Annotated in this window: 57 protein-coding genes, 1 tRNA gene and 1 riboswitch (1 of these 59 running past the window's edge); of the genes, 40 read left to right on the forward strand and 18 right to left on the reverse strand. The window is 41.3% G+C overall.

Going from position 1 to position 57,671, the window contains the following annotated elements:
• Window positions 1-65 precede the first annotated feature (65 nt).
• Window positions 66-866 (forward strand): hypothetical protein, encoded by an 801-nt coding sequence (locus Q8W26_RS11595; protein WP_305473432.1) that lies wholly within the window; start codon window positions 66-68, stop codon window positions 864-866.
• On the forward strand, window positions 866-1,087 hold the full coding sequence (locus tag Q8W26_RS11600) for a hypothetical protein (protein WP_101214864.1): 222 nt from the start codon (window positions 866-868) through the stop codon (window positions 1,085-1,087). The genes Q8W26_RS11595 and Q8W26_RS11600 overlap by 1 nt, the downstream gene beginning before the upstream one ends.
• Before the next feature lie 349 nt (window positions 1,088-1,436).
• Here Q8W26_RS11600 and Q8W26_RS11605 read toward each other — a convergent pair whose 3' ends face one another.
• From Q8W26_RS11605 to Q8W26_RS11615, 3 genes are all read right to left on the reverse strand, one after another.
• Window positions 1,437-1,565 (reverse strand): hypothetical protein, encoded by a 129-nt coding sequence (locus Q8W26_RS11605; protein WP_305473434.1) that lies wholly within the window; start codon window positions 1,563-1,565, stop codon window positions 1,437-1,439.
• 283 nt (window positions 1,566-1,848) lie between these two features.
• Entirely contained in the window at window positions 1,849-4,104 is a 2,256-nt protein-coding gene (locus Q8W26_RS11610; RefSeq protein WP_101214863.1) for an MFS transporter, read from the reverse strand.
• A gap of 42 nt (window positions 4,105-4,146) precedes the next feature.
• The gene (locus Q8W26_RS11615) at window positions 4,147-4,365 is read right to left on the reverse strand and encodes a cysteine-rich CWC family protein (protein ID WP_101214862.1); all 219 of its coding nucleotides are present in this window, start codon (window positions 4,363-4,365) and stop codon (window positions 4,147-4,149) included.
• A gap of 294 nt (window positions 4,366-4,659) precedes the next feature.
• Here Q8W26_RS11615 and Q8W26_RS11620 point away from each other — a divergent pair, with 294 nt between their 5' ends.
• The 4 genes from Q8W26_RS11620 (at window position 4,660) to rimI (ending at window position 6,535) form a co-directional block, all read left to right on the forward strand.
• Window positions 4,660-5,274, forward strand: a complete 615-nt coding sequence (locus tag Q8W26_RS11620; RefSeq protein WP_101214861.1) for a hypothetical protein — start codon at window positions 4,660-4,662, stop codon at window positions 5,272-5,274.
• 246 nt (window positions 5,275-5,520) lie between these two features.
• Window positions 5,521-5,596, forward strand: a tRNA-Trp gene (locus Q8W26_RS11625).
• Window positions 5,597-5,699: 103 nt separating this feature from the next.
• A complete protein-coding gene (locus Q8W26_RS11630) occupies window positions 5,700-6,089 on the forward strand; it encodes a DNA polymerase III subunit psi (protein ID WP_101214860.1) in 390 nt (129 codons plus the stop codon).
• On the forward strand, window positions 6,086-6,535 hold the full coding sequence (gene rimI, locus Q8W26_RS11635) for a ribosomal protein S18-alanine N-acetyltransferase (RefSeq protein ID WP_101214859.1): 450 nt from the start codon (window positions 6,086-6,088) through the stop codon (window positions 6,533-6,535). The genes Q8W26_RS11630 and rimI overlap by 4 nt, the downstream gene beginning before the upstream one ends.
• Before the next feature lie 7 nt (window positions 6,536-6,542).
• Here the strand turns inward: rimI and Q8W26_RS11640 are convergent, their stop codons facing one another.
• Window positions 6,543-6,854 carry an SCP2 sterol-binding domain-containing protein gene (locus Q8W26_RS11640; protein WP_101214858.1) on the reverse strand — a complete coding sequence of 104 codons (312 nt, stop codon included), beginning with the start codon at window positions 6,852-6,854 and terminating at the stop codon, window positions 6,543-6,545.
• Between the two features lie 408 nt (window positions 6,855-7,262).
• On the opposite strand from Q8W26_RS11640, the gene prfC reads away from it, so the two are divergent.
• From prfC to deoD, 7 genes are all read left to right on the forward strand, one after another.
• The gene (gene prfC / locus Q8W26_RS11645) at window positions 7,263-8,843 is read left to right on the forward strand and encodes a peptide chain release factor 3 (RefSeq protein WP_101214857.1); all 1,581 of its coding nucleotides are present in this window, start codon (window positions 7,263-7,265) and stop codon (window positions 8,841-8,843) included.
• 167 nt (window positions 8,844-9,010) lie between these two features.
• Window positions 9,011-10,192: a putative manganese transporter gene (locus Q8W26_RS11650; protein WP_101214856.1), complete on the forward strand. Its 1,182-nt coding sequence runs from the start codon at window positions 9,011-9,013 to the stop codon at window positions 10,190-10,192.
• Between the two features lie 80 nt (window positions 10,193-10,272).
• Window positions 10,273-11,031: a TatD family hydrolase gene (locus Q8W26_RS11655; protein ID WP_101214855.1), complete on the forward strand. Its 759-nt coding sequence runs from the start codon at window positions 10,273-10,275 to the stop codon at window positions 11,029-11,031.
• A gap of 172 nt (window positions 11,032-11,203) precedes the next feature.
• Window positions 11,204-11,974, forward strand: coding sequence for a deoxyribose-phosphate aldolase (gene deoC / locus Q8W26_RS11660; RefSeq protein ID WP_101214854.1), 771 nt, complete (start codon window positions 11,204-11,206; stop codon window positions 11,972-11,974).
• A 3-nt stretch (window positions 11,975-11,977) separates the two neighbouring features.
• Window positions 11,978-13,309 carry a thymidine phosphorylase gene (deoA, locus tag Q8W26_RS11665; RefSeq protein WP_101214853.1) on the forward strand — a complete coding sequence of 444 codons (1,332 nt, stop codon included), beginning with the start codon at window positions 11,978-11,980 and terminating at the stop codon, window positions 13,307-13,309.
• Window positions 13,310-14,524, forward strand: a complete 1,215-nt coding sequence (locus Q8W26_RS11670; RefSeq protein ID WP_101214852.1) for a phosphopentomutase — start codon at window positions 13,310-13,312, stop codon at window positions 14,522-14,524.
• Window positions 14,525-14,557: 33 nt separating this feature from the next.
• Window positions 14,558-15,268 (forward strand): purine-nucleoside phosphorylase, encoded by a 711-nt coding sequence (gene deoD / locus Q8W26_RS11675; protein WP_101214851.1) that lies wholly within the window; start codon window positions 14,558-14,560, stop codon window positions 15,266-15,268.
• Window positions 15,269-15,305: 37 nt separating this feature from the next.
• Here deoD and Q8W26_RS11680 read toward each other — a convergent pair whose 3' ends face one another.
• Window positions 15,306-15,944: an AhpA/YtjB family protein gene (locus Q8W26_RS11680; protein ID WP_101214850.1), complete on the reverse strand. Its 639-nt coding sequence runs from the start codon at window positions 15,942-15,944 to the stop codon at window positions 15,306-15,308.
• 202 nt (window positions 15,945-16,146) lie between these two features.
• Between Q8W26_RS11680 and serB the strand changes: the two genes are divergently transcribed.
• On the forward strand, window positions 16,147-17,184 hold the full coding sequence (gene serB / locus Q8W26_RS11685; RefSeq protein ID WP_305473443.1) for a phosphoserine phosphatase SerB: 1,038 nt from the start codon (window positions 16,147-16,149) through the stop codon (window positions 17,182-17,184).
• Between the two features lie 68 nt (window positions 17,185-17,252).
• Here the strand turns inward: serB and Q8W26_RS11690 are convergent, their stop codons facing one another.
• Window positions 17,253-19,697, reverse strand: coding sequence for a PilZ domain-containing protein (locus Q8W26_RS11690; protein WP_101214849.1), 2,445 nt, complete (start codon window positions 19,695-19,697; stop codon window positions 17,253-17,255).
• A gap of 179 nt (window positions 19,698-19,876) precedes the next feature.
• On the opposite strand from Q8W26_RS11690, the gene radA reads away from it, so the two are divergent.
• Window positions 19,877-21,244: a DNA repair protein RadA gene (radA, locus tag Q8W26_RS11695; RefSeq protein ID WP_101214848.1), complete on the forward strand. Its 1,368-nt coding sequence runs from the start codon at window positions 19,877-19,879 to the stop codon at window positions 21,242-21,244.
• On the opposite strand, the gene Q8W26_RS11700 is transcribed toward radA, so the two are convergent.
• The 4 genes from Q8W26_RS11700 to Q8W26_RS11715 all read right to left on the reverse strand — a co-directional run bounded on the left by Q8W26_RS11700 (window position 21,241) and on the right by Q8W26_RS11715 (window position 25,989).
• Window positions 21,241-21,594 (reverse strand): PilZ domain-containing protein, encoded by a 354-nt coding sequence (locus Q8W26_RS11700; RefSeq protein ID WP_101214847.1) that lies wholly within the window; start codon window positions 21,592-21,594, stop codon window positions 21,241-21,243. The two genes, radA and Q8W26_RS11700, sit on opposite strands and share 4 nt — an antisense overlap.
• Window positions 21,595-21,720: 126 nt before the next feature.
• Window positions 21,721-22,365 carry a flagellar brake protein gene (locus Q8W26_RS11705; RefSeq protein WP_101214846.1) on the reverse strand — a complete coding sequence of 215 codons (645 nt, stop codon included), beginning with the start codon at window positions 22,363-22,365 and terminating at the stop codon, window positions 21,721-21,723.
• A 527-nt stretch (window positions 22,366-22,892) separates the two neighbouring features.
• A complete protein-coding gene (ettA, locus tag Q8W26_RS11710; RefSeq protein WP_101214845.1) occupies window positions 22,893-24,557 on the reverse strand; it encodes an energy-dependent translational throttle protein EttA in 1,665 nt (554 codons plus the stop codon).
• A gap of 139 nt (window positions 24,558-24,696) precedes the next feature.
• Complete coding sequence (locus Q8W26_RS11715) at window positions 24,697-25,989, reverse strand: diguanylate cyclase (RefSeq protein WP_101214844.1); 1,293 nt, start codon at window positions 25,987-25,989, stop codon at window positions 24,697-24,699.
• A 605-nt stretch (window positions 25,990-26,594) separates the two neighbouring features.
• Between Q8W26_RS11715 and glyA the strand changes: the two genes are divergently transcribed.
• The 11 genes from glyA to Q8W26_RS11770 all read left to right on the forward strand — a co-directional run bounded on the left by glyA (window position 26,595) and on the right by Q8W26_RS11770 (window position 35,437).
• Window positions 26,595-27,845 (forward strand): serine hydroxymethyltransferase, encoded by a 1,251-nt coding sequence (gene glyA, locus Q8W26_RS11720; protein ID WP_101214843.1) that lies wholly within the window; start codon window positions 26,595-26,597, stop codon window positions 27,843-27,845.
• A gap of 201 nt (window positions 27,846-28,046) precedes the next feature.
• Window positions 28,047-28,499 carry a transcriptional regulator NrdR gene (gene nrdR, locus Q8W26_RS11725; RefSeq protein ID WP_101214842.1) on the forward strand — a complete coding sequence of 151 codons (453 nt, stop codon included), beginning with the start codon at window positions 28,047-28,049 and terminating at the stop codon, window positions 28,497-28,499.
• A 29-nt stretch (window positions 28,500-28,528) separates the two neighbouring features.
• On the forward strand, window positions 28,529-29,659 hold the full coding sequence (gene ribD, locus Q8W26_RS11730) for a bifunctional diaminohydroxyphosphoribosylaminopyrimidine deaminase/5-amino-6-(5-phosphoribosylamino)uracil reductase RibD (RefSeq protein WP_101214841.1): 1,131 nt from the start codon (window positions 28,529-28,531) through the stop codon (window positions 29,657-29,659).
• The gene (locus tag Q8W26_RS11735) at window positions 29,660-30,313 is read left to right on the forward strand and encodes a riboflavin synthase (protein ID WP_101214840.1); all 654 of its coding nucleotides are present in this window, start codon (window positions 29,660-29,662) and stop codon (window positions 30,311-30,313) included.
• Between the two features lie 119 nt (window positions 30,314-30,432).
• Complete coding sequence (gene ribBA / locus Q8W26_RS11740; protein WP_101214839.1) at window positions 30,433-31,536, forward strand: bifunctional 3,4-dihydroxy-2-butanone-4-phosphate synthase/GTP cyclohydrolase II; 1,104 nt, start codon at window positions 30,433-30,435, stop codon at window positions 31,534-31,536.
• Between the two features lie 174 nt (window positions 31,537-31,710).
• Complete coding sequence (ribE, locus tag Q8W26_RS11745; RefSeq protein WP_101214838.1) at window positions 31,711-32,181, forward strand: 6,7-dimethyl-8-ribityllumazine synthase; 471 nt, start codon at window positions 31,711-31,713, stop codon at window positions 32,179-32,181.
• Window positions 32,182-32,198: 17 nt separating this feature from the next.
• Window positions 32,199-32,615 (forward strand): transcription antitermination factor NusB, encoded by a 417-nt coding sequence (nusB, locus tag Q8W26_RS11750; RefSeq protein WP_101214837.1) that lies wholly within the window; start codon window positions 32,199-32,201, stop codon window positions 32,613-32,615.
• 12 nt (window positions 32,616-32,627) lie between these two features.
• Window positions 32,628-33,590: a thiamine-phosphate kinase gene (thiL, locus tag Q8W26_RS11755; protein ID WP_101214836.1), complete on the forward strand. Its 963-nt coding sequence runs from the start codon at window positions 32,628-32,630 to the stop codon at window positions 33,588-33,590.
• Window positions 33,587-34,084, forward strand: coding sequence for a phosphatidylglycerophosphatase A (locus tag Q8W26_RS11760; RefSeq protein ID WP_101214835.1), 498 nt, complete (start codon window positions 33,587-33,589; stop codon window positions 34,082-34,084). The genes thiL and Q8W26_RS11760 overlap by 4 nt, the downstream gene beginning before the upstream one ends.
• 10 nt (window positions 34,085-34,094) lie before the next feature.
• Complete coding sequence (locus Q8W26_RS11765) at window positions 34,095-34,283, forward strand: hypothetical protein (RefSeq protein WP_101214834.1); 189 nt, start codon at window positions 34,095-34,097, stop codon at window positions 34,281-34,283.
• 110 nt (window positions 34,284-34,393) lie between these two features.
• On the forward strand, window positions 34,394-35,437 hold the full coding sequence (locus Q8W26_RS11770; protein ID WP_101214833.1) for a heme A synthase: 1,044 nt from the start codon (window positions 34,394-34,396) through the stop codon (window positions 35,435-35,437).
• A 134-nt stretch (window positions 35,438-35,571) separates the two neighbouring features.
• Here Q8W26_RS11770 and Q8W26_RS11775 read toward each other — a convergent pair whose 3' ends face one another.
• Complete coding sequence (locus tag Q8W26_RS11775; RefSeq protein WP_101214832.1) at window positions 35,572-36,171, reverse strand: Yip1 family protein; 600 nt, start codon at window positions 36,169-36,171, stop codon at window positions 35,572-35,574.
• A 448-nt stretch (window positions 36,172-36,619) separates the two neighbouring features.
• Here Q8W26_RS11775 and coxB point away from each other — a divergent pair, with 448 nt between their 5' ends.
• From coxB to Q8W26_RS11795, 4 genes are read left to right on the forward strand one after another with little or no spacing between them, the layout of a single operon-like run.
• Window positions 36,620-37,747, forward strand: coding sequence for a cytochrome c oxidase subunit II (gene coxB / locus Q8W26_RS11780; protein WP_370694279.1), 1,128 nt, complete (start codon window positions 36,620-36,622; stop codon window positions 37,745-37,747).
• Window positions 37,747-39,339, forward strand: coding sequence for a cytochrome c oxidase subunit I (gene ctaD, locus Q8W26_RS11785; protein WP_101214831.1), 1,593 nt, complete (start codon window positions 37,747-37,749; stop codon window positions 39,337-39,339). The genes coxB and ctaD overlap by 1 nt, the downstream gene beginning before the upstream one ends.
• A 5-nt stretch (window positions 39,340-39,344) precedes the next feature.
• Window positions 39,345-39,914, forward strand: a complete 570-nt coding sequence (locus Q8W26_RS11790; protein WP_101214830.1) for a cytochrome c oxidase assembly protein — start codon at window positions 39,345-39,347, stop codon at window positions 39,912-39,914.
• Window positions 39,915-39,927: 13 nt separating this feature from the next.
• Window positions 39,928-40,803, forward strand: a complete 876-nt coding sequence (locus Q8W26_RS11795) for a cytochrome c oxidase subunit 3 (RefSeq protein WP_101214829.1) — start codon at window positions 39,928-39,930, stop codon at window positions 40,801-40,803.
• A 4-nt stretch (window positions 40,804-40,807) separates the two neighbouring features.
• Here the strand turns inward: Q8W26_RS11795 and Q8W26_RS11800 are convergent, their stop codons facing one another.
• The gene (locus tag Q8W26_RS11800) at window positions 40,808-41,017 is read right to left on the reverse strand and encodes a DUF2909 family protein (protein ID WP_101214828.1); all 210 of its coding nucleotides are present in this window, start codon (window positions 41,015-41,017) and stop codon (window positions 40,808-40,810) included.
• A 52-nt stretch (window positions 41,018-41,069) separates the two neighbouring features.
• On the opposite strand from Q8W26_RS11800, the gene Q8W26_RS11805 reads away from it, so the two are divergent.
• From Q8W26_RS11805 to Q8W26_RS11820, 4 genes are read left to right on the forward strand one after another with little or no spacing between them, the layout of a single operon-like run.
• Entirely contained in the window at window positions 41,070-41,813 is a 744-nt protein-coding gene (locus Q8W26_RS11805) for an SURF1 family protein (RefSeq protein WP_101214827.1), read from the forward strand.
• On the forward strand, window positions 41,800-42,357 hold the full coding sequence (locus tag Q8W26_RS11810) for a hypothetical protein (RefSeq protein WP_101214826.1): 558 nt from the start codon (window positions 41,800-41,802) through the stop codon (window positions 42,355-42,357). The genes Q8W26_RS11805 and Q8W26_RS11810 overlap by 14 nt, the downstream gene beginning before the upstream one ends.
• Before the next feature lie 10 nt (window positions 42,358-42,367).
• Complete coding sequence (gene cyoE, locus Q8W26_RS11815; RefSeq protein WP_305473454.1) at window positions 42,368-43,282, forward strand: heme o synthase; 915 nt, start codon at window positions 42,368-42,370, stop codon at window positions 43,280-43,282.
• Window positions 43,283-43,288: 6 nt separating this feature from the next.
• Window positions 43,289-43,972 carry an SCO family protein gene (locus tag Q8W26_RS11820; RefSeq protein ID WP_101214824.1) on the forward strand — a complete coding sequence of 228 codons (684 nt, stop codon included), beginning with the start codon at window positions 43,289-43,291 and terminating at the stop codon, window positions 43,970-43,972.
• A gap of 87 nt (window positions 43,973-44,059) precedes the next feature.
• Here the strand turns inward: Q8W26_RS11820 and Q8W26_RS11825 are convergent, their stop codons facing one another.
• The 6 genes from Q8W26_RS11825 to modF all read right to left on the reverse strand — a co-directional run bounded on the left by Q8W26_RS11825 (window position 44,060) and on the right by modF (window position 51,542).
• The gene (locus Q8W26_RS11825) at window positions 44,060-45,433 is read right to left on the reverse strand and encodes a DUF3526 domain-containing protein (protein ID WP_101214823.1); all 1,374 of its coding nucleotides are present in this window, start codon (window positions 45,431-45,433) and stop codon (window positions 44,060-44,062) included.
• On the reverse strand, window positions 45,420-46,865 hold the full coding sequence (locus Q8W26_RS11830; RefSeq protein ID WP_305473458.1) for a DUF3526 domain-containing protein: 1,446 nt from the start codon (window positions 46,863-46,865) through the stop codon (window positions 45,420-45,422). The genes Q8W26_RS11825 and Q8W26_RS11830 overlap by 14 nt, the downstream gene beginning before the upstream one ends.
• Window positions 46,866-46,923: 58 nt before the next feature.
• Window positions 46,924-48,927: a TonB-dependent receptor gene (locus Q8W26_RS11835; protein WP_101214822.1), complete on the reverse strand. Its 2,004-nt coding sequence runs from the start codon at window positions 48,925-48,927 to the stop codon at window positions 46,924-46,926.
• A gap of 33 nt (window positions 48,928-48,960) precedes the next feature.
• Window positions 48,961-49,710 carry an ABC transporter ATP-binding protein gene (locus Q8W26_RS11840; RefSeq protein WP_101214821.1) on the reverse strand — a complete coding sequence of 250 codons (750 nt, stop codon included), beginning with the start codon at window positions 49,708-49,710 and terminating at the stop codon, window positions 48,961-48,963.
• A gap of 184 nt (window positions 49,711-49,894) precedes the next feature.
• Entirely contained in the window at window positions 49,895-50,092 is a 198-nt protein-coding gene (locus tag Q8W26_RS11845; RefSeq protein WP_370694280.1) for a DUF2970 domain-containing protein, read from the reverse strand.
• A complete protein-coding gene (gene modF / locus Q8W26_RS11850; protein WP_305473461.1) occupies window positions 50,082-51,542 on the reverse strand; it encodes a molybdate ABC transporter ATP-binding protein ModF in 1,461 nt (486 codons plus the stop codon). Before modF ends, Q8W26_RS11845 begins: the two co-directional genes overlap by 11 nt.
• Before the next feature lie 218 nt (window positions 51,543-51,760).
• A riboswitch (Lysine riboswitch) is annotated at window positions 51,761-51,937 on the forward strand.
• An 80-nt stretch (window positions 51,938-52,017) separates the two neighbouring features.
• On the opposite strand from modF, the gene lysC reads away from it, so the two are divergent.
• The 6 genes in view from lysC to Q8W26_RS11880 are tightly spaced (at most 60 nt apart) and all read left to right on the forward strand, a layout consistent with a single transcriptional unit that may run on beyond the window.
• Entirely contained in the window at window positions 52,018-53,391 is a 1,374-nt protein-coding gene (gene lysC, locus Q8W26_RS11855; protein WP_101214818.1) for a lysine-sensitive aspartokinase 3, read from the forward strand.
• Window positions 53,391-54,284, forward strand: coding sequence for a 4-hydroxy-tetrahydrodipicolinate synthase (dapA, locus tag Q8W26_RS11860; protein WP_101214817.1), 894 nt, complete (start codon window positions 53,391-53,393; stop codon window positions 54,282-54,284). Before lysC ends, dapA begins: the two co-directional genes overlap by 1 nt.
• A 33-nt stretch (window positions 54,285-54,317) precedes the next feature.
• Window positions 54,318-55,067 carry a 2,3,4,5-tetrahydropyridine-2,6-dicarboxylate N-succinyltransferase gene (locus Q8W26_RS11865; protein ID WP_101214816.1) on the forward strand — a complete coding sequence of 250 codons (750 nt, stop codon included), beginning with the start codon at window positions 54,318-54,320 and terminating at the stop codon, window positions 55,065-55,067.
• A complete protein-coding gene (locus tag Q8W26_RS11870; protein WP_101214815.1) occupies window positions 55,067-56,269 on the forward strand; it encodes a PLP-dependent decarboxylase in 1,203 nt (400 codons plus the stop codon). The genes Q8W26_RS11865 and Q8W26_RS11870 overlap by 1 nt, the downstream gene beginning before the upstream one ends.
• A gap of 39 nt (window positions 56,270-56,308) precedes the next feature.
• Entirely contained in the window at window positions 56,309-57,418 is a 1,110-nt protein-coding gene (locus Q8W26_RS11875) for a succinylglutamate desuccinylase/aspartoacylase family protein (RefSeq protein WP_101214814.1), read from the forward strand.
• 60 nt (window positions 57,419-57,478) lie between these two features.
• Window positions 57,479-57,671, forward strand: partial view of an RNA-binding S4 domain-containing protein gene (locus tag Q8W26_RS11880; RefSeq protein ID WP_101214813.1) — the 5' portion only. 92 nt of this gene lie beyond the right edge of the window; only the first 193 of its 285 coding nucleotides appear in the window; its start codon is at window positions 57,479-57,481; its stop codon lies beyond the right edge, outside the window.

A 57,671-nucleotide genomic window follows, 5' to 3' on the forward strand; every position in this document is an offset into this window, starting at 1 on the left:
TTAACGGCACTCATGCCGTGGAATGTGCAGCTCGATTACACGTCAGGCTAGGCACAACGGGTTAGTTGCGCGTTTACTTAGATAAAAAGACTAAGGAACTTAAAGAAAAAGAAGATGCTCTAAATCTTAAATTAAAAGAGTTAGAAAAACAGCGAAAAGCTCAGGAAGAAATGGAGAGTAATATTAAGGAAAGGATAAAAAATGGATACACACTTAGCTTACCTGACTCAAAAAATATTCCTTTGAGTGAAGCTATGGTTCGTTCATTACCTCGATACTTTGAGCATATTCTTCGGTTTTTAGATGAAGTAGGTTTACAGTTTGAGCAACTTAATGCACGGTTCCCTTCTACAGATGACTTTCCAAAAGAAATTTTAATAAAATCTAGTCTAGAGGTCATAGCCCGAAGTATTCGAAGTCATCTGATTCAAGATTCATCAGCTAGAGTAACATTCAGAGTTTCAGATGGTAATCATTTTAAAGCTTTTGCTGTCGATTCTCGAGGTGGAGCAGCTGAAAGCGTTTCTGATATTCCTAATGATAGTACAAATATGATCAAAGCGTCAGCAGGTGCCAAGAGAGGGTTGGTTAAAAGCATAAATCCTGAATATGACTATAATTCAAATGGTATTGGTTCTAAATGGGATGATTATTTAACTAGTACATTTGAACAATATGTCCTTGACGAACATCCGCTTATTTCTATGAATATATCTATTCAGGGATCAAGCTCGGAATTATCAAACTTTTTAAAATTTATGTCATATATAAAATTTGAAATTTTAATTGAGGATTTGCTAGATATGATTGATGACAACTATTCGTTGAAAAATTATTTATTATCTTTACAGAAGGAAGCTGCGTAATGTCTAAAGTTGCTTTGGGTTCAGCATTAACAGCACCTAGCTTTTATGATTACATCGGAGATCAGGAAAAAGCTAAAAAAGCTGAAATATTGGTTGAGGAACATCTTGCTAGCCACAGTAGTTCCGATGGAGAAGAATACCTTTTTATAGAGGTAAGCCGGGCTGAAAAGGCTCTATTAGAGGCGTATAAAAAATATAACAAACAAGCTAATAAGGACTAGAAGCAGTTGGCTACCTCTTCCTCGTCGTTTATTTTAGCCCATTATTTGGGCGTTGATATGATTCCCCACGTCAAGCTGAATGTGACTAGTTTTGCTCAAAAGCTAGAGCCATAATTTGTTTATCTGACTAGTTAGGACAGGCAAAAAAAATCGTGAATTAGAGTGGACGTTAAATTGAACCTGAAAAATTGGTTCTATTGATGACAGAGAGTGTTTTTAAGCCTCTCCCATTATTTTTCTTTCAAGGAGGTAAGTGTGGAAAAGGGTAAATTAGCCATGATGTTAGTTCTAGCTATAATAGCTTTTATAGGAGTTTTTTTACTTAAGTAATAAAACAAATCAGCAGTGGTCAGTGTATCGGGTACGCAGTCGAAATACTCAGTAATACGGCGAACGGCACGGATATAAGCATCAATGGTTGATGGGGTTTACCTTGCAAGCGAAGGTTGATAAAGCGTTGTTGTTGGGCAGTGTTCATCGTGATGTCTCCAGTTAAAACGCACCGAGTGGTGGTTTATCTGGTTAAGTATCAACAACCGCGAGTATACTCTGCCGCGGAGCGGCTTTGTTTAACAAGAAACTATGGTGTTAATACCTAACTCTCATACGTCCACTTTGGCACGTAGACGGACACTTATTCGCAAAGAAACATCGAAGTTTGCACTGGAAGAGCCGAACTCTAATTAGGTTGAGTTTAAGCTAATATTGAAAGTATCATCTGGGCCAATATGAGCTACGACACGCTAATCAAGACACCAAAACTATTGTCGAACCACTGGCTTATCTTCAATTAACTCAACCCATTCACCTTCTTTGGGCTCATCCCCCGTACTAATCGCACTCACTACTTGTGACGCGGCGCTTGGGATGGCGTCAATCACTGCAGCGGCAACCTCTTCGGTATCCTCGGGTGATACATTGGCGAGGCGCTGGACAATCTCAAGGGCAACTTTATTTTCATCACTTTGTTCCACAGATTGGTTAACCGTTTGAGCCTGTGGTGATTCAGGTTGTTGCTCATGAATGAGATTCGCCACATCCGTTGCTATTTCTACTACGTGTTGTGGCTTGCTATCGGCAACCGCCACCGCGACATCAACCACCTGCTGAGGTGAGACTTTTGCGACTCTGGACAGGAGTTGAGCCCCTTGCGCTGAATCCGCTGCTGAATGCTGCTCTTTCGTGTTGGTGATATAACCTTGCGTTAATGACGCGGCGGCTTCGGGTACATTATCAATCATCGCGACGGTGACATCCAAGGCTTGTTGTGGCGAGCTCTGCCACAGCTCTTGAGCCAAAGAAACCGCATCAGTCTGGGTTGTTGATTCTTGTCTATCTGCTGGGCGGGTATTGTGTTGTTCTTGCGCAAGCACGTTGGCGTAATACTCAGCAACCTGTGTGGCGCTCTCGGGGGCTGATTCGACTGCAACGCGCGCCATCTCATTACGTAGTTCTGGAAAACTCTCACTGATTTGCATCGCGACACTGACAACTTGATTTGGATACCAGATGGCAAGTTGGCTAACTAACTGATAAGCAAGCTCTGGTTTAGTGTTAATAATCGCTTGGGTAATGTGAGGCATATCAAAAGGCGCCGCCTCTTTCATCACTTCATAGAGACGTAATACATTAATTCCTTCAACGGCCGCCACGGCGCTAGCTACTTCCACCCCATGTTCTGGGTTATCAATTGCAATCGCTCGCGCCATTTTGACGGCTGCTCCAGGGTCTAGCTCGGCAATCTGCTGTGCTATTTGGGCTTGGGCTGATAACGGCTGTTGCTGCTGGTTAAACTGGGTGCGAGGGTCTAGCTCAGATGATAATGGTGCTGTCGCCACTTGCGCCACAAACGACTCTTGCTCAGCGACAGGTAAAGCCTGACGGGCTTTCATTCTAATCACAACAAAGATGGCTAAAAACAGTTCAATGCTAATAATAAAATAGAATAGTGCATCGCTACCAAATTGATTCATTAACACCGAAGCGCTGTAAGGGCCAATAACGCCACCAATGGCCGAAATTAAAATCATCGTACCCATCGCTGACACCATTTGTTGTTGTTTTAGCTTATCTAATAGTTCAGCAACGCTTAATGGATAGAGACAGGCGAGAATACCCCCAGTAATAAGCGTTGCAATGAGTAAGACGGGATTGAGACTCGCACTTACAAACTGCGGGATTTGACTCGCCATGATGATTGAAATGATCAGCATGCCAAGCAATAAGCTACGGCGATCTAGCTTATCTGAAAGGTATCCGACAGGGAACTGCATGATAAAGGCGCCGAAGATGGCACAGCCGATATACAAAGATAAATCAAACTTGTTTATATCATTGGCTTGGGCAAAGACAGGCAGTAAGTTAAACATTGACGCATAGACGATACCGTAGATGAAACAAGTGATTGCGGCGAGAGGCGATATCTTAAATAAGCTAGGTATCGACATCGTAACAACATCTTCAACCTTTGGCCCTTTATGGCGACTAAAGGCGACGGGAATGACTGCTAAGGCGAGCAAGATCCCCGAGAGGACAAATAAGGTACTGGTCATTGGATCGGCGGCATTCATCAAAAACTGCCCAGCGAATAAGCCACTCAGTGCCGTTGCATGATAAACCGAGAGTAAGCGGCCGCGATTCTCTTTGGTGGCGCTATCGCTCAGCCAACTCTCCATCGCGGTAAAGGCACAGGCGTTACAAAAACCGAGTAGTATTCGCATTACCCCCCATAACAGTGGATCGGTATGTAGACTACAAATCAGAATACTGACGGCACTTAATGCTACGCACCCGGCAAAAACACGAATATGACCTGCTTGTTTTATCAAGTTTTTACTAAATATTGCCCCAAGTAACATACCTACAAAGTAGAGTGATAGCACCATGCCGATAGTATCGGTATCTACTTGGTCTAAGCCCATGCGCACAGGGAGCAATACATTGATTAAGCCATTGGCAAAAAACAGAATGAAGCAACTAGCAAATAATGATAAGAGAGAAAGTAATGTATTTTTCACGAAAGCACCTGTGGTGAAGGGGTTGCTAAAGTATGAGGGAGTTTAAGGTGCTTTTATTTCAGCTAGCTTGCGTTCAATTAGCAGAGGATCGTGCTTAAAGTCATTAACACATTGCTGACAAATACATTGTTTGTGAGTGAAATGTTTAGGTAATAGAGCTATAAGCTCAGTGGGAACTTTCACTTCAAAGCACCAACAAGACGTCTGTTGAGCACCACAGGCATTTTGTTGCTGACAGATGGGACAAGTAGCACTATTCATGAGTATAACCCTATTGAGAAAAAGCTAACCACTAGAGTATAGATAGCTAGTCAGCGAATAAAGTAATTAAATTGCATACATTATACCTTTATTGATGTGGTTAATGGCAAGCTAAATTATGAGAAATAAGTTAATTTTTATTGCTGCTTCTGTTTTTTATAAGATTGAGAATTATTCGCTACAAAAAGTGATAGCTTGTGATAAAGTTGAGCCATAAAAATAATTAACGAACTAATGATTGATTTTTAGTAACTTAATCTTGTCATAGGTTCGTCATGGACGTATAGGGTTGTTATGTCATCTATTGTGGCTATCGTAGCTTTTTTATCACTAATGACGTTGTTGTTAGCTTACTTTTTCATTGAACATCAACGAAAAGAAAAACTAAAGAAGGAAAAGAGTCGCTTAACTAATCAAGTGAGTGACATTAAAGCAAATTATAAGCTAGTTGTAGAAAATATTGCCGAGTTAGCAGGGGTTGATAGTAACTCCCGTACCCGGTTGTATGCGGTTGCTAATAACTTTTTTGTCTATCAAGCAATTGATGGTGCCAGTGTTAAAGCTTTTGCCTTTGCTATTGACCGAATTAATGAAAGCTTTAGTGCATTATCAAGTTTTATTCATGACCACCCTCAATCAGACGTATTGAGCGAACGACTGAGTCTATTTGTTGATGCGTTGCCTAAAGGCAATAGTGGGTATAATACGTCTTTTTATATGCATCAGTTGCCAATGCTCAATGAATTATTAACCGTGCCACCCTCTGCTGCGGCTGAAGCCAAAGAAGCGGAGCAGGAAAACCCGCAGAGCAAAGAGCCTATGGCCGAGGTTACGATAAACTATCAAGCCGATGTCGCTGAACCGGCAAAAAGTGACTCGAAAGTGAACGTTGAAATGAATGTTGCTTAACCTTGAGTGGTCAGTACTCAATATTTCTAGAAAGCCCGTTTTTGTAACGGGCTTTTTTATTACCAAGGTAAACTGCACTGAAACAAAGCCACTTAAACCTTAGTGTAAAGCTATTGGTAAGCGCTCTTTGGCAATGGTTCGTTGTTTTTTATATCAAGTTGTTTGAAAAAAGTACGCTTGATTGATTTATTTTAAAAAAGCGCTTTACCTTACCCATTGGCTTATGTATGATTCGTTTCGTTCCAAAGGGGTGTAGCTCTAACGGCAGAGCAGCGGATTCCAAATCCGACGGTTGGGAGTTCGAATCTCTCCACCCCTGCCAATTCTTTTCTAGAATATCTTCATAGTATCTTCCTAATTAAATCACTTTTAATTTTAATTATTTCTTGTAGTATCTACTCAATTAAATTTCTGTATATAACAAAATGACTCAACCTTTTTCTGCGTTGCAATTAAAGTGTCTCGATGCCTTAGGGATTGAACAGTGGCAACTAAAACCTGAATATCGCTATAGCCATGACCGCATTGGTTCTACAGCCAAGCATGACTTACCTGTAGTGGCGAGTGACGTGATAGATAACGTTACTGTCGTGGAGTCAGCGCCTGAATTAGTTGCGCAATTAACGTTAGCAATAGACTACTGTCAACAGCATGCCGCTGATAATGATATTGAAATTGAGTGGGTTGAAAGTGAAAGTAATGACTTAGTCAGTTATCAAGCACCACTACTTCAATTACCGCCATTAGCGACATTATTTTCAGATGCCCAGTTAAAGCAGCAACTATGGCAACACCTTTGTGAGATCTATCGATGAGCGTTGTTTTTTCCACTTTTTCCCAAGCTGATATCGATACTGTTTATCCAATCGAACAAGCCGCTCAATCACACCCCATGTCTCGAACAGTGATGGAGTCGTGTTTATCGAAACGTTATTTTAATGCGATGGTTTTAGTTGAAGGCGTTGTTGCGGGATTTTATATTGGCGAATATGTATTAGACGAGTCATCGCTAATTGAGATTTGTGTAGCCCCTACATTTCAAGGCCAAGGATTAGGTAAACAATTATTGACGCATTATATTGAAGCGGCTAAGTCACGCGGTGCAATGAGTTGTTGGCTAGAAGTGAGAGAGTCTAACCATAGCGCACATAAGCTCTATCAATCGTTAGACTTTAATGAGGTCGATCGCCGGGTCAACTATTACCCGACGGAAACAGGGCATGAAGATGCCATCATCATGAGCTACTTTTCATTTGGTTAATCTTAGCTTAAGCAGGGAAAAGTTGTGGTAGTTTGGTTGCTAGCATCATATCACCAACCGCTTTAACTTTACCCATCATAAAGGCGGTCATGCCATTAACACTGCCGTCTAATAGCCCTTTTAAGGTTGAGCTTTTTAATATTAGGGTGACAGATGGGTCTTGGTGTTCGCCTTCAACGAGCTCAAACTTAGCATCCGCAATGATTAAATGAAATAACTCTCCTTCTAAATCAAACTGGAATACTTCATTAACTCCCGCTGCGGCTTGTGAATTGAATTTACGACCTAAAATTTCTGTATATTCTGCGACTATCGACATAGCTATCCTTTTATTGTTTTAATTTTAAATATAGTGATACCAATTTCACTAATAACTTGAATCATTTTTCACGGTCTAAACGAATGATAGCAGCGTTATTTCTTATCTCTATGGAATAACAATATAGGATAATAATACCTTGCCGAACTGGATGTCGGCACTTCGGTTCAGTTGGAATGTCGAACCTGTGCGCTACCCCGTTCATCCTCGTTACAAAATTGCTCTCTTAAACTGATCTCTTAATTAAAGGCGTTGGTATGAGCTATTAAGTTAGCACAAAAAGCTTACTGGTCAATGTGTTTTTAAACGCGCGTTTTATTGGTTGTGGGGAAAACATCACACATTGTTGTTTAAAATCCGTTATAATCGCGCGCAATATATTAATTACGCTTAACGTTAGAGATTTTTATGACAACCTTTGCTGATTCGGTGAATAAACGCCGTACTTTTGCGATTATATCGCACCCCGATGCGGGTAAAACGACCATCACTGAGAAGGTCTTATTATTCGGACAAGCCCTACAAAAAGCGGGTACAGTTAAAGGTAAAAAGTCTGGCCAGCATGCTAAATCTGACTGGATGGAAATGGAAAAAGAGCGTGGTATTTCAGTAACCACATCGGTAATGCAATTCCCTTACAAAAACTGTTTAGTTAATCTACTTGATACCCCTGGACACGAAGATTTCTCGGAAGATACTTATCGTACCTTAACTGCCGTTGATTCATGTTTAATGGTGATTGATGCAGCAAAGGGTGTAGAAGCTCGAACGATTAAACTGATGGAAGTTACGCGTTTACGTACCACACCTATCGTGACGTTTATGAATAAGCTAGATCGCGATACACGTGATCCTATTGAGCTGATGGATGAAGTTGAAGATGTCCTTGATATTGCTTGTGCACCGATCACTTGGCCAATTGGTATGGGTAAAGAATTCAAGGGAATTTATAACCTGCTAACTCAAGAGACAGTTCTCTATAAAACAGGTCAGGGTCACACGATTCAAGAAAAACGGGTGATTAAAGGGTTAGATAACCCTGAATTAGATGAAGCCATTGGTCATTACGCTGAAGAATTGCGTGAATCAATGGAACTTATCGAAGGTGCTTGTAATCCTTTCGATCTAGAAATGTTCTTAGCAGGTCAACTAACCCCGGTTTACTTTGGTACCGCGATGGGTAACTTTGGTGTCGACCATATGCTTGATGGCATCGTTAATTGGGCTCCAGCACCAGTTAATCGTATTGCGGAACAGCGTGAGGTTGAAGCAACGGAAGAGAAGTTCACAGGCTTCGTGTTTAAGATTCAGGCAAACATGGATCCTAAACATCGTGACCGTATTGCATTTATGCGCGTTTGTTCAGGCGAGTATAAAAAAGGCATGAAAATGAATCATGTCCGTATTGGTAAAGATATTAATGTCTCTGATGCACTTACTTTCATGGCGGGTGACCGTGCTCAAGCCGATGGTGCGGTTGCAGGTGATATCATTGGTCTACACAATCACGGAACGATTCAAATTGGTGATACTTTCACTCAAGGTGAAAAGCTTAAATACACTGGTATCCCTAACTTTGCTCCAGAGATGTTCCGTCGGATCTTATTAAAAGATCCTTTGAAGATGAAACAGCTACAAAAAGGTTTGATTCAACTATCGGAAGAGGGCGCTGTACAGGTCTTTAGACCGTTACGCTCAAATGAATTAATCTTAGGCGCTGTGGGTATACTTCAGTTTGAAGTGGTTGTTGCGCGCCTTCGTGCAGAGTATAAAGTAGAAGCTATCTATGAACCAATTAGCGTAGCGACAGCCCGTTGGATTAGCTGCGATGATAACGTTGCATTAGAGAAGTTTAAAAAGAAAGCTTACGATAACCTAGCGCTTGATGGTGGTGATAACTTAACTTACATCGCGCCGACACGAGTTAATTTAAACTTAGCTTATGAGCGTTACCCTGAAATTACTTTCCGTGAGACACGTGAAAACTAATTAAATTAAGTATGATTGGTTCTAAGGCTCTCTGAGTCGATGAAATCCGAAGTTAGCTCTTAGCAACTTCGGATTTTTTTTGATTAAATGCCTCACTTAAGTATTGATAATAATTCTCATTAACTGTAGTGTTAATGAGAATTATTAACACTAACTGTGTGGTGTGTATGAACACAACAACTGACCCGTTACGACTGCGATTGCAGCGCATTACATTTCCTCTAGCAATAAAGCGCACAGTTTTACCATTGGCTTTGATAATTCTTGCTTGTATTCCCAGCATGCAAAATGTTGTTTTGCAATCGCTAGCTGACGCGTTTCTACAGGTCAGTGTCTTTGTTGCTGCGACACTTTACTTTTATTATTTCTTTGTTGGGCGCTATCAATGGCTTGAACTCGCTCACGTCAGGCAAAATTTCCCTCATTTTGAGGCACCATTAGCCGCATTTCTAGGGGCTTTGCCCGGTTGTGGTGGGGCTATTATTGTTGTTACTCAGTTTACCAAAGGGCAGGCTAGTTTTGGTTCTGTCGTTGCGGTTTTAGTGGCGACGATGGGCGACGCTGCATTTTTGTTACTCGCGACTAAACCCATTGAAGGGGTTATGATTATGGTGAGTGGTCTAATGGTTGGGGCGGTATGTGGGTATGTTGTTAATGCTATTCATCCAGAAAACTACTTGCAGCCTGATAACTCCAAAGCTATTCCTGTTCATACTTGTCATGCCATTCAAGATAGTAAGCGGTTTAAGGTGGCTAGAACTTTTTGGCGTACTTTATTAACCCCTTCTCTTGTTTTAGCTTTATTGATTGCGTTTCAATTTAATTTTGATGTTATATCTCCAGCCATTGAGCAGTATGTGGTGTGGTTTGGCGCTGTCTCGGCCTTTATTGTTATTTGTTTATGGTCTATTGCATCCCCTGGGCAAGATTACCAAGCCTTTGCTTGTGAAGATGATAAGCCCGACCCTTACTCTCGATTAAATAAAGTCATTCAAGATACTCACTTTGTTACAACTTGGGTTGTTGTTGCTTTTATATTTTACGAACTTTGTGTCAACTTATTAGGTTTAGACTTAAGGCAGTGGTTTACTAACTACGCTATTTTGGCCCCATTAATAGGTATGGCGATTGGGTTGTTACCGGGCTGCGGTCCACAAATATTAGTGACTACTCTATATATCCAAGGAATTGTTCCCTTTAGTGCCCTCATTGCTAATGCCATGTCAAATGATGGTGATGCTTTATTTCCTGCAATCGCTTTGGCTCCTAAAGCGGCATTGGTGGCGACATTATATTCCTCCGTACCGGCATTAATAGTGGGTTATGGCATCTACTTTATCGCTAGTTAACGAAGTGAAGAGGGCACGCTATTTTTAGTCTCGTAGTGATAGGATATACTGAGCTTTGGTAGTTCTATTAGTTAGGTATTATGGAGTTTATTGATAGTCATTGTCACCTCGATTTTGAGCGCTTAGGCAGCGTTGATACAGTATTAGCTGCGGCTCTTGAGCAAGATGTTTCGGCGTTTGTTGTGCCGAGTGTTTCAGCGCATAATTGGCGTAAAGTATTAAAGCTCACTCAAACATATCCGCAACTTTATGGTGCTTTAGGTATTCATCCCTACTTCTTAGAGTCGGATAATAAGCTTGCGGAGCTTATCGCTTTAGCATCTGCGTCACGCAATGACATTGTGGCTATTGGTGAGATTGGGCTCGATGGTACAATTGAAGTGCCGATTAACGAACAGCTTGATGTATTAGTTGCGCAGCTAAAATTAGCAAAAACGCTTGAATTACCCGTTATTTGTCATGCTCATAAAGCCTATGATCCCTTATTAAAGCAATTAAGACGTTTTAAACTTCCTCGTGCTGGAGTCATTCATGGTTTTAGCGGCAGCTTGGTTCAAGCGAATGAATTTATTAAATTGGGGTTTAAACTGGGCCTAGGTGGCGTGATTACTTATCCGCGAGCGCAGCGCTTAGCAAGTACCGTCACAGCACTAGAGCTAGAGCATTTCTTATTAGAAACGGACTCACCAGATATGCCGCTTTATGGTCAGCAAGGTCAATTGAACACACCAGTAAATATTCCCAGAATCGCCCACGCGATTGCTAAGCTTAAACAGGTGAGCTTAGCGGATGTAGCAAATATAACCTCGCAACAATCCCGTGCACTTTTTGCTTTGTGATCAAGCTTAAACTATTTAGGCAAAATCATCGCTTAGTTATTCTTTTTATAACAAATGTGATCACGGCAAAAGTAACGTTAGCTAAATACCGCTAGATTTGACTCACCACTTTATTGGCAGCGATAATTATTGTTGTTATTTATCTGTTTTTTACAAATTTATGGAGCGTCTGATGACAGACCTAGAACGCGCAGCTTATTACGGTATTCAGTTAATGGACTTAACCACATTGAGCGCAGATGATACTGACCAAAAGGTTGTTGAACTTTGTCAAAAAGCGGTAAGTGCTGGTGGTAAAACCGCTGCCGTGTGTATTTTTCCTCAATTTATTCCTGCCGCAAAGCAAGCCCTTAAAGACTTGAAGTCCACAGATATTCTTATCGCGACAGTAACTAATTTTCCGCATGGTAATAACGATGTTGCAACAGCGGTTAAAGAAACCGAGCAGGCTGTCGCTTTAGGCGCTGATGAGGTTGATGTTGTTTTCCCTTATCGCGCATTTTTAGCGGGTGATCGTGAAGTTGGCCATGAGTTAGTTAAAGCGTGTAAAGAAGCTTGTGGTGATAAAGCAATTTTAAAAGTGATTTTAGAAACTGGTGAAATTAAATCCCCTGAGTTAATCAAAGAAGCTAGCTTAATCGCTATTGCCGCAGGCGCTGACTTTATTAAGACATCGACTGGTAAGGTAGCAGTGAATGCAACTTTAGAGGCAGCAGAGCAAATGCTACAGGCAATTGTAGAAACTGGTGGTGAATGTGGCTTTAAAGCCGCTGGTGGCGTGAAGAATGCACAAGATGTAGCAGATTATTTAACATTGACTGAAACGTTGCTTTCAAGTGACTGGATTAAACCAGAGAACTTCCGTTTTGGTGCAAGTAGCTTGTTAGATAACCTGCTAAGCACTTTAGGTAAAGGCCAAGCTTCAGAGCAACAAGGATACTAATTAATGGAATTTCTCCCACAAGAAATTATCCGCCGTAAACGCAATGGCCAAGAGCTAACAGAGCAAGAAATTGCTTTTTTTGTTGATGGCATTACTAATGATTCAATTAGTGAAGGGCAAATCGGTGCCTTTGCAATGGCAACTTATTTTCAAAATATGACCATGAACGAGCGTATTGCTTTAACCAAAGGCATGCGGGACTCCGGCACTGTGTTAAATTGGCAGTCACTTAACTTAAATGGCCCTGTGGTTGATAAACACTCAACGGGTGGTGTGGGTGATATGGTCAGCTTAACGTTGGGCCCTATCGTTGCTGCCTGTGGTGGTTATGTCCCAATGATCACTGGACGTGGTTTAGGACATACTGGAGGAACACTTGATAAGTTCGACTCCATTCCTGGTTATACCACGGTACCGAGCAATCAACTATTTCGTGATACCGTTAAAGAGCTTGGCGTTGCTATTATTGGTCAAACTGGAGATTTAGCTCCTGCGGATAAGCGGTTTTATGGCATTCGAGACGTGACATCAACCGTTGAGTCAGTGCCTTTGATCACCGCCTCTATCTTAGCGAAGAAGTTGGCAGCAGGTCTTGATGCTTTAGTGATGGATGTTAAGACAGGCAATGGTGCATTCATGAGTGAACTCCCTCAAGCACAAGAGCTAGCGCACAGTATCGTTCACGTAGCTAATGGGGCTGGGGTCAAAACTAGCGCCCTAATTACCGACATGGATCAATTACTTGCTGCAAGTGCGGGTAATGCGGTTGAAATGGTTGATGCAGTTAAGTATTTGCGTAATGAATTGGATAACCCTCGCTTACATGAAGTGACCGTTGCTCTAGCCGCAGAAATGCTAACCATCACAGGCCTTGCCGACAATGAAATGCACGCTCGTGAAAAGGTTAATCAAGTATTAGTAAACGGTCAGGCGGCTGAGTTATTTGGCAAGATGGTTGCTAAACTTGGCGGCCCGACGGACTTTGTTGAAAACTATCAACACTACTTACCAAACGCGAAGATAGTTCGCCCTGTTTATGCCACTGAATCGGGTATTATCACCCAGATTAATACGCGCAATGTTGGCTTGTCAGTAGTCGAACTTGGTGGTGGTCGCCGCCGTGCAGATGACAAAATCAATTATGCGGTTGGGTTGTCAGATGTTTTAACCTTGGGTAGCCAAGTTGACTTGCAAACACCAGTGGCAACGATTCACGCCGATAGTGAAGACGATTTTGCTAGAGCCAATGAAATGTTACAGCAAGCCATTAGCATTGGGTTAGATATGCCAAGTATGAATGATGAAGTGTTAGATATTATTCGTGAGGATGGGTAAATGAAAAGAGTGACTATTATGATGCTTGATTCACTGGGCATTGGTGCCAGTGAGGATGCAGATAAGTTTGGCGATGTAGGTGCTAATACCTTAGGCAGTATTGCAAAGGCATGTGCTAAGGGAACGGCGAATCTTAATCGCCAAGGACCACTGAAATTACCTAACTTAACCAAGTTAGGTTTAGGTCATGCTTGTGCTGATAGTTCTGGCTACTTTCCGCAAGGGTTAGACTCATCGGTTGTGCCAATGGCTCAATATGGTTTTGCCCAAGAAATTAGTTCTGGAAAAGATACACCCAGCGGTCACTGGGAAATAGCCGGGGCCCCTGTCTTATTTGAGTGGGGCTATTTCAGCGATAAAGAAAACTCATTCCCGCAATCGGTGATTGATGAGTTAGTTGAGCGCTGTGAGTTGCCGGGTATTTTGGGTAACTGTCATGGCTCTGGCACCGACATCTTAGTACGTTTAGGTGAAGAGCATATACGTACAGGGATGCCAATTTGTTATACCTCTGTTGATAGTGTTTTTCAGATTGCAGCGCATGAGGAAACATTTGGCTTAGATAAGTTACTGGATGTATGTGCTGTCGCTCGTGAAATATTAAATAAATATAATATCGGGCGTGTGATTGCTCGTCCATTTATTGGCAGTGAGTCAGCAAACTTCATACGTACGGGAAACCGACGTGATTTATCCGTATTACCGCCAGCAAAGACATTGTTAGACTTCGCTAAAGATGCTGGTAAGGAAGTCATTAGCATCGGTAAGATATCAGATATTTATGCCGAACAAGGAATTACTCAAAAGATAAAAGCGACTGGGCTCACTGAGTTATTTGATAAAACACTTGCTGCCCACCTGAATGCACCGGAGCAGAGTATTGTCTTTACCAACTTTGTTGATTTTGACTCAGCTTATGGACATCGTAGAGATATTGCTGGTTACGCAGCTGCGCTTGAGTACTTTGATACGCGCTTACCAGAGTTTTTAGCGCAAATGGCTGATGATGATTTATTGGTAATGACCGCCGATCACGGTTGTGATCCAAGTTGGCCAGGCAGTGATCATACCCGTGAGCATATTCCTGTTATTTTCTATAGCCCATCACTTGCTGGTGGCAGTGTCGGTAAGCGCGAAACGTTTGCCGATATCGGGCAATCGATTGCATCCTATTTAAATTTACCGGCCCTAGCGTACGGAAAATCATTTCTCTAATTATTTTATATAAACAGTTTTAAAGGTTATTTTATGGCAACTCCACACATTAATGCACAAGCGGGTGATTTCGCAGAAACAATTTTATTACCAGGTGATCCTCTACGTGCAAAATACATCGCAGAAACCTTCTTAACTGATGTTGTTCAGGTTAATGATGTTCGCAATATGCTTGGCTTCACTGGTATCTATAAAGGCAAGCGCGTCTCTGTGATGGGAACAGGAATGGGGGTCCCTTCGATCTCAATTTATGCAAAAGAGCTGATCACGGAATATGGGGTTAAAAACCTTATTCGTGTCGGTAGCTGTGGCGCTGTTTCAACTGACGTAAAAGTCCGTGATGTGATTATTGCACAGGGCGCATGTACCGATTCGGGCGTCAACCGTGCAAGATTCCAAGGCCAAGATTTTGCGGCAATTGCTGATTTTGGATTAATGGCTAATGCTGTCACTGCTGCAAAAGCTCACGGTATTAAAGCGGCTGTAGGCAATGTCTATACGGCTGATTTATTCTATACTCCCAACCCAAGCATGTTCGATACTATTGAAAAAATGAATGTGTTAGGTGTTGAAATGGAAGCTGCGGGACTTTATGGCGTTGCTGCTGAGTTTGGGGCGAAAGCATTATGTGTTGTGACTGTCTCGGACCACATTCGCACAGGTGAGGAAACAACGGCTGAAGAGCGTCAGTTAACCTTTAATGAGATGATTAAACTGACGTTAGAATCATTACTTATCGATTAGCACTAGCGTTGTTACATATTGAAAAAGGCTGAATTGATTACTTCGTTTCAGCCTTTTTTTGTTGCGCTTGTTGTTCTTTTTCTTCCTTAGCTTCTTGATACTGTGCTTTGGTGTATCGTTTGACCAAGTCTCGTAATAAATAGTTTGCGCGCTTTTGAGAAAGGGCTCTCGCTAATAAAAAACCTATCAGCACGGCTAGTCCTAGTGACCAACGTTGCCACTTTAATTGTTCATCTTGAATGGCAATAATCGGCTGTACAAATTCATCTTTATCTAAGCTTAATCGTAGATAACCTAATAATTCATCTTGGCGTATCTCAGCCGCTAAAATAACTGATTTAGATTCGTCTCCAATGCCATTCTCTAATGATTCGGCCATTAATGTACCATTGGCTTGATGGATCCAAATACCATTAATCAGAGGTGATTCTGTGAGGGTTTGAGCTAGCCATTGCAACTGTTGTTGCTCATTAAGCTTTAATCCCATGGTGGCGGCTAAGGCTAATTGCTGTTTAAGGGTGCTAGCAATCGCTTGTTGTTGCTGTTGACGCATCTCTTTTGACTGTTGATTCGAGTGCCATAATAAAACACCGAGTAAAATAACTAATAGTAACGCTAAGGATAACTGGCTTAGACGTTTTATTATTACTTGTTTTATTAATGAACTTTGCTTCATGAACTAACCTTTTTCTTCCCTGTTATTGATAATAAACGATAAATTTAATCGAGCAAGTAAGATTTAATGGTTTCTTCATTTATTATAGCTGTTCAATTGTTGTAATTTTATTCCATATTGACAAAAATGCTAATTTCAAACTCGGGCGTTTTTTGCTAGTTTAACGACATAAATTAATTTTTCACCTGTAATAGGATGTGTTGTGTCACAGTTTAATGTTTATTTTTCATCACGTTTAAATATCTTTGAGTTTATTTCGTCAGTTGCTGACCCATCTTGTTATGTGTTATTCAATACTGCAGGTCATGTTAATGTATTAGCATCTAATGCTCCTAGTAATGACTTTGAGCTAGTTACTTCTTCTGTGGCTGCCCCTGTGAGTACAGAGCACCTAGTGGTGACGGCGCCTCGCATCTCAGAAGAATTAGTTAACACTTTAATTAATAAGCTTTCAGGCAGCCTATTGGCGATTAAACCCGTTATTTCTATCGCGGGTTTCCAATCGTTAGAGCTGTTATTGAATCAAGTTGTGTCGATTGAAGAGGTTAATCAAGCTGCATCAAATTATGATGTGGATGTAAATCGTATTAGCAATTTTCCAGACTTAGCACAACCGGGGCTAGTTGTTCTGGATATGGACTCTACCAGTATTGAAATCGAGTGTATTGATGAGATTGCTAAGCTTGCTGGTGTCGGTGAGCAAGTTGCTGAAATTACTGAATTAGCGATGCAAGGTCAATTAGACTTCGCAGAAAGCTTGCGTGCTCGCGTGGGAAAATTAAAAGGGATAAAGCTTGAATTACTCGATGTCATTGCTAAAGACTTACCATTAATGCCCGGTATGACGGAGTTGGTGAAGCAGTTTAAGGCTCATCAATGGAAAGTGGCGATTGCATCTGGCGGTTTTACTTATTTTGCTGATAATTTAAAAGATTTATTAGCGTTAGATGATGCTGTTTCAAATGTGCTCGAGCATGAAGCTGGTGAGCTTACTGGGCAAGTAGTTGGGCGTATTGTTGACGCAAAAGTTAAAGCTGAGACTGTAGTTGCCCTAGCTGAAAAATATGACATTCCTTTATCTCAAACCATCGCAATAGGTGATGGTGCCAATGATTTGGTGATGATGGAGCAGGCAGCGCTCGGCGTTGCTTATCATGCTAAACCGTTGGTACAAGAGCAGGCGAGTGTAGCGATTAACCAAGGTAATTTAGCGGCGATTATTGCGTTGTTAAAACGATAGAAGGCGGTTATGAAAGGGGCTCTTGATAACATTAAGGCCCCTGATATATAAGATGTTTACTGCTTCTCTTAGATTAAATCAAACCGTTGTAAAACTTCTTCACTAATGTCAGTCATCTCGGCTATTCCGATCACTGAATCAAGCTGGGCTTGAAGCTGACGAGTTTTGAAACTTGATTGCTTAGCGGCATAGATAAGCTCTCGGGAGAACGCTTTGTAATCGACCTTATTGGTTCTACTAATGTAAATTCTAATAGCGAAAAACTCACCTTGTTGCTTTGCTAAAGTGATAAATGCTTGGTGGTCTTCTTTCGTTTCAAACTCTTCAAATAAGCGCGTTGAGGTATGATAGTCATGACTATCGGCTGGTGTGCTTAATTGGATATAAATTTCTTGTGACACCGCTGGAGACGTCGGAGATATTTTCTTTAGTGAATTAGCAAATATCTGATTAAATAAATTGTTTTTTGCGATACATGCCGTATCTCCATACCCTAACATTGTCGATTGAGCAGAGAATAAGTTGAGCAGCCGATTCTCTTCGCGAGTTTGAACCAGGTGAGATACTTTATAGGTATTTCCTTTCTTCGATATGATGATTGGTAAGGTATCATTTTTTTCGCAATGTAAGGTTTTTAACAGTTTATTAAAGTCCGCGGGAGGAGCTATTTGTGCGGTCAGTTTACGTTTATTATTCTTGATTATTTTATAAATAAGCTTTGGTCCATGCTCTGTCTCATCATTGATTTCTATCTTTAAATTGAGCTGCTTTCCATCAGGAGTTGCACGCATAACTTGGTATTGTAAAAATGCCAGTTCAGGGTTTCCGCTAACTTTGGCTAACAATGGAAACTCCAGTTTAATGATGTCTGAAGCCGTTATCGGTACAGATTGCTTCATTAGAATTTGCATACCGTGGACAGAAAAGTCGACCGTTGAGCCTTTAAAGGTTTGTTTATTGTGATGGATAATCACCGGTGTTTGATAATTAAAGCGGTCTTCTTGGCGTAATGATTGATAATTAGTGTCAATCAATTTGAGCCCGGCTTGTGCTGTGTCGCTGTGACAAAAAACTTTCAGTTTAGCGAGTTCATTTTTTTTGGGCTGCCGTTGCTGGTAAAAGCTTCTACCTTGCTCTGAAGTAATATCAATAAGATAGCCCATGAGATCGAGCTCTGATAGGGATTCTAAATATTGATGTTGTTCTGGCTTTGCGCTGTCTTTGGCGGTTAAGTGCTTAGGTAGTACATTGGGTAAACGCCATTGGTGATCAGTAATCGGCGCCAATTGTAATTGATAAACCCGCCAGCCTTCTTTTTTTGCACCAAACTGCATGAACAAGTCCGTTAATCCAGTATGCTTTAATTCATAATCTGTGGCGCTGTAAAAGTATTTTTTGCCTTTGGCAATATGGGTGAAACAGTATAATAATTGGTTTGGCTTAGATTGTAATAGTTTCAGAATACGAGTCAGTCGTTTACTTCTTAGTAGGCCAGTGACCCGCAGAATGTTATTACTGCTTTGCCAATAGTTTATGATGTGACGATTTGCCGGGTTACATAAAGCATATTCAGCATGATACTGATCATCGTTCTGACTAAAGAAAATGGGTAGGCCAACAAACTTGCTGCTGTAGAGTTGTTGATAACCAAAGGTTGTTAACATATCAATGACGTGTTCAACATCTGTGGTTACTTGGTTTTTTTGAATTTTTAAGTGTGCTTGAAGAACGCTATCAATTTTTTCATCGAGGTGTTGACGTTCTAATTGATACCAAGAAGCTTCATTTTTTGTCTGAATATTCAACACGGTATAAGCGAGCTCTAGATTGACTGGCTCACTATCGGGCAATTGCTCGATTTCATTATGCTTTACATAAAGTGTATCACCCACACGAATGGCATGTTGACTCGCAAGTTTAACTTTGGCGCCATGAACTGATAAATTAGAGGTGATACCGTTAGCCGTTCTGCCATTGGCTAAGCGAACGGTGACTGGTGATAGAGTATTGATTCGCTCTTCTTTTCTTAAGTGAAATTGCGCGAGATCGATGATTTTTGCATGGTGGACTGGTACTTGTGCCGTAACACTTTCCATCTTTGCTGGTGTTCGTCTCTTCTGTTTGGCAGCCTCTTCTATTGATTCACGGCGCAGCTGATCTACATCATCTTGTTGCTCGCGATAAGAATTTTTTGTTTGAGAGACTTCTTCAAAAACACCAGTGGTGTATTTAGAGTATACAGAGATAGCTTCATTGAACGTTTCAATGGCTAAATCATCAAGGTGATGGGTAAGTCCTTCAAATTGAAACTCTCTACATTCACCATCCACACGCCCCCTTAGGTCAATCGCACGAGAGCATTCAGAATAGAGACGATTAACTTCCATTTTAACTAAAAAGCGTCGAGACTTTGACAGTTGAAGCGTGAGATCTTCAAATCGTTGGTTAAAATCTTGATCGTGAAAATAAGGAATAATACTGCTTATTAAAGCGTGGTCAGTATCTACAGGCATATTGGTGAACACTTTCCTATTTTGCTATAAAAATAAATCGACGATGCGCTAAGTAATCTTACCATATCGAGGTAGAATAACCGCAACAAACTCCAAACCATACACTGTTTGTGTAATGGCTAGGACTATTATTTATAAAGCAATTTATATGCCTATTATGTCGGTGGTTAAAATTTATTATGGCAAAATCTAAAACTTCTTACGTTTGTAATGACTGTGGTGCGGAACACTCACGCTGGCAAGGACAGTGTAATGCCTGCCAAGCGTGGAATACTATCACCGAAGTTCGTCTTGATACCGCTGTAAATGCTCGCAGTGCTCGCTTCTCAGGTTATGCTGGGAACACACAAAGCAAAGTTCAAACATTAGAACAAATTTCATTAGATGAGTTACCGCGCTTAGGCAGTGGTTATCAAGAGTTAGATCGTGTGTTAGGTGGTGGTATCGTACCCGGATCAGCTATTCTTATTGGTGGTAATCCCGGTGCAGGTAAAAGTACATTATTACTGCAAGTGATGTGTGGACTGGCTAATCAAATGGGGGCTTTGTATGTTACTGGCGAAGAGTCATTGCAACAAGTTGCGATGCGAGCTAGTCGTTTAGGCTTGCCAACCGACAAGCTCAAAATGCTATCTGAGACGTCTGTTGAAACGATTTGTGATATTGCCAAGCAAGAACAACCTAAGATTATGGTTATTGACTCTATTCAAGTGGTTCATGTTGCTGATATTCAATCTGCACCTGGGAGTGTGGCTCAGGTACGTGAATCAGCAGCTTTTCTGACTCGTTTTGCAAAGCAGTTTGGCGTGGCTATCTTTCTTGTTGGCCATGTAACAAAAGACGGCAGCTTAGCTGGGCCAAAAGTTTTAGAGCATTGTATTGATTGTTCTATTTTATTAGATGGCTCGACTGATAGCCGTTTTAGAACCATGCGCAGTCATAAAAACCGCTTTGGTGCGGTTAATGAATTGGGTGTCTTTGCGATGACAGGGAAAGGGCTCAAGGAGGTGACTAACCCGTCAGCTATTTTCTTATCTCGTGATGATGAAGAAAGCCCGGGCTCTGTTGTGTTGGTTATTTGGGAAGGGACTCGCCCATTATTGGTCGAACTTCAAGCGCTGGTGGATTATTCTCAGATGCCAAACCCGCGTCGAATAGCCGTTGGCTTAGAACAAAACAGGCTAGCCATGCTACTTGCTGTATTACATCGTCATGGAGGACTTCAAATGTCCGATCAAGATGTTTTTGCTAATGTGGTTGGCGGAGTAAAAGTAGCTGAAACTGCTTCAGATTTAGCCTTATTAGTAGCGATGGTTTCTAGCTTTAAAAATCAAGCTTTAGGTCATAACTTAGTCGTGTTTGGCGAAGTTGGTTTAGCGGGGGAGATTCGCCCTGTGCCGAGTGGGCAAGAGCGTTTAAATGAAGCGTTTAAACACGGCTTTACTCGCGCCATTGTACCGATGGGAAATGTACCAAAAACAATCCCAAAAGGGATGGAAATCATCGGCGTTAAAAAGCTTTCACAAGCCATTGAGGCGATTTTTTAGCGAGCCAGTTGTGTTATATCTCGATTTAGTAATTCTTCGTTAGCAATATTTAACTGCATTAAGCGTTTTAATTCAGCAATGCTATCAAGGTCAATGTGATGACATTTCATGCCAAGCATGTGTTTGTCGACATGAGCAATGATGGCATTCATTTTAATAATGTGCTCGTCGCCTAATTTTAACTCTAACTGAACATGATCTCCTGTGTCCGCGGGAAAAAGGCTTGGTTCAGTACACAAGAAACCATGCAGTGATAAGTCGAGGATTTGTGTTGACCATTGCTGCTCAGCGATGATTAATTTTGCGTCATGGCTAAATAATACCCGCTGAAAAAGTCTTTTATCTTCCATCATTCTCTCTTTAGTTTTTAACGCTCTCTTTAGTATAGTCAAATTACCGTATTATTAACCTGAATTACAACTTAATTTTCCACGTTAAAGGATGCCAGAGCATTGTATATTTGCTGATAAACAAGATTAGTTCTCGGCTGGTAGGGAGACAAAGTACCCTAAAAGCTGTTGTAATCTTGCCGTTTTATCTGGCTTAAGAGGATCGAATTTTAACCCATAAAGCTCGATGCCACCTTGACCATGGTGATGGTTTTGCACGGTAACGGGTAAAACAACCGGCTCAATATCTAACTCTTCAGGTAAAGCGAACTCAATATTGATATGCGCGCCATCATCAAGGCATGATGAGCAACATTCTAGTTGGAGTCCACCCATACTCATGTCAATGACAGAGACTTCCATAGGTTCATTCTCTGGAATTAATAATGTGGCGGAGGCGTCTTTTATCTTAATACGATTATAATGACGGAATTGTTCAAATTGAATATGGCGAGGGTAGGTTAAATGTATATAAGGATATGGAGCAGAAGCAATATGCATAACACCAGCCTTAAAGGCGCAAGCTTTAGCGTTCGATAAAAAGTGAACAATCACTTCTTCGCCAGCAAGTAAGCTATTTTCTTCCCCACCACAGTGAGAACTGGGCTTAGTCAAAATGATACTTTTATCTTTTTTATAGCCTATAAAGTTAGCCCTATATTTTCTTTGAGATATAGTGGTTCTAAGTAAAACACTGGTTCCAACCAAGTCACCTAATTCATCGATATTCACAATAGCCCTATTAATAATAATTTAAGGTAAAGAGGATTGTAACATTAGCGATAGCTAAAGTTGGTGTTGTAGTTTGTAATTTAGACTAAACCTGACGTAAATCAATTCAAGAAAAGAAAAATATTCATTGATTCAAGGTTTTTATCAAATAATCAGACAAAGGGATGAATAAGTATTTTTTATAATAGCCAAATTACCCTGGTATTAAATTTATTTTATCATTGAGTTAGAGGGTAATAATTAAGTTAAGTTAAGTTAAGTTAAGTTAAGTTAAGTTAAGTTAAGTTAAGTTGTGCTCTTTTTAGCACGCATAAATTGCAGGTTGTGATAATGGACAAGAATAAAGTGTCTACACTACTTAGAGAGCTTACAACGCTAAAAATACTATCAACTAATCTCGCGATGAAATACAAACTATAGTGCTCTGGCGTTTAACTTGTACTGAAATTTTTAATTAGTTAAATAAAAAGGCCCCGTTTTATTTAGATAAAACGGGGCCTTTTATATACGGTCAATCTAAGAGTGTATTAAGAAATACGCTTGTATTTAATACGGTGAGGGTTAGCTGCTGCTTCACCGATGGTTTCTTTTAACCATTTCTCATAATCGGTGTATGCGCCTTCGAAGAAGTTGATTTGACCTTCATCACGGTAATCTAAGATGTGAGTCGCGATACGGTCTAAGAACCAACGGTCATGCGAGATAACCATGGCACAGCCAGGGAACTCTAATAAGGCATCTTCTAATGCACGCAGTGTTTCAACGTCTAAATCATTGGTTGGCTCATCAAGCAGGATCATATTACCGCCCGCTTTTAAGAGCTTAGCTAAATGAACACGGTTACGCTCACCACCAGACAGCTCACCAATACGTTTTTGCTGATCGCTGCCTTTGAAGTTAAAGCGGCCCACATAAGCACGTGATGGGATTTGGACATTACCAACGGTTAAGATGTCTTGATCTTCGGCGATTTCTTGGAAAACAGTGTTGTTTTCATTCATATCATCACGGAACTGATCAACACTTGCGCAAACTACGCTTTCACCAAGAGTGATTTCACCTGAATCAGGTTGCTCTGCACCCGTAATCATTTTAAATAAAGTCGACTTACCTGCACCATTGGCACCGATGATCCCAACAATAGCGCCTTTTGGAATGCTAAAGCTTAAGTCGTCGATTAATACACGACCATCAAATGACTTTTTCAGGTTAGTCACATCAAGCACTTTATCACCTAGGCGTGGCCCCGGTGGAATAAATAGCTCGTTTGTTTCATTACGCTTTTGGTAATCGTTGGTGTTAAGCTCCTCAAAGCGAGCCATACGCGCTTTACTCTTCGCTTGACGGCCTTTAGGGTTAGTACGTACCCACTCTAACTCTTTGGCTATTGAGCGTTGACGTGCTTTTTCTTGTGATTTTTCTTGTGATAAGCGGGCATCTTTTTGTTCTAGCCAGCTTGAGTAGTTACCTTCCCAAGGAATACCTTGGCCACGGTCAAGCTCTAAGATCCAGCCTGCAACATTATCTAAGAAATAACGGTCATGGGTAATTGCCACAACAGTACCCGTATAATCATGTAAGAAGCGCTCTAACCAAGCCACTGACTCTGCATCAAGGTGGTTGGTTGGTTCATCAAGTAACAGCATGTCAGGTTTTTCTAGTAAGAGGCGACACAACGCAACACGGCGGCGCTCACCACCAGAAAGAACACCAATTTTTGCATCCCACGCTGGCAGGCGAAGTGCGTCAGCAGCACGCTCTAAAGCATGGTCTAAGTTATGACCTTCTTGCGCTTGGATTAATGCTTCTAACTCTCCTTGCTCTTTAGCAAGGGCATCAAAGTCAGCTCCTTCTTCTGCGTATTCTGCATAAACCTGATCAAGACGGGTTAGGGCGTTTTTCACTTCAGCAAACGCTTCTTCTACTGATTCTTTAACGGTTTTTTCATTATCAAGAATAGGTTCTTGAGGCAGGTAACCGATGCGAATATCGGCTAATGGGCGTGCTTCACCTTCGATATCGGTATCAAGACCAGCCATGATTTTTAGCAGAGTTGATTTACCTGCACCATTTAAACCAAGCACACCGATTTTTGCACCAGGGAAGAAACTAAGAGAGATATCTTTAAGAATATGACGCTTTGGCGGTACCACTTTGCCAACACGGTTCATTGAATAAATAAATTGAGCCATTGGATAATCCTAAAATTAATGAGCTGATAATTATGCCCATAGTGTAAACAAAAAAACGCAATGGCGATATGGCTAACATGCAATAGCTCTTGGTAAGGGCAAGAAGCAATTCCCTTAATGTTGTTAAGTAAAAGTGCCCTTAATAGCAGATTTGATTTCGCCCATTTCTTTTAGCTTGATATAGTAACTCATCGGCTTGCCTATACATCTCTTTTACCGAGGTTGTTTTTTCTTTGTGCCCTTTACACTGTAAGCCCATAGAAACTGTGATAAAACGGTCGGAACCATTTGTTTGATGAGTGAGGTTAACTCTTTCTATATTAGACTTTATTTTCTCGGAGAAACTTATCGCACTTTGATGAGTATCAGCGTTAAAAATAACTCCAAACTCTTCTCCACCTAATCTAAAGCAGTAATCGCCGTGACGGGATAGCGAGCTATTAAGTGCTGCACCAACGCTTTCAAGAATACGATCACCTTCTTGGTGGCCATAAGTATCGTTGAATTCTTTAAATAGGTCGATATCAATAATAAGGAAGCAAATTAAGGTCTGATGTTGCCTAGATGCGTTAATTGCTGACTTAAATATAGATTCAAAATTACGACGGTTTAAAATACCCGTTAATGTATCTGTTGATGAAATTCGTTCTATTTCAAGTTCTAGTTTCTTTGAGCTGGTAATGTCAATATGTACACCATTCATTCGCAATGCACTCCCTTTACTATCACGGGAGGTTACTTTTCCTATGTCATGAATCCAGTGCCACTGACCATCACCAAATTTCATACGGAAAATAGCGTCATAGACTGGGGTTTCGCCATTTAGGTGTTGGGTAATTAATGCTGATGTTTTTTCTAAGTCATCGGGGTGAACAATCGAAGCCCATTTGGATAGGCCACCACTGACCTCTGAAAAGTCTTTAGTATCTACCCTATAGTCTGAATCCTTGTAGCCTTTTTGAGTGACCCAGGTCTTATTAGCTAGAATCCTCTCTTGCTTTGGATAAAAATCCCAACATCCAACGTTGGCGCTAGTCACTGCGTCATTGAGACATTTAATGCTTTCTTGTTGCTCTTTCTGTAATTGCTCAAGACTATGCTGTTTGGTGATATCCTTTAAGGTGCTGGCGATGCAATTATCTTTAGTTTTCACCAGTGTCATCTCAAATAGCAGTGCTCCGCTTTGGTAGGTAAAGAAAATAGGGGCTGTGTCAGGGGTGTTAACACAAGTCAAAAAGAGTTGCTTGAGTTCTGCGTTTTCATCAGCTGTAAAGAAGTTAAATATAGATACCGACCTTAACTCATCACGTGAAATGTCGCGATAGATTAACTCTCGATCATTGGCAAATAGGTATCGCCCATCAATTGGTGAAAGCTTTGCTATTCCATCAGGTTGACTGTTTAATAGTTCAAGTAGCTCAATAGGCGTCATAGTGCCCTCAATTTACTAGTTAACATTATCTCTCCTTATGGCTAGTCATGAGGCTATATAATTGCTTCACAGCTTTCATTTTGTTCAGTTCATATCTCTATCAATAATGACCGTACTTGAGACGTTTAAATTTCTTATTGTTGTTAAATTATTGTTTATATACTATCCAACAATTGAGTATAAAGTAAGTGTTCCCAGAGCGGTTTAACATAATTTTGTGTGCGCTGTTTTCAAAATACCCATCTAGTGTTAAAAATACGGAGGGTTAGGTGTTGAGTTATAAATTGAGCTGACTTTAATTAAAGAGGGGGCTATCAGGGAGGGGGTGTATTGCCCCACAAACAAGAAACAATTAATTCAGCACTTTACAGCTTTATCTTATAAGCTTTCATTCTGGGGATACTGACTATTACAAGAACGAATCATTGATTGCATTATGCACTTTTTATTGTTCAAGATAACAAAAGTGGTATCAGGAAAAATGGACTCGTTGTAAGGCAACAAAAGTTTGATAAAAGTCACAGATATGGCTAGGATTTAGCCGTCTAGACATGTAGAATACCCGAAATTTTTTTAATTTATTAACGCTATCAGTGGAGCCTATAATGCTTAAACGTGATATGAACATTGCCGATTTCGATCCAGAATTGTTTGAAGCAATTAACCAAGAAACGACCCGTCAAGAAGAGCACATTGAGCTTATTGCTTCTGAAAACTATGCTAGCCCGCGTGTTTTTGAAGCTCAAGGCTCTCAGTTAACCAATAAATACGCTGAAGGCTACCCAGGTAAACGTTACTACGGTGGTTGTGAGTACGTTGATAAAGCTGAAACATTAGCAATTGATCGCGCAAAAGAATTATTTGGTGCTGATTACGCTAACGTTCAACCTCACTCAGGTTCACAAGCTAACTCAGCGGTATTCTTAGCTTTATTAGAGCATGGCGACACGGTATTAGGCATGAGCCTAGCACACGGTGGTCACTTAACTCACGGTTCACACGTAAGCTTCTCAGGTAAACTATACAACGCTAAGCAATATGGCTTAGATGAAGCGGGTGATATTAACTACGCTGAAGTTGAAGAGTTGGCTTTAGAGCACAAACCAAAAATGATTATTGCTGGATTCTCTGCATTCTCTGGTGTCGTTGATTGGCAACGTTTCCGCGATATCGCTGACAAAGTAGGTGCTTACTTATTCGTAGATATGGCTCACATCGCTGGTCTAGTAGCTGCGGGTCTTTACCCTAACCCAGTGCCAGTAGCTGATGTTGTAACTACAACAACACATAAAACACTTGCTGGTCCTCGTGGTGGTTTAATCCTTGCGCGTGAAAATGAAGCGGTTCAAAAGAAATTGAACTCTGCTGTTTTCCCTGGTGGCCAAGGTGGTCCATTAATGCACGTTATCGCGGCAAAAGCGGTAGCATTTAAAGAAGCATTACAACCAGAGTTTAAAGCATACCAACAGGGTGTGTTAGATAACGCTAATGCAATGGTTGAAGTATTACAAGAACGCGGTTATAAAGTTGTTTCTAACGGTACGTCTAACCATTTGTTGTTACTTGACCTAATCGATAAAGACATCACAGGTAAAGATGCTGACGCTGCTTTAGGCCGCGCCTTCATCACAGTAAACAAAAACTCAGTACCAAACGATCCTCGTTCTCCGTTTGTAACTTCTGGTCTACGTTTAGGTACACCTGCAATTACGCGCCGTGGTTTCACTGTTGCTGACACTAAAGCCCTAACTGGCTGGATCTGTGACGTGCTTGACGATATCAATGATGAAGCAACGATTGCACGTGTTAAGCAAAATGTACTAGAAATTTGTGCTCGATTACCTGTATATGGCTAATCATTTGCATTAATTCCAGATATAATGGCCGCCTTTGCGGCCTTTTTTATGCTTGATGCCTCTATCTAATACTATTAGCCTAATTGGGTTGCTTTGAAAGTAGTGGCTGATAAATTAGTTTAATTACCTAAGTGGCTTTGCGCGTTAATAAGTAAATTAAACGGGCTATTTAGGTGATTAATTTAAGTTTAAAGGTGATTTATGCACTGTCCTTTTTGTCGTACTTGTGAAACGAAAGTAATTGATTCAAGGCTTGTATCGGATGGGCATCAGGTAAGAAGACGACGCCAGTGTTTACAGTGTCTGGAACGTTTTACTACGTTCGAGCAGGCTGAATTGGTGATGCCAAAAATAATAAAAACAACTGGCTCACGTGAACCTTTTGATGATGAAAAGTTACGAAGCGGTATGGCTCGTGCATTAGAGCGTCGCCCAGTGGGAGTCGATGAAATCGAGAACTCATTACACCAAATCAAATCCAAGCTAAGAGCGACTGGCGAGCGAGAAGTATTATCGACGTTGGTTGGTAATTTAGTGATGGATGAATTAAAACGCTTAGACAAAGTAGCTTACATCCGTTTTGCGTCCGTCTATCGTGCGTTTGAAGACGTTGAAGAGTTTGGCAAAGAGATTGCGAAACTAGACAATAACTAGATTGAAGTGCTGGTGAATAGGAAAGGTTTATGAGTTCTAAGTGGTCATCTGTTGTCGATATTGAATTTATGCAGCAAGCTATAAACTTGGCAAAGCTTGGGCGTTATACCACAACGCCTAACCCAAATGTTGGCTGTGTTCTCGTCAATGACAACCAAGTTGTTGGTCAAGGCTACCATCAAAAAGCAGGACTTGGCCATGCTGAGGTTAACGCTTTGGCGCAAGCCGGTGAATTAGCTCAAGGAGCCACAGCTTATGTAACATTAGAGCCATGTAGCCACTTTGGGCGAACACCACCCTGTGCTCAAGGGTTGATTGATGCGGGTGTTGCTAGAGTTGTGATTGCAATGGTTGACCCTAACCCGCAAGTAGCTGGCAGAGGCATTAAAATGCTTGAGGCCGCAGGCGTTAGCGTGACATCTAATGTGCTAGAGGCACAGGCTCGCGCATTAAACCCTGGCTTTTTGAGCAGAATGGAACGTAAACGCCCATTTGTTCAAGTTAAACTAGGGTCAACGCTTGATGGATGCACAGCGTTGAGTCATGGACAGAGTCAGTGGATAACCAGTGCCGATTCACGTGTGGATGTACAAGCATTTAGGGCACAAAGTTGTGCTATTTTGACCGGTTCAAACACCGTTTTAGCAGACAACCCAAGCCTCAACTTACGTTGGGATGAACTTGGTAAAGTCAAAAGTAGTATTACTGAGCAGCAATTACGCCAGCCAATCCGAATTGTTCTCGACAGCAAAAATCGAGTCAAACCAAGTCATAAAATGATTTCAATTGAGTCTTCCATTTTATTAGTTCGTCGAACACAGGATGCCTTATCGTGGCCTAGTCATGTTGAGCAGTTAGTGATTCCAGGACAGGGAGCTATAGATTTAACACAACTGATGAGTGTGTTAGCTAAACGCGATATTAACCTTGTATGGGTTGAAGCAGGGCAGACATTATCTGGTGGCTTGCTCGAAGCAAATTTAGTCGATGAGATTATTATCTATCAAGCGCCAAAGTTGATGGGCTCAAATAATAAAGGGCTGTTCTCGATGCCGAGTGTTCAGGGGATAGAACAGTTAGTCGATTTAACGATCAAAGATTTACGTATGGTTGGGCAAGATATACGTGTTATTGCCTCACCACAAAGGAAGCAAAGTTAAATGTTTACTGGAATTATAGAAGCGGTTGGTACGTTAACCCAGCTCAAACAGCAAGGTGGTGATTACCATGTTGAAATTCAAACAAACTCTTTAGATATTAGTGACGTGAAACTCGGTGATAGTATTGCCAGTAACGGGGTGTGTTTAACCGTTGTAACGCTAAATAAAGACAGTTTTTGCGCTGATGTATCTAATGAAACCGTTAGCCTCACTGGTTTTACACATTACAAGGTTGGTCAGTCGATTAACTTAGAAAAAGCGCTAACACCAACGACACGTCTTGGCGGGCATATGGTGAGTGGGCATGTTGATGGGGTAGGCGTTGTTGAGCGTATCCAAGCCAATGGCCGTAGCACTGATTATTGGATTAGCGCCCCACAAGAATTAATGAAGTATATTGCTTACAAAGGCTCAATTAGTGTTGACGGTATTAGCTTAACCGTCAATGGGCTTGAAGACTCGAGTTTTCGCTTAACTATCGTGCCACATACCAGTGGTGAAACAACTATTAGTCAATTTGTTGTTGGCAGCAAAGTTAATCTTGAAGTTGACCAAATTGCTCGTTACCTCGAACGGTTAATGTTAGGGAACCAATCTGAGCAAAAGAAAGATATCAGTATGGATTTATTAGCACGCAGTGGCTTTCTTAAGTAAGAATCAAAAAAATTTATAAATAAAATGTTTTTACCCTTGAATTTAACGGTATTAAACACATGTATATTATTACTCAGCTTGCCAAATCCATTGGCTTGCACAAACGTTAAGGCTTTATCATGGCATTAAATACGATTGAAGAAATAATCGAAGATATTAAGCAAGGCAAAATGGTTATCCTGATGGATGACGAAGATCGTGAGAATGAAGGTGATTTAATCATTGCAGCGGACAAAATCACGCCGCAAGCGATTAACTTTATGGCAACTCATGGCCGTGGCTTAATTTGTTTAACCTTAACGAAAGAACGTTGCGAACACTTGAATTTACCTTTAATGGTCGATGCCAATAAAGCACAATTTTCTACAAACTTTACTGTATCTATTGAAGCTGCGACTGGGGTTACGACTGGTATCTCAGCCGCTGATCGTTCACGCACTGTTGAAGCGGCAGTTAAAGGTTGCGCAGCAGACATCGTGCAACCGGGTCATATCTTCCCATTGATGGCACAAGATGGCGGCGTATTAACGCGAGCAGGTCACACTGAGGCAGGTTGTGATTTAGCGCGTCTTGCTGGTTCTGAACCTGCTAGTGTGATTGTTGAGATTCTAAAAGAAGACGGCACTATGGCGCGCCGTCCTGATTTAGAAGTCTTTGCTCAAGAACACGATATTAAAATGGGCACAATCGCCGATTTAATTGAATACCGCAACGCTAACGAAACAACGATTGTTAAAGAAGCGCAGTGTAAATTACCGACTAAGTATGGTGAATTTGATTTAGTAACCTACCGAGACACTATTGACGATGAGTTACATTACGCAATGGTCAAAGGTGATATTAACCACGAAAACGAAACTAATGTACGTGTTCATTTACAAAACACCTTCAACGATTTGTTAGCCAGTGAGCGTGCACAAAACCGTAGTTGGCCACTTGATAAAGCGATGCAACGTATCGCTGAGCAAGGTGGTGTATTAGTGTTACTGGCTAATAACGAATCAAATGACAATTTATTAGCCCAGTTACGTGCGTTTGAATTAGAAGATAAAGGTGAAAAGCCTGTTGCGGCTAAGTGGCAAGGCACTTCACGCCGAGTGGGTGTTGGTTCACAAATATTAGCGGATTTAGGCGTCGGTAAGATGAACTTATTAAGTTCTCCTAAGCGCTACCATGCTCTTTCAGGCTTCGGTCTTGAGGTTGTAAATTACATTAGCGAGTAATAGTCGCAATCCTGCGTTTGTTTTGCTAACGGAAAAATGATGACGATGACAATAAAGTGATCGTCATCATTATTGTTTCTACAGAATGATAATGCGTTTTGGCTAGTGCCTGTGTTATCATTGCCGCACTTTTTTGGCGGCTTCTCCAAATTAAATTCTTTATAAGGTCAAATCATGAAAATTATTGAAGGTAATCTTCAGGTTACTGATGCCAAGGTGGCAATTGTTGTTTCACGCTTTAACAGCTTTATCGTTGACTCTTTAGTGTCTGGTGCAGTTGATACGCTAGTACGTACTGGCGGTATGAGCGAAGATGATATCACTATCGTTCGTGTACCTGGTGCAGTAGAGCTACCTGTTGCGACACAAAAAGTGGCAGCTAAAGGCGAGTTTGACGCAATTATCACGCTAGGTGCGGTAATTCGTGGTGGCACACCTCATTTTGATTTTGTTGCCGGCGAATGTAATAAAGGCTTATCACAAGTTGCTATGCAATACAGTGTACCAGTGGCCTTTGGTGTTTTAACTACAGACACTATTGAACAAGCTATCGAACGTGCTGGCACTAAAGCGGGTAACAAAGGTGGCGAAGCGGCACTAAGTGCCCTTGAAATGATTAATGTAATGCGTCTACTAGACGCATAATAGGAAGTAAGAAAGATATGAAACCATCTGAACGTCGTAAAGCCCGTCGCCTTGCCCTGCAAGCGATTTATTCATGGCAGCTATCTGGCAATAACGTTGGCCTGATTGAGCATGAATTTTTGACAAATCAAGATATCAAAGGGGTTGATGTTGAGTACTTCCGCGCGTTGCTAACGGGTGTCGCTCATTCTTGTGTTGAAATTGATGATGCTTACCGCCCATATTTAAGCCGTAACGCGGAAGAGGTGGATCAAATCGATCGTGCTATCTTACGTTTAGCTACTTATGAGTTAAAAGAGCAGCAAGATACGCCATACAAAGTGATTATTAATGAAGCAATTGAACTTGCAAAAGCTTTTGCAGCAGATGATAGTCACAAATTTGTTAACGGTGTTTTAGATAAAACTGTTGCTCGTATTCGTAAACTAAAATAGGCCTTATACCCCATGGCTTGTGGTGAATTTGAGCTTATCGAACGCTATTTTAGCAATCGACAAGCTCAACGTTTTGACGTTGTAAAATCAATCGGTGACGATTGCGCACTCCTTGAACCTATTCCAGAACAGCTTGTTGCTGTGTCGACTGACACCCTTGTTTGTGGTGTGCACTTTTTTGCAGATATGCCTGCTCATGCCTTAGGTTATAAGGCATTAGTAGCTAATCTCAGTGATCTTGCTGCAATGGGGGCAAGCCCAAGCTGGGTTTCTCTTGCGTTAACACTGCCTGAAATTGATGAACCTTGGTTAGCTGCCTTTAGTGAAGGCTTCTTTAAAGCTGCTGACTATTATGGTATTGAGCTAATTGGTGGTGACATTACCCGTGGTCCATTGAGTATTACTCTGACTGTGCAGGGCCAAGTGCCAAAAGGCCAGCAAATAACCCGTGATAAAGCTCGGATTGGTGATTGGGTTTGTGTTACTGGTCAATTAGGTGATGCAGCACTTGCACTTGAGTCGCTATACCAACGAACTGAATTGCCTAGTGAGACGTTAGAGCCAGTGCTAAAACGCTTATACTACCCAACCCCACGATTATTGGCTGGGCAAGCATTACGCAATATTGCATCATCGGCGATTGATCTTTCTGACGGCTTAGCCTCAGACCTGAAGCACATTGCTAAACAATCGGGTTGTAAAGCAATTGTTGATGTCGGGAGCTTGCCCTTATCCGCGCAACTTCGTGATCATGTCACTAGTGAGCAAGCATTAAAACTTGCACTTAGTGGTGGTGAAGACTATGAATTGTGTTTTACTGTATCTCCACAAATGTTAGGGAGTGTTGAAACGGCGCTTAAACATACCAATACCACATTTACGTGTATTGGTCAGATGCAAACTGGTGAAGGCATTGAGTTTAGACTCGATAATAAGCCAATTAGCGATACATTTAGAGGCTTTGTTCACTTTTGAAACATCAAGATCCTGCATTAGCAAAATTATCTTTAGCAAACCCATGGCACTTTCTTGCGTTAGGTTTTGGCTCTGGCCTTGCTCCTAAAGCGCCGGGAACTTTCGGCACGTTGGCGGCATTACCGTTGTATTTTTTGATGATGGACTTGAGCTTATTTAGCTTTGTCATCATTACGATAATCATTACTGTCGCTGGTTTTTGGATCTGTGACAAGACCGCTAAAGATATGCAGATTCATGATCATGGTGCGATTGTTTGGGATGAGGTTGCCGGAATGTTGATTACCTTAATTGCTGCACCGGTGAGCCTTACTGCAGTGATTGTTGGTTTTGTGTTATTTCGCTTTTTTGATATTTTAAAGCCTTGGCCAATTAAGCTACTTGACCGTCATGTTCATGGCGGCTTTGGCATCATGATTGACGATGTGTTAGCTGGTGTATTTGCGGCGCTTTGTCTGCAAGGTATTCATTATTACATTTGGCCATTAGGTTAGGAGTAGCCAAATGAATCGACCTAAGACGCATTATTTATTCGTTTTATTAGTTGCTGTTTTCATTGTGCTAATGGTAATGAATATTCTCCCATTTCCTTTATTAGTCGTGATGCTGCTAGTGTCATGGTGTGCCCTCGCACTTATCATTATGCTAATACAGCGCATCGCTACGGGTCGGAACTATCGTTCTAAACAATAGTACTCACCCGCTATTAATCTCTCTAGGTTCGTATTGTTGGATTAAGATTTATTTGCTAGCTTGTTTATATTAGTTCATTAAACTGGACTGTCATTAGCAAGGAGCAGTGAATGCAGCAGAAGAATAAATCCTCTAGCAACCTAAGCCGTTTAGTTTTAATCGCTACTCTGTTCTCCCTTTTTGTCATTGCCTTAGGTGCTTATACGAGGCTAGTGCATGCTGGGTTAGGCTGTCCTGATTGGCCTTTGTGTTATGGTCATTTATGGGCTCCAGTTGAAAGTGCTGATATTATCAAAGCTAACCTAGCATTTCCTGATGCGCCAGTTGATCTGTCTATTACGTGGCCTGAAATGACTCACCGTTACCTTGCCACTAGTCTTGGCTTATTTTGCATTGCAATCGTGCTTTTATGTTACCGCGAAAAAAAACGAATAGGGCAGGCGCCACTTAAACATAGTGTATTGTTGTTGTTTTTTATTATACTCCAAGGCTTGTTTGGAATGTGGACCGTTACTTTGAAGCTCTGGCCTCAGGTAGTAACTACTCACTTACTTGGTGGCTTTTTTACTTTTAGTTTGCTGTTGTTATTGTGGTTACGGCTCAATAAAAGGGTGATTATTAGTGGGGAAAGCAATGTAGTTAGGGGTAAACATAAAACACTCTGTTGGTTAGCTTTGGCGGCCTTGCTAATCACATTATTCCAAATTGGTTTAGGAGGCTGGACTACGTCTAATTATGCGGCCCTCGCTTGTACTCAACTCCCCTGGTGTGACTTATCACATTTAGACTCTAATGATTTCAGCCAAGCTTTTAATGTATTCCAGCAAGTGGGGCCAAATTATTTAGGCGGCCAACTGGATGCTGGTGCACGTATTGCAATTCATATCAGCCATCGCATTGGTGCAGTTTTAGTCACAATAGTGATTGGCATATTGCTGATTAGCTTAGTTAGAGCGAGGTACTATCGCCTAGTTTTAGGTTTAGCGGGGCTGCTGTTTATTCAGTTGAGTCTTGGCTTAGCCAATGTCTATTTTTATTTACCGCTCTTTAATGCTGTTGCTCATAATGTAATGGGTGCCATATTATTTGGTGGTTTAGTGGGTACTAACTATTATTTGTGGAGTAAGGCAGCAGGTGAAGAGTTAAAGCGATAAAAATAAAAAGCGACGAATCATTAAAAGGGGGAAATGATTCGTCGCAAAGAGAGCGTTTGTGTACTTGTTGTTCTTATTATTGAAACTGGTATTGTTTTGCCTTTAAATTTGTTCTCTTTCAAATATTGATTGAGCTAGTGAATAAACGCTGGACCAATGCCTGAGCTCCAGGCAAAAACGGTTAAGCCAAGCATACTCACTAGAAACACTAACCCTACTGTAACTAAGCTACTGGCATAAATAAAACCACGCTCTTCATCGATTCCCATCACGATAGGAACACCGGTATAGAGCATATACACTGAGTATGCGATACCTGCTAAGCCGACACACATGACAAACCAGAGCTCAGGGTATAATGTTGCAAAGCCAACCATATAAAGTGGTGTTGCGGTATATGCCGAAACTTCTATGCCTTGAACATGGCTCGGATTTGCGCCAAAACTATGGGCCATCCAGTGTGCCATTAATCCTAATGCAATGACACCACCGACGAGTGCACCATACATTAGCATGGCCATTGCCAGAGCACTTTGTGGCGTTAGTTTAATGAGTTCTCCTGCACCGATGCTCCAACCAATATGCACTGATGCGATATAGGAACAGACTGTTGGAATTAATGCGATAAATAATGTGTGAGTTATAGAGTTGATTAAAGACTCATGGCGATCTGCAATGGTCTTCCATTCTTGTTTCGGGTGTGTATAGATGCCCCAAATATGCGATAAAATCATGTTGCCACCTTGTTTTAATTGATTAAGTACCTAACTACCTGTTAAATCGTTAATTAAAAACACTCTAGATACCGACCTTTAAGAAAAATCCATTAAGAAAGATCTAGGTTAGCAATCATCGCTTATTTATCTACAGCACAGCCCTCATCCTCGTTAAGCAACTTTATCGCTAACAGTGTCCTTTATATTTATCGGTTAATTTTCACACTAATGCAAGTGTTAAACTAATTAATTAGCAAAATAAGCTTGACATGATTGTTTTTTATCGAAAATTATTTTTCATTTTTTGGGTGTTTTTTTTGCATTTTGAAAATAGCTTCTATACTTAGGGTTATATCGTTTGGATATAAATGATTGACAGTAAACGATCCTGTGCAGAACTGAGTTATTTGGGGTGATGTTTTAAGACTCTACTCTGCGATTTTATCAAAGAAGATAGGGTGAGTTCGTGCATAAATTAATCTCAGTAGCTGTGCTGAGCGCGATGTCGTTTTTAGCCACAGCGAGCGGCGGAAGTCCGTTCAACTTAACAACAGGTGTCACCGATATTAGTCATCGTGTTTACGACTTGCACATGACTATTTTGTACATTTGTATTGCCATAGGGGTGGTTGTTTTTGGTGTAATGTTTTATGCCATTATCAAACATCGAAAATCTAAAGGGGCAACTGCAGCCCAATTTCATGAAAGCACCAAAGTTGAAATTATTTGGACTATTATTCCATTTGTTATTTTGGTCACAATGGCTATTCCTGCAACGAGCACATTGATTGAGATGGAGGATAACTCTCAATCTGATATCACCATTAAAATTACTGCATCACAGTGGAAATGGCACTATCAATATTTTGAACATGATTTTGGTTTCTTTAGCTTATTATCAACACCCAGTGAACAAATCTCTAACCAAGCGCAAAAGAGTGAAAACTATTTGCTGGAAGTAGATAAGCCTTTAGTCATACCAACTGGAAAAAAGGTTCGCTTTTTGATCACTGCCGATGACGTGATTCATTCGTGGTGGGTGCCTGCGTTTGCAGTAAAACAAGATGCAAATCCGGGCTTTATTAATGAGGCTTGGACGCGTGTTAATGAGCCGGGGATATATCGCGGACAATGTGCTGAACTTTGTGGTAAGAATCATGGTTTCATGCCAATTGTGGTCAAAGTGTTACCGCAAAACGAGTACGATGCGTGGCTTAAAGAGCAACTTGCCCAAGTTGAAGTTGCCAAACAAGCTGAAACGAAAGCATTGGCCTCGACACTGACTTATGAAGAATCAATGACGCTAGGTAAACAAGTTTACTTAGCGCGCTGTGCTATGTGCCATCAACCAAATGGCCAAGGCATTCCAGGTGCATTCCCCCCAATTAAAAATAGCCCGATGGCTCTAAATGATAAGCAAGCTCATATTGATATTGTGTTACATGGCAAGGCTGGTACTGCTATGCAGGCATTTTCAAATCAGTTGACTGCGAAAGAGATTGCTACAGTTATAACGTATGAAAGAAATGCTTGGGGTAATGATACTAAAGACGTTATTCAAGTCAGTGAAATAATAAATAGGGAGGTTAAATAATGAATACGGCGACAACGACTCCTGAACAACATGGCGCTGAACACCACGACCATAAACCAAAAGGTTTAATGCGCTGGGTTTTAACCACAAATCATAAAGACATTGGTAGTTTGTATTTAGGCTTTAGCTTTTTAATGTTTTTAATTGGTGGGGCGATGGCTATGGTCATTCGCGCTGAGCTATATCAACCCGGGCTACAAATAGTTGAACCTAACTTTTTCAACCAGATGACAACAGTTCATGGTTTAATTATGGTGTTTGGTGCGGTGATGCCTGCATTTACTGGCTTGGCTAACTGGTTGATTCCAATGATGATTGGAGCGCCTGACATGGCGCTGCCGCGAATGAATAATTGGAGCTTTTGGATCTTGCCAATGGCGTTTTCAATTCTGCTTGCTTCATTGTTTATGGAAGGTGGTGGCCCTAACTTCGGCTGGACATTTTATGCACCACTTTCAACAACCTACTCTCCTGATAGTACGGCATTGTTTGTTTTCGCTGTCCATATTATGGGGATATCATCAATTCTTGGTGCCATTAATGTTGTAGTGACTATTGTTAATATGCGCGCACCGGGGATGACCTATATGAAGATGCCACTCTTTGTATGGACTTGGTTAATTACCGCGTTTTTACTCATTGCGGTGATGCCTGTGTTAGCAGCAACAGTAACTATGGTACTCACTGATAAATATTTTGGGACGAGTTTCTTTGCAGCAGCAGGTGGCGGTGATCCAGTATTGTTTCAACACATTTTTTGGTTCTTTGGTCACCCGGAAGTATATATAATGATTTTACCTTCATTTGGTATTATTTCTGCAATCATTCCAACCTTCTCTCGCAAGAAACTCTTTGGCTATTCATCAATGGTTTACGCCACGGCGTCGATTGCGCTGTTATCTTTTTTAGTGTGGGCGCATCATATGTTTACCACGGGTATGCCGGTTGCCGCAGAACTGTTTTTTATGTATTGCACTATGCTTATTTCAGTGCCTACTGGAGTTAAGGTGTTTAATTGGGTTGCTACGATGTGGCGAGGCTCGTTGACCTTTGAAGTGCCAATGCTGTTTGCGATCGCTTTTATTGTGTTGTTTACCATCGGTGGCTTTTCGGGGTTAATGCTTGCCATCACCCCGGTGGACTTTCAATACCATGACACTTATTTCGTGGTTGCACATTTTCATTATGTGCTGGTTACTGGTGCTATATTCTCTATTATGGCAGCGGCTTATTATTGGCTGCCGAAATGGACGGGGCATATGTATCACGAGGGTCTGGGCAAACTGCATTTTTGGGCATCCCTTATCTCCGTTAATATTTTGTTCTTCCCGATGCACTTTTTAGGTCTTGCTGGGATGCCGCGCCGAGTACCTGATTATGCGCTGCAATTTGCAGACTTTAATCAGTTAGTTAGCATTGGTGGCTTCGCCTTTGGTTTATCGCAACTGATCTTTTTGGTTGTGGTGATCAAATGTGCTCGTGGTGGTAAGCCGGCTCCAGCTAAACCGTGGGAAGGTGCAGAAGGCTTGGAGTGGGAGATGCCATCGCCCGCGCCTTATCACAGTCATACCACACCACCTATTGTGAAGTGATCATTATGAACCGTGAACAACTAACACAGCAAAACAGGCGCTTGGTTCAAAAGCTACTATTGATTATTGGTGGGATGTTTTGTTTTGGCTTTGCGCTAGTGCCTTTATACGATGTGTTTTGTGAGTTCACGGGGCTAAATGGCCGTAATACGATAAAAGCAGAACAGCAAAGCCAGAGTATTGATTCATCCAGAGTGGTTCGCTTACAACTGACCACTTCAGTGTCGCCGGGAATGCCATGGCAGTTCAAGCCAAATCAGCATTATATAGATGTACACCCCGGGGAAAACAAGGTGGTTAAATTTAGTGCGAAAAACTTAAGTGGACAGGCAATTGTTGGGCAGGCGATACCGTCAGTGTCACCTGGTTTAGCTGGACTGTATCTTAATAAAACCGAGTGTTTTTGCTTTAACCAGCAACCTCTAGCGGGTGGCGAATCAGTTGAAATGGGCTTGGTGTTTTTTATTTCACCTGACATTCCTGAGCATATTTCAACACTAACACTTTCATATACATTATTTAATGTCACTGATGTCACTGAGGCTGAATCACATAACTTACAGGCCGCTTTATAAATAGGAGTGTTTCATGGCTGAGCAAACTACACATTATTATGTTCCGTCACAAAGCCATTGGCCGATTGTTGGTGCCATTGGTTTATTGTTTATTGCTATCGGTGCAGGAATGGCCGTGCAGCAACTAGGATCTGAAGCGCAAAGCGGAGGTTGGCTATTAACCATTGGTGTTGTGATTATTATTGCAATGATGTTTGGTTGGTTTAATGATGTGATTAAAGAGTCAGATCAAGGACTCTATAGTGCACAAATGGATCGTTCATTTAGACAGGGAATGAGCTGGTTTATTTTCTCTGAAGTGATGTTCTTTGCTGCATTCTTTGGTGCGTTGTTTTATATCCGTACTATCGCCATTCCTTGGTTGGGAGGGGCGTCAAATAATCAGATGACTGGACAGGTATTATGGCCAGAGTTTGAAGCCGTGTGGCCTTTAGTGACGACCCCCTCGGGTGATACAACCACAGCGATGGGCTGGCAGGGATTACCACTTATCAATACCGTCATCTTACTTACGTCATCCGTTACTCTCCATTTTGCTCATATCGGTTTAGAAAAAAATAATCGTAAGCAGCTCACATCATTTCTCGCTATTACTGTGGTGCTTGGGGTTATCTTTATGTTACTTCAGGCGCAAGAGTATGTTGAAGCTTATCGTCATATGGGACTGACCTTAAGCTCTGGCGTTTATGGAAACACCTTTTTCTTATTAACAGGCTTTCACGGTTTGCATGTGACTATCGGCACCTTGATGCTATTTGTGATGTTATGGCGGGTGATTAAAGGGCATTTTAGCCCTGACCGTCATTTTGCATTTCAGGCGAGTAGCTGGTATTGGCATTTTGTCGATGTGGTGTGGCTGGGCTTATTTTTCTTTGTTTATATTTTATAGCGATTTAATAAGGCCTAGGGTTGGGAGTAATCAAACCAAAGGCAACACTGAGTAAAATAACAATAAAAATAATAACAGAAAATAGTAAACGGCGAGCAATGAAGCGACTCATTAGTACAGACTTTTCAGGGGTGCGCATCATGCGCAATGCTTGAAATAAACTGAAGAAAACAAATATAAACAACCCAATAATAATTATTTTAATCACTGACATGATGATCTCCCTGTGAACGGTTGTAGTTATTTATCGCTATATTTGAGGCTATATGGTCAAACGGAATTATGCAAGATTACTACTGCCATTACTCGTGATTATAGCATTGCTACTGATGCTAGTTCGCCTAGGCTTATGGCAGCTCGAACGAGCAGGCTATAAACAGGATTACCTTGAAAGGTTAGCTCAGCGGCAGACCGTTTCATTATCGACACTACCGACAAGCCAAAACGTGGAATTAAATAAGCAGGCAGTTAATTTAACGGGCACTTTATTACATGATTATACGTTGTTGCTTGATAACGTTGTTGAACAAGGCGTCGTAGGCTACCAAGTGTTGGTTCCTATGCAATTGAGTGAATCATCACAGCAGCTAGTCTTAGTCAATTTAGGTTGGGTTAAGGCAAACTTAAATCGTGATGTATTACCACAATTGTCACAATGGTCAGGGGAGTTACAAGTTGAGGGGTATATACATCAACCCAGTGACAATCCATTTTTATCTGTTGAGCCACAGTTACTGGGCTGGCCTAAGATCATTGGGGAAGTTGATTTTAGTGTCGTTGAAACTTGGCTTCATGCAGAAAAGCAGCAACAGATACTTTACCCTGCAATTGTGCGGGTCAAAGCATCTCAACCGATAGGTTATAGCAAGCAATGGCGCTGGGTTAATGGCATGACTGTAGCGAAACATCACGGTTATGCCGTTCAATGGTTTGCCTTAGCGCTCACTTTATTCATTTTATCGGTCCATTTTTTTCGTCGCACACTAAGGAGAGGACATGAAGCAAACTAATCATATGAAGCGCTGGCAATTAATTTTGCTATTGGGCGTATTTATTGTTCCGGTGATTGCAGCAAAGCTACTCTTGGTGTCTGGCTTTAAGGGCGAGGTTGAAACTCACGGCGGCGAGTTAGTTTCAGGGGAGTTAAAGCCGTTTATCGCTTTACATGAATATAACCCTGAGCGACAGTGGCACATTGCTTATTTCTCAAACTCTCAGTGTAATAACTCATGCCTGCTTCAGCTCTATCATTTGCAGCAAACATATAAAGCGCTTGGCCGCTTACAGCAGCGGATTGGTTTAATCGTAGTTTCACCTAGCAGCGTGTCACCGGCGGTAGGGCAGGCGGCTGAGATAGATCTCAAACTGTTTAGCTTTATCAAGCCAAGCCAAAATATTACCAGTATGTTAGATAAGCAGGTTGTGATTGTTGATCCTCTCGGAAATTTAGTCATGCGCTATGACCTCAACCGTAGCAAAGAGCAACAGCAAATACTGGCTCATGACATGTTGTTAGACATTAAGCAGTTATTGAAACTATCAAGAATTGGCTAGGGGAATAATTATGACTAGAGCGTCAACGATTAATAATAATACAGTCCCTCTTTTAACTACTATTAAATACCAGTGGCATGCTTATTATCAATTAACTAAACCTAAGGTTATCTTATTGCTGTTGTTAACTGCGGTTGTTGGCATGTGCTTAGCAAGCCCTAAGTTGCCAAATATTTCGTTATTGATTTGGGGGTGTCTAGGGATAGGTATGTTGTCCTCGGCAGGGGCCGTTTTTAATCATTGTATCGATCATAACCTTGATATCAAAATGGCCCGAACAAAGCGACGCCCTATTCCACAAGGTAAAGTGAGCTTATATCAAGCCGCAGTCTTTGGTGTATTACTGTCGCTTGTTGGCTCGCTAGTATTATGGTTTTTAGTTAACCCGCTAACAGCTGCGTTAACTTTCGTTAGCATGTTAGGCTATGCCGTCGTTTACACCTTATGGCTAAAGCGAGCGACTCCACAAAATATTGTTATTGGTGGGATTGCAGGGGCTGCACCACCATTGTTAGGTTGGACAACAATGACAGGTCAATTAGATGGTAACGCACTATTGCTGGTGATGATAATCTTTACTTGGACACCGCCACATTTTTGGGCGTTAGCGATTGATCGGGTAGATGATTATAAAAAAACAGGGCTACCGATGTTGCCGGTTACTCATGGTGTAGAATTTACTAAAACCATGATTTTACTTTATACCATCTTGTTAATGGCTGTAGGCTTGTTACCTTTTTTGACCGGAATGTCTGGCTGGTTTTATTTTGTTGGTTCGAGTTTGATCAATTGGGGATTTTTTTATGTCGCATGGCAACTTAAATTTTCGCCAAAAAAGCGTTCACCGATGGCGGTTTTTAAGTACTCAATCTATCATCTTATGATATTGTTTATTATTCTGTTATTTGACCATTACCTAATGTGAGTTATTTTGAATAAAGTCTTATTAACCAGTGCCGCTATAGTCGCTATTGCTGGTGGGATTACGGCCAATATGTATTTCTCTTCGGACAGTATTACTGCCCAGCAAGTTGAGCGCAGTGTGCCAGAGCAAACGGTAGTAAAAGATAAAGGCAGCTATCGTTTATTTGAACCAGCCAAAAAATTACCAAAGTTTGAATTACAGCGCAGTGGTATTGAAGGCTTTACTGAGCAGGACTTAATTGGTAAATGGACTTTTGTTTCATTTGGTTATACTTATTGTCCCGATATTTGCCCGACGACTTTAACCCGTATAAAAGCGGTGTATCCACAGTTGAAAAATATTGCAGCAGTACAGGTCATATTCGTTTCTGCAGATCCATTACGTGATGATGTTGAACGATTGGCGCAATATGTAAACTTCTTTGATAGTAGCTTCTTAGGTTTAACGGCGAATCACGATAAATTGTTTCCGTTTGCACAAAGTCTTTTTTTGCCTTATGGAATTATTGCAACGAAGAAGAGCGATGATTATCAGGTTAATCACAGCGCTTCAATTGCCTTAATTAACCCTCAAGGTAAGCTTCATGCGCAGTTTAAGCCTGTTCATCAAGTGGGCGAGGTGCCGATTGTCGATATGAAGGTGATGGCTGACTCTTTTGCTGATATTGTTGCCACCTCAGATGGTGCATAATTATACTATGATGGAATAAAAAAGCGGTTAAGTTGATCACTTAACCGCTTTATAGCGGTGTTACTTGTCAGTGAACAGTAACTTTAATTAGCAAACGGCTAATTTTTTGAATCGAAGCTTGACCCAGCCTGTCAGTAATACAATCAGTATCAAAAAGAATAAACCATGCGGTAGGTAATTCATACTCGTTGTCGTAAGTGTTACTTGTCGAGCCTCAAAGCGTGGAAACTTGTCAACATCCTCAACGGTCACTGGCGTGTCGTTAAATAAGTAAGGGTAAATGAACTCTCTTATTTCAGTGTGATATGACTCAACCTGTTTCAAATATTCTAAGTGAGATAAACTGTTAGTATTAGCGCTCTTGTTTAGCAATCGCTGGAAAGAAAGATTTGGAGATAACCAACTTACCTTATTAAGCCAACGCTCCTTGCTATAAATATTCTCAGTATGCGCAGACCAGTGATGAGCGACAGACAGGTCGCTTAAATGCTGCATCGCATAATACCACTTCCAATGAAAACGTCCTTCAAATGTTAGCTTTTCGCTAAACTCTGGATACAGTTGTGAAAACTCAGTTAAAGCTTGATGCTTGTCTTGATCCCAACCATCATTTAATACCATTCTTTGCTGAGTACTCGCTTTCAATGGCGCATTGTGATTAAACTTTTCACTCATGGCTAAGTGAATCGTGCCAGGGATTAAAATTGCAAATACTAACCATGTGCTGATAAATAATAACGTATTAATCAGGTTGCCTTTATTAAGGCTTAAGATAATCGTTGCGACAACAAACCAAAATAAGCAATACAAGATGCTTAAGAATAGCAAGGTGGTAAATTGATAATCTATTGGTAATGATAATGATATCGCCGCATAGGAAAACAATATGATAACTAATAGTGATACTAGTGCAAAGCGCAACCCTAATAGCCTAATAATCATCTGTTGAGCAGCATTTCCAGGAAAAGAGCTTAGCAAGGACCAGCGCCCAGATTGTTTTTCATCGCTTAGCAGATTAATCGATAAGACACCAATCAATAACGGCAGCATATAAGCTAAAACAAAGCCTAAATCAAATCCTCCAGCTCGATGTTTATCAGGATTAATAAACTCCTTATTATAGATTTGTCCTTGTAAAGCAAGCGCATTAACAGACATTGAAGTGAGGTTGTTTTGACTCTGACCTTTAAATAAAGCCGCCCAACCATTTAATTGCCAAGTTGTAGGCGCTGTCGCATAGTAAGCGATCGATCCCATTTCTGGCAGTTTCGGTGCAAGTTTTAGTTGCGCCGTTTGTTTATCAAAAGCAATGATAGATTGTTGTTGAGCCTGTTGTATACGATTAAAGCTCTCTCCCCCTAGATGGATAGCTAGTAAGCCACTGAGTAAAAAAACTAAAATACTTATGTTATAGACTGTGCCACTAAATAGTCGTTTAAATTCATATTTAAGCGCTAACATAGACTCTCCGTTTCAAAAATGAGCTAAACAAACCAAAAATTAATGCTGTTAGTGTAAAGGTGAAAATAGCAGCACTTGATAAGTAAGGCTCAAGCGATTGCTTTAAGCTGGGTTGCTGATAATGAAATGATGGAAAGGTTTTCCAAAGTTCAGCAGATGCTTTTTCATCCCTGTCGTGGGCAAAGTTAATTTCTTCGATATGTATGTTATTTAGTTGCTGAATACGATCGTAACGATGCTGCTCAGCCTGCATTTCAAAATCAAAGAAGTGTTTATTATTACTAGCTGTCAGTGCCATTGATATGTGCTGAGTCGCGAGTAATGGTGTAAACCAATAAAAGTTTCTGAGAAAATCTTGTTGTGCTTGGAAAGCGTCTAGCTGCTTTTTATAATGGCGCTGATAGATTTCAGCAGTAACACGTTCACCTTCTTTCATGACTAGGCCACGGTAATTAACGGGTAGATCTGCAACGTTTTTGACGTTGTATTTCGCTAACACTTTCTCTTTAAATGCCTTGAAGTAAGGGTCTTGAGGGTTGTGACCATTACCGACTTTTTTTACATCGGTTTTGACGGCATTAATAAAAGCGTAACGTGTTTGAGTTGGGTGCATTGACTGTGCGACATCAGTGAGTACTCGCGGTGCTAAAATGATACCGATAAACCAAAAGGTGATTAGCGTGCTTAAACTGACTTTAGATGAGGCACTTAAGCTTGAGCAACATAAAATGATTACAATCCAAAATAAGCAGTAAGCTAAATAAAGGGCAAACAGTAAGCCGATTCGCATCGCGGTGTCACTAGTGAAGCTTAATTGAAAAAAACTTCCCAATAAAGCGGTCGCGATGAATATGGGTAAGATAAATGAAACGGAAATGATCAGATAGGCGAAGATCTTACCTGTCAGTATTTTTGGAAATGATACGCCCATTGCTAATATTTTCTTTAATGTCCCTTGTTCTTTCTCACCGCTAATCGTAGCAAACGCCATTGTGATTAATAACATTGGCCAAATGACGAGTAATATATTGGCGACCGATAATTCTGAAAAGCGCAATAGTTCACTCGTGTTATCATCATTGGCAAAGTTAGCACTATTTTGTTTATGTGCCTCTAAAAAGACACTATGGCCAACCCAATTGTTTATGCCTATGTCAAAGTAACTTAATACACTCGGCTCTCGAAAAGCAAAATGCCCAAAGTGCGCAACGCGGTGAGGGTGGCGATCTGGCTGAGCGACCCATTGTTGCTCAACGATTGCTTGTGATGTTTCTTGGGTCGTATGGCTTTGCTTAAATTGTTGCCAGCTGGTGGCTAATGAAATGGCGAGCAACAGCTGTAAAAGCGCAAACATAATCCATACGCTTTTGTTTTTAACTTTTTGCTTGAGTTCTTGCTGGCAAACTGCCAAACAGATGGAATGACTATTCACACTCGTTCCTTAAAAATAAAAGGTAGCAGCCTATAATCGCTGCTACCTAGGTTTAGTGTTAAAATTGGTACGAAATATTGGCGCTAATTGCACGACCATCACTAGGGGAGTGAATAGTTTCTTGGCCAAGTAGGTAGACATAATCCTGGTATGTATCGAACAAGTTAGTGACGCTAAGTCCCAAATCCATATTATCAAGCGCGTAACTTAGCGAGAGATCCACTGTGTCAACGGCACCGTATTTTCGCTCCTGATAGACGTTACTTACATAATAAGCTTGTTGTTTGTTAGCGAATGTAGAAATAACGAAGTCATCAGTTACACGGTAACTAAGTCCTAATGTAGCGGTGTAATCAGGAACACCGGCTAACGTATTTCCCTTACTGGCTGCTTGTTTTTCTCCTGGTTCAAGAAGTTCAGCTTGCTGCTGAGCGTAAGAGCCAAAAATAGTCCAAGAGTCATTCAGATCAACATAAGAACTAAGTTCCCAACCTTCGCGCTTGGTTTTACCCAAGTTTTCAAAGTCACCGCTGCCATCGGTTTTTGGTGTTAGCTCGTTACGTGCGTCCTGTTGCCAAACTGATAAACGTGCCGTTGCAGTTGACGTCGGCATCCATGTGAAGCCTGCTTCAACCCCAGTGTTAATTGAAAGCTTATAGTGTTTGTTGTCTGGCCCGACATATGCCTTGCTTCCAATAGGTGCTTGAAAGCTTTCCCCGTAGTTGGCGAAAAAGTTTAAAGAGTCATTGATATCGTATAAAAAGTTAAGCTTTGGTTGGACGGTGATATCGTTATCGTTGAGTCGTTTAGTTTGCCCTTTGATACCGTCAGTTAGATCACCACTAAATCCATCAAATCTTAAACCACCACTAATGAGTAAAGGCCCTTGACGGTATTGCAATTGAGTGAAGCCGCCATAATTATCATAGTCGAACTGCCAATCTCTACGATTACCTTGGCGTACGCGCTTCACGGTTGTGAAGCGTTGGTTTATATTCTCTTGAGATTGGTAATCTAAACCTAACGTTAGTAACCAGTTAGGGCTTAACTCACCACTAGCTTGTAAAATTATACCACTATGAATATCTTGCTCATTACGCTCTTGTTGTGTTGAAGATGCTGTAAATTGTGCATAGCGATGGCGATCAAATTGTTGCCAGTAAACTTTGGCACTCACGTGCCAAATATCATTGATTTGGTTGTTTAAATGCGCGCTTAAGTGTCTTGTTTGTTTACTGCCTTTATCATAGGCTGCATAATCAGCCGATGATTCTGGTGCTTGCTTTGCTACTTGCTCGGTTAGGTAACCTGGTGCATCTGCTTCGTAGTCGAAATATCGAGCGATTAATCCAAGCTCCATAGTATCGCTAGGCTGATAAAACCACTTAGCGGAAAGGGTATGCTTGTTCAGATCGCTATTATCGCGATAGCCATCTGTTTTTCGTGTGCCGACAAAGTAATGTTGCGAGAAGTTATCTTGAACATCACCAAAGTAGGCTTGCGCTTCAGATGTGTTAAAGCTGCCGACAAGGAGTTCTATTTCTTTAGCATCATCACGTCGACTGGTTAAGTTAATGTTGCCTGCTAGATTGTGCAGTCCATATCGAGCATCGTGGTTTCCTTTAACAATTTCGATTGATTCCACTTCCATTGGAAACAGTGCATCCATCTCTGAAAGGCCAACATGTAAATTACTTGGAATGCCATCGATTAACATTTTTACATGAGGCATTGACCCTTCAGCGTTAAAACCACGCATCGCAACATCGGTAGATACAATACCTTGATTGAAACGTGAGAAATACAGCCCAGGTGTCTTCTTTAACAAATCAACCGTGACATTGGTGTGTTGGTTTTGTAATTGGTCGCGACTGATTATATCAATTGCGCCAACTAAGCTAGTTTGTTTTTGAACATGCTTACTCGTGGTGACATTGATCACTTCGCCAATGGTTATGGTTGAGTCGTTCTGTTTACTTTCGGCTACGGCGGTATTTAAAACACCTAAACCTAAAATAGCGATAAGCGTGGTCGTCAGTTTGTTCTGTTGGAAGTTGTTCATGTTACTTTAAGGTTCCTGCTACGTATTAAGTAGTTATATTGCTTGAATTAAGACTGTTTCAGCATTGTGCTGGCTTTCGATTGGCTTGATGATGTGATGGTGGTATTTGTACTCAACATCTTGCATTGATAGGTACTGTGTTTCGAATAAGTCACACAATGAGCCCTGTTTCATAATGCCAATTTGGTCTGCTAGGGCATGAGCACAATGCAGGTCGTGTGTTACCATTAATACGGCAGCGCCATTGGCTACCATCATCTTGATAACCCGAATAAACTCAAGCGTTGCGCTTGGGTCTAGTCCTGATGTTGGTTCATCAAGTAGTAAAATTTTTGCTTTCCTAATAATAGCTAGCGCAATACCGACCTTTTGCCTCATCCCTTTTGAGTAATTACTTAGTGGCTCTTGCCAAGCTGACTCTTGTAATCCTGTTTGTCTTAGGGCTTGCTCGATATCATTGGTGCTTGGAGACTCACCGGTAAGCTTTGCTAGGTAGCTCAAGTTCTCTAAGGCGTTAAATTCAAGGTATAAATTTATATTTTCAGGAAGATAAATCAGCTTTTCTTTACTTTTTTGTGGCTGCTTTTGTGTATCAATGCCATCAACAGTAATTGTTCCACTGTCCGGAGAGATAAAGTTAAGAATTAGGTTGAGGGTTGTACTCTTTCCTGCCCCATTTTCCCCGAGGAGGCAGGTTACGCTTTGTTCTTTTACCGTTAAATTTAAATTATTAAGTGCTAAGTTACCGGCAAAGGACTTACTTAGCTTGTCTATTTTAATCATAATGGGCTCTACTTGTTATGTTATAACATAATATAAAGCAAGTGTTATAATATAACAATAATTATGAAGGTATTGTTTAGACTTTAGTTTGTCTTTTTACACGCAGAGCAAAAGGTAGTGTGCTTCACCACTGAGTTGGAAGTAAATAATGTGGAGTAATCGGTTTTTTCCCGAAGTAATTAAACTAAGGAACAATACGGCTCACTATGAATATGAGAAAAGCGATGACGCATATAGTGATAAGGACACCTGCAATAATATATTGAACAATATGTCCTTGTGTAAAATCGCGTTGCCTGTTGCGGTCACTCTGAATACCGACTAACGCGGCAAATACACTAAAAACAACTTGCAAAATTGACGGTTTCTTTTTATTCATCATTGTCCTTGGCTAACTGAGTTTGTTTGATTGAATAACCCTTGTGTTCCTTTATAAAGTCCAGTTGATGAGTTAAACATTGTAACTTATCTCTGGCATCGTGACTGACAAACAAAATGTGGGTATTACTATGGCGAGTGATGTAATCAATTAACGCTAAAATTTGTGCTCTATTTTGGTTATCTAAGCCTAGGCAAGGTTCATCAAGAATTAAAATTAGCGGTAACTTGACTACAGCGCGAGCAATTAATACTAAACGTTGTTCACCATAAGATATTTGAGAAAACGGTTTATTCGCTTGCTCGCTCAGTTGTAATAAATCAAGCCATTGTTTAGCAATATCAATTTGGTGTTCACTGGGTTGATCATACAAGCCAATGGTATCAAAAAAGCCTGATAATACCGCCCCTAACACTGACACTCCTGCACGATAGTCTCGGTGAAGTTGAGCACTGACTACACCATAATGCTTTTTAATATCCCAAACTGTTTCGCCACTACCTCGTTTGACACCAAATAAGTGAATATCTTTACCGTAGGCTTTTGGGTTATCGCCATTAATCAGACTTAAAAGTGTTGATTTACCGCAACCGTTTGGTCCTGCTAAGCGCCAGTGTTGCCCAGAGTTGAAGTGCCAAGAAAAATTATTAAACACTTGGTTATCTTCATAACTGACACTGACATTATTCATCATAACAAAGGCAATATCTGAATCTAGGTGTTGATAATCATGACAGTCTGGTAAGTGATGTGGCAAAGTCACTTTTTGCTGGTTGGCTTGTTGCCATAGCTTAGTCTCCATCACGTGTTGTTTTAAGCCTTGTGTCACAACTTTTCCGCTAGCCATTAGTAAAAAGTGAGTGAGGTTTTGCGGTAAATCTTGATGGTAGAAATCAACAATGATTACACTTAACCCTTGTGAAATTAAGGTGTTTAAAGTGTCAGTCAAGTGCTGTTGTGATGCAATGTCGAGCCCAGCATAAGGCTCATCTAGAATTAGTAAGTCAGGTTTCTGTACTAAAGCTCGAGCAAGTAATACCTTACGTGTTTCTCCCGTTGATAGTACCTTAAAAGGTTTACTAAGTAGCGGCTCTATCTTGAGCATCTCAGTTATCTGTTTAGCTATCTCATTATGACCAATTACATCTTGGGCACTGCGCCCCCAATCGATACCCCCTTCGATATCTTCACTGCGGTCAAAATAGCGATCAATGGCCAATATCTCATCTTCAACACTAAATCCGACTAGGCTTGTCTTCACTGGCCGAGTGATTGTTCCTTGAACGTCTGAATTATCTTGTGCAATTAGCTGTACCAGTAATGACTTACCACTGGCGTTATCACCACAAAATAAATAGGACCCACCGCTATTGATAGTGAGAGAATCAATTGATAGTTGATGCTGTGGATCGATGTCAAAATGTAAATCAGTGATCTGTAAAAGAGGGTTCATAATGTGAAACTTCAGCTATTGGGCATTTTGCGGTGCAAGGTTATGGTTAGACTCGACAATAGCATTGAGGTGATTTTATCGGCAAGGGGTTGTCGATAGAATCTTTATCGCACTTTAGTCTATTGGTAAAGATCTTACTTGACCTTGACGGGGCGAAAATGATTTAATGCGCGCAACCTTTCTTTTACTGTTGAGTTACACAAGTGACTTAACAGAGAAAGGCCAGAAGAGGAGCGTTAGCCAGGTAATTGCAAAGAGAAGTCCAAACTTCCATGACTTGCAATGATGGGGACTAGCGCCGAGGGGAAGTGATTTTTGGATAATCATTACTCTGGGCATTAAGGCTGAATCCTTAATGACTGTCACCTAATTATTGGTGGAGAGCTTCTGGCCTTTGTATAAGCAATGGCTGGTTGCTATTGCTTTGTTCAAATGCCTCAAGTTCTCCGAACGAAATTTGTTCGAGAGAAACATAATGAATCAATCAAATATAGCCAAATTTGGCGGAACTAGCCTAGCTGATTTTGCAGCGATGCAGCGTTGTGCTGACGTTGTCTTATCTGATCCTAATACACGCCTTGTTGTCGTTAGCGCAAGTAGCGGTGTGACCAATTTATTAGTGGCGTTGAGTCACGGTACCTTATCTGAAGTGGATCGTCTGCAAGCGTTAGATGATATTGCTCAAATCCAACAACGTATCGTTGAGCACTTAGCACTTAGTAATGAAGTATTAGAGCGTGTTCGTCATTTGTTGGTACAAATGAATGACACCAGCTTAGCCATTGCTAACGGACCATCTGCGGCATTAACGGATAAATTACTCTCTTTTGGTGAACGTTTATCATCAACACTATTTAGCCAAGTGCTCATTGCTCGTGGTGCACAATCAGTGTGTTTTGATGTTCGTGATGTTTTAAAAACTGATGGTCAACACGGAAAAGCAATTCCTCAAGTTGATGATATCGCGCCGTTAGTTGAGGAGCGATTACAGCCACTACTAAATGACAATATTGTTGTTACTCAAGGCTTTATTGGTAGCAACTCGCAAGGCGAAACAACTACCCTTGGTCGCGGTGGCAGTGATTATTCGGCGGCGTTACTGGGCGAGGCAATTAATGCTGCGCAAATTAACATTTGGACAGATGTTACAGGTATTTTTACAACTGATCCGCGTATCACTAACCAAGCGTATGCGTTAGAAGAAATTAGTTTTAATGAAGCCGCTGAAATGGCGACGTTTGGCGCTAAAGTACTTCACCCATCAACACTGATCCCTGCCATGCGCAAAAACATTCCCGTGTTTGTTGGTTCCTCTAGGGACCCACAAGCTGGTGGCACCATCGTGCGTAATGAAACAGAGTCAAAACCTGTTTACCGTGCTATCGCACTTCGTCGTGAACAAACTTTACTAACCGTGACTAGCATGGATATGTTACATGCGCCGGGATTCTTAGCACGCGTGTTTACTATTTTAGCTAAATATAATTTAAGTGTTGATTTGGTAACCACCTCAGAAATTAGTGTTGCATTAACGCTAGATAACACAGGTTCTAATTCGTCGGGTCAACACCAATTGAGTGATGAGCTATTAGCTGAGCTACGCGAAGTGTGTCAGGTTACCATTGAAAATGGCTTAGCACTGGTGGCTTTGATTGGTAATGGTATTGATAGCAGTTACGGTGTAGGTACCCGCTTGTTCTCAACGTTGGAAGACGTCAATGTGCGAATGATTTGTCAGGGCGCAAGCTCACATAACTTATGTTTCCTTGTTGATGAAGAGGTTGCTGCAAGTGTAGTGAGTCGCCTGCATAGCTCGATGTTTGAAAATAACAGAGAAGGTGTTGCCTAATGAGCTCATTTAACGTGAAAGATTACCCATTATGGACTGCACTAGTCACTCCGTTTAATGAGCGTGGTCGGGTCGATTATGATGCATTAGCAACATTATTGGATCAACAAGCGGCAGCTGGAAATGGTATTTTAATGCTAGGTAGCACCGGTGAAGGGCTAGCGCTATCGCTCAATGAGCAGAAAAAAATTATTCGTTTCGTTTGTCAGCATCAACCTCAAGCACCGATTATGGTGGCTGTTGGTGGGTATAATTTAGAGAGTCAACTCGAATGGTTAGAGTTTTGCAACCAGCTACCAATTGATGCTTACTTACTTGCAGCTCCGCTTTATGCCAAACCTGGCCCTAAGGGGCAAGAACAATGGTTTAGAAGCTTACTTGAGCGCAGTAAATTCCCTTGCATGCTTTATAACGTGCCTTCTCGCAGTGGCGTTGAGCTCTCACCTCAAGCCTTAGCTAATCTAACTGACGAGGCGATGTTCTGGTCAGTTAAAGAAGCCAGTGGCAGCGTGGTTAAATTTAATGAATTTAAGCAAGCACTGCCGGGCGTTGCTATTTACAGCGGTGATGATGCGTTACTACCTGAATTCTCATTGTTGGGAGCATCAGGTTTAGTTTCTGTATGTGCCAATGCTTGGCCACAACCGACTAACCTCTATGTACAGCAGTGCCTTGATACACCTCATCGTATGGAGTTTAACCTGTGGAAGGCAGCAATCGAACCATTATTCAGCGTAGCTAACCCAATTCCAGTCAAGGTGTTATTACACCACACCCAGCAAATTGGACACCCGCAATTAAGACTGCCGTTAACCCATAGCGAGTTAACGGAATTTGCACCGCTGATGGCAGCAAACGAGTCAATTAATCAATGGTTTACGAACCAACAATAATTTTATTTACGTAGTATAAATTTAAGGTAACACATGAACTGGCAACAAGTTTTTGAACAATTAGAAGCAGGACAATTGCGTTCGGCGACCAAAGATGACAATGGTGTGTGGCATGCCAATGTTGAAGTGAAACAAGCAATTTTAGCGGCATTTAAAGCGGGCGAAAACGTCGCTTTTGATGGCGCATATGGTGGCTTCGTTGATAAAAACAATCTGGCTCCTCGCCAATTCTCACCACAAGACGGTGTACGCCTAGTGCCAGGTGGTTCATCGGTGCGCCGCGGAAGTTATGTTGCGCCGGGCGTTATTATTATGCCTCCTGCTTATATTAATATCGGTGCTTTTGTTGATGAAGGTACGATGGTTGATTCTCACGCACTGGTTGGTTCATGTGCTCAGATAGGTAAAAACGTACATTTATCTGCTGGCGTACAAATCGGTGGTGTATTAGAGCCAATTGGTGCAAGCCCTGTGATTGTTGAAGATAATGCATTTATCAGTGCCGGCTGTATCTTAGTTGAAGGTGTTGTGGTTAGTGAAGGCGCGGTGTTAGCACCAAGTGTGACGTTATCGGCTTCTATTCCTGTTTATGATGCGGTTAATGAAGTGATGTTAGAAAAGGGCGCACCGATTCCACGCAATGCGATTGTGATTCCAGGCACGCGCCCTATGCAAAGTGAGTGGGCACAAAAGCAAGGTCTAAGCATGCAATGTCCAGTTATTGTTAAGTATCGTGATGAGCAAAGTGATGCAGCTCTTGAGTTAGAACAGGCACTAAGATAATGCAAAAAATGCCAACGCCTTTGAGAGAACAGCTAGCCGAGTTTAGCGCAAGTCAGCAAGTACCATTTTTTGTGTATGACTTAGATGGTTTAAGCAAGCATATAGCGAGCCTTGCAAGCGATGAAATCAAGCTGTGGTTTGCGGTTAAAGCTAACCCATTATCACGTGTCATTCAAACCTTGGATAAGCAAGGTATGAACTTTGATGTCGCAAGTACGGGTGAGTTAGAGCAAGTGTTAGCTCAAGGCATTGGTAGCGATCGTATTTTAAATACCGGACCGGCTAAATCTCGTCAGCAGCTTAGCCACTTCTTACAGCGCGGTGTTAACACCTTTGTTGTTGAAAGTGTCAATCAATTAGCGCTATTAAACGAGTTAAGTCAGTCGCACAATAAACGCCCTCAAGTGTTGTTACGTGTTCAGTTGCGCTTTGAGCAAGGGGACGACAACCCGCTTGGTGGCAACAGCTTAACGCCGTTTGGCTTGGGCGCTCAAGAATGGTCAGAGATTTGTTTAGCTGATTACCCTGAGGTTGATGTAGTTGGTTTACATATTTTCCAATGGGGTAACATGCTAGATGCCGATAAGCTAATTAGTTTATGGCAAGCGATGATCGCGCCATTAACTGCATTGGCTCAAGCGCTAGACTTTGAGTTAAAAGTACTGGATCTCGGTGGTGGCTTAGGCATTCCTTATCATGAAAGTGAACAGCAATTACTTTGGCCATACCTTGCTGGTGCATTATCTGAAATAAAACGCCAAGCTAAGGTTAATGAGTTGTGGTTAGAACTTGGGCGTTTTGCTGTCGGTGAATATGGTTATTATGTTAGTGAAGTGATTGACCGTAAAACTAATTATGAGCAAGAGCTACTTGTATTACAGGGGGGGATTAATCATTTATTACGCCCTGCGATCACCGACCAACCATTTCCGGTAAGCTTGTTACGTGACTCGGCTGAATCGGCTCAGTCGTTCCATATTCATGGACCGTTATGTACCAGTTTGGATAAACTTGGTGAGTTACCCTTACCGAAAGATGTCAGTGTTGGCGATCAGTTGGTGTTTGCTCAATGTGGTGCTTATGGCTTTACCGAAGCAATGCCATTTTTCTTATGTCATGAGTTACCTGCGGAAGTTGTCTTTTCTCAAGGGCGTTTCGAAGTTGTGCGTCAAGCACAGCCTGCTTCATCTTATTTATGCTAGCCTTGGTGCTAGCAAGTCTGTATTTATTAGAGTAGTTACATGTCACAAATTTTAACGTCATCTCAAGTAGTTGCACATATGGCCAATGGCCAAGAGATGAGTGTGCCAATTTATCAAATCAAAGGCAGTGCCAATGGGCCTAAGGTGTATATCCAAGCGAATATGCATGGTGCTGAAGTACAAGGTAATGCAGTAATTTATCAACTGCTAGAGCAATTAAAACAGCTCGATTGCTATGGTGATATTACGCTGGTACCTTTAGCTAACCCAATAGGTACCAATCAAAAGAGTGGTGAGTTTACGTTAGGGCGCTTTGACCCTATCACTGGCACCAACTGGAACCGAGGTTACCACTTTAATCCATCTTTACCTGCGGAGTTCGCCGCACAGTATCCTGATTTAGAGCAAGGTGAAATCGTAGCTAGGTTTCGTCAGCTAATTATTAGTGATTTGGATGCAAGGTTAAGCAACCCTTACGGGTTAAATACCGCACAACATTTATGTGCCAACTTACAGCGCATGGCGTTTGAAGCGGATATTGTGTTGGACTTGCACACGGGACCAATTTCTTCTCGTCACCTCTATTGCCCGGAGTACGCGAAAGAACGCGCGGTGTTATTTGATATTCCACACACAATGTTTATTCCTAGCGACTTTGATGGCGCTTTAGATGAAGCCGCTTTTTGCCCATGGTGGCAACTGCAATTAGCTTACCAAGCGCAAGGGCGTGAGATTGATGTTGCTATTGATGCGTTTACGCTTGAACTTGGCTCGCAAGAGTGGTTATGTCTTGAAGAAGCGAAAAAAGACTGTCATAGCGTCTTAAGCTATTTAAGTCATCAGAAGGTTATTGAGCCGGGTCTATTTTCACCGTCAAAAATGACACGTTATGCCTGTTACCTTAACGATTATCGTGCATTGTATGCTCCTAAAAGTGGTTTAGTGGAATACTTAGTACCTTTTGGAGAGGAAGTTAAAGCTGGTCAGCCATTAGCGCGTATCTTGCGCATGGATCGTTATGGTCATGATGATGCCGTTGAGTTAGTTTATGCACCTGCTGACTGCATACCAATTTTACATTTTGCTTCGGCGAGTGTGAATCAAGGAACGGAGCTTTATAAAGTGTTTACTAATTATTTCACTTTATAACTGAAACGAAAGTCGGTAAGCTTGCGGCTAATTATTCATGATAACTAAATAGGTCGAGTTATGGTTATTGGTCGGCGTAAAAAACCTAAAGCAGTTGTGCTTGAGCCATTAGAAACAATCGTTGAAGTCAATGTTGAGCCGATTGAGCTTTACAAGGTATTAAAAATTGAAAACCTTGTTGAAGGTGGTGGCGAAGCTAAAATTCGTATTAGTCAGGGTGAGGTAATGCTCAATGGCTTAATCGAAACCCGTA

Origin of the sequence: Psychrobium sp. 1_MG-2023, from assembly GCF_030689115.1 — a bacterium.
Classification (GTDB): Bacteria; Pseudomonadota; Gammaproteobacteria; order Enterobacterales; family Psychrobiaceae; genus Psychrobium.

Bases quoted from the DNA above. Each gene is read 5' to 3' on its own strand.
- Q8W26_RS11600 (WP_101214864.1), top strand. From the start codon at position 866: ATGTCTAAAGTTGCTTTGGGTTCAGCATTAACAGCACCTAGCTTTTAT.
- Q8W26_RS11605 (WP_305473434.1), bottom strand. From the start codon at position 1,565: ATGAACACTGCCCAACAACAACGCTTTATCAACCTTCGCTTGCAAGGT.
- Q8W26_RS11615 (WP_101214862.1), bottom strand. From the start codon at position 4,365: ATGAATAGTGCTACTTGTCCCATCTGTCAGCAACAAAATGCCTGTGGT.
- Q8W26_RS11620 (WP_101214861.1), top strand. From the start codon at position 4,660: ATGTCATCTATTGTGGCTATCGTAGCTTTTTTATCACTAATGACGTTG.
- Q8W26_RS11630 (WP_101214860.1), top strand. From the start codon at position 5,700: ATGACTCAACCTTTTTCTGCGTTGCAATTAAAGTGTCTCGATGCCTTA.
- rimI (WP_101214859.1), top strand. From the start codon at position 6,086: ATGAGCGTTGTTTTTTCCACTTTTTCCCAAGCTGATATCGATACTGTT.
- Q8W26_RS11640 (WP_101214858.1), bottom strand. From the start codon at position 6,854: ATGTCGATAGTCGCAGAATATACAGAAATTTTAGGTCGTAAATTCAAT.
- prfC (WP_101214857.1), top strand. From the start codon at position 7,263: ATGACAACCTTTGCTGATTCGGTGAATAAACGCCGTACTTTTGCGATT.
- Q8W26_RS11650 (WP_101214856.1), top strand. From the start codon at position 9,011: ATGAACACAACAACTGACCCGTTACGACTGCGATTGCAGCGCATTACA.
- Q8W26_RS11655 (WP_101214855.1), top strand. From the start codon at position 10,273: ATGGAGTTTATTGATAGTCATTGTCACCTCGATTTTGAGCGCTTAGGC.
- deoC (WP_101214854.1), top strand. From the start codon at position 11,204: ATGACAGACCTAGAACGCGCAGCTTATTACGGTATTCAGTTAATGGAC.
- deoA (WP_101214853.1), top strand. From the start codon at position 11,978: ATGGAATTTCTCCCACAAGAAATTATCCGCCGTAAACGCAATGGCCAA.
- Q8W26_RS11670 (WP_101214852.1), top strand. From the start codon at position 13,310: ATGAAAAGAGTGACTATTATGATGCTTGATTCACTGGGCATTGGTGCC.
- deoD (WP_101214851.1), top strand. From the start codon at position 14,558: ATGGCAACTCCACACATTAATGCACAAGCGGGTGATTTCGCAGAAACA.
- Q8W26_RS11680 (WP_101214850.1), bottom strand. From the start codon at position 15,944: ATGAAGCAAAGTTCATTAATAAAACAAGTAATAATAAAACGTCTAAGC.
- Q8W26_RS11690 (WP_101214849.1), bottom strand. From the start codon at position 19,697: ATGCCTGTAGATACTGACCACGCTTTAATAAGCAGTATTATTCCTTAT.
- radA (WP_101214848.1), top strand. From the start codon at position 19,877: ATGGCAAAATCTAAAACTTCTTACGTTTGTAATGACTGTGGTGCGGAA.
- Q8W26_RS11700 (WP_101214847.1), bottom strand. From the start codon at position 21,594: ATGGAAGATAAAAGACTTTTTCAGCGGGTATTATTTAGCCATGACGCA.
- ettA (WP_101214845.1), bottom strand. From the start codon at position 24,557: ATGGCTCAATTTATTTATTCAATGAACCGTGTTGGCAAAGTGGTACCG.
- Q8W26_RS11715 (WP_101214844.1), bottom strand. From the start codon at position 25,989: ATGACGCCTATTGAGCTACTTGAACTATTAAACAGTCAACCTGATGGA.
- glyA (WP_101214843.1), top strand. From the start codon at position 26,595: ATGCTTAAACGTGATATGAACATTGCCGATTTCGATCCAGAATTGTTT.
- nrdR (WP_101214842.1), top strand. From the start codon at position 28,047: ATGCACTGTCCTTTTTGTCGTACTTGTGAAACGAAAGTAATTGATTCA.
- ribD (WP_101214841.1), top strand. From the start codon at position 28,529: ATGAGTTCTAAGTGGTCATCTGTTGTCGATATTGAATTTATGCAGCAA.
- Q8W26_RS11735 (WP_101214840.1), top strand. From the start codon at position 29,660: ATGTTTACTGGAATTATAGAAGCGGTTGGTACGTTAACCCAGCTCAAA.
- ribBA (WP_101214839.1), top strand. From the start codon at position 30,433: ATGGCATTAAATACGATTGAAGAAATAATCGAAGATATTAAGCAAGGC.
- ribE (WP_101214838.1), top strand. From the start codon at position 31,711: ATGAAAATTATTGAAGGTAATCTTCAGGTTACTGATGCCAAGGTGGCA.
- nusB (WP_101214837.1), top strand. From the start codon at position 32,199: ATGAAACCATCTGAACGTCGTAAAGCCCGTCGCCTTGCCCTGCAAGCG.
- thiL (WP_101214836.1), top strand. From the start codon at position 32,628: ATGGCTTGTGGTGAATTTGAGCTTATCGAACGCTATTTTAGCAATCGA.
- Q8W26_RS11765 (WP_101214834.1), top strand. From the start codon at position 34,095: ATGAATCGACCTAAGACGCATTATTTATTCGTTTTATTAGTTGCTGTT.
- Q8W26_RS11770 (WP_101214833.1), top strand. From the start codon at position 34,394: ATGCAGCAGAAGAATAAATCCTCTAGCAACCTAAGCCGTTTAGTTTTA.
- Q8W26_RS11775 (WP_101214832.1), bottom strand. From the start codon at position 36,171: ATGATTTTATCGCATATTTGGGGCATCTATACACACCCGAAACAAGAA.
- ctaD (WP_101214831.1), top strand. From the start codon at position 37,747: ATGAATACGGCGACAACGACTCCTGAACAACATGGCGCTGAACACCAC.
- Q8W26_RS11790 (WP_101214830.1), top strand. From the start codon at position 39,345: ATGAACCGTGAACAACTAACACAGCAAAACAGGCGCTTGGTTCAAAAG.
- Q8W26_RS11795 (WP_101214829.1), top strand. From the start codon at position 39,928: ATGGCTGAGCAAACTACACATTATTATGTTCCGTCACAAAGCCATTGG.
- Q8W26_RS11800 (WP_101214828.1), bottom strand. From the start codon at position 41,017: ATGTCAGTGATTAAAATAATTATTATTGGGTTGTTTATATTTGTTTTC.
- Q8W26_RS11805 (WP_101214827.1), top strand. From the start codon at position 41,070: ATGGTCAAACGGAATTATGCAAGATTACTACTGCCATTACTCGTGATT.
- Q8W26_RS11810 (WP_101214826.1), top strand. From the start codon at position 41,800: ATGAAGCAAACTAATCATATGAAGCGCTGGCAATTAATTTTGCTATTG.
- cyoE (WP_305473454.1), top strand. From the start codon at position 42,368: ATGACTAGAGCGTCAACGATTAATAATAATACAGTCCCTCTTTTAACT.
- Q8W26_RS11825 (WP_101214823.1), bottom strand. From the start codon at position 45,433: ATGTTAGCGCTTAAATATGAATTTAAACGACTATTTAGTGGCACAGTC.
- Q8W26_RS11835 (WP_101214822.1), bottom strand. From the start codon at position 48,927: ATGAACAACTTCCAACAGAACAAACTGACGACCACGCTTATCGCTATT.
- Q8W26_RS11840 (WP_101214821.1), bottom strand. From the start codon at position 49,710: ATGATTAAAATAGACAAGCTAAGTAAGTCCTTTGCCGGTAACTTAGCA.
- Q8W26_RS11845 (WP_370694280.1), bottom strand. From the start codon at position 50,092: ATGATGAATAAAAAGAAACCGTCAATTTTGCAAGTTGTTTTTAGTGTA.
- modF (WP_305473461.1), bottom strand. From the start codon at position 51,542: ATGAACCCTCTTTTACAGATCACTGATTTACATTTTGACATCGATCCA.
- lysC (WP_101214818.1), top strand. From the start codon at position 52,018: ATGAATCAATCAAATATAGCCAAATTTGGCGGAACTAGCCTAGCTGAT.
- dapA (WP_101214817.1), top strand. From the start codon at position 53,391: ATGAGCTCATTTAACGTGAAAGATTACCCATTATGGACTGCACTAGTC.
- Q8W26_RS11865 (WP_101214816.1), top strand. From the start codon at position 54,318: ATGAACTGGCAACAAGTTTTTGAACAATTAGAAGCAGGACAATTGCGT.
- Q8W26_RS11870 (WP_101214815.1), top strand. From the start codon at position 55,067: ATGCAAAAAATGCCAACGCCTTTGAGAGAACAGCTAGCCGAGTTTAGC.
- Q8W26_RS11875 (WP_101214814.1), top strand. From the start codon at position 56,309: ATGTCACAAATTTTAACGTCATCTCAAGTAGTTGCACATATGGCCAAT.